49 protein-coding genes (1 of these 49 running past the window's edge) are annotated in these 57,671 nt (G+C 58.1%); 24 read left to right on the plus strand and 25 right to left on the minus strand.

Translation table 11 applies throughout. The features are described 5' to 3' along the window. Positions 1-95: 95 nt before the first annotated feature. Positions 96-971 (minus strand): flagellar protein MotY, encoded by an 876-nt coding sequence (locus tag G5179_RS16790; RefSeq protein ID WP_005337611.1) that lies wholly within the window; start codon positions 969-971, stop codon positions 96-98. 68 nt (positions 972-1,039) lie between these two features. Continuing rightward, positions 1,040-3,013, minus strand: a complete 1,974-nt coding sequence (locus G5179_RS16795) for a methyl-accepting chemotaxis protein (RefSeq protein ID WP_421223674.1) — start codon at positions 3,011-3,013, stop codon at positions 1,040-1,042. 292 nt (positions 3,014-3,305) lie between these two features. Between G5179_RS16795 and G5179_RS16800 the strand changes: the two genes are divergently transcribed. Continuing rightward, entirely contained in the window at positions 3,306-4,223 is a 918-nt protein-coding gene (locus G5179_RS16800) for an autotransporter domain-containing protein (RefSeq protein WP_227343024.1), read from the plus strand. A 106-nt stretch (positions 4,224-4,329) separates the two neighbouring features. On the opposite strand, the gene katG is transcribed toward G5179_RS16800, so the two are convergent. Then, a complete protein-coding gene (katG, locus tag G5179_RS16805) occupies positions 4,330-6,516 on the minus strand; it encodes a catalase/peroxidase HPI (protein ID WP_421258761.1) in 2,187 nt (728 codons plus the stop codon). Positions 6,517-6,773: 257 nt separating this feature from the next. Here katG and G5179_RS16810 point away from each other — a divergent pair, with 257 nt between their 5' ends. After that, the gene (locus G5179_RS16810) at positions 6,774-7,646 is read left to right on the plus strand and encodes an NERD domain-containing protein (RefSeq protein ID WP_421258762.1); all 873 of its coding nucleotides are present in this window, start codon (positions 6,774-6,776) and stop codon (positions 7,644-7,646) included. Positions 7,647-7,711: 65 nt separating this feature from the next. On the opposite strand, the gene G5179_RS16815 is transcribed toward G5179_RS16810, so the two are convergent. The 4 genes from G5179_RS16815 to dapB all read right to left on the minus strand — a co-directional run bounded on the left by G5179_RS16815 (position 7,712) and on the right by dapB (position 15,023). Next, complete coding sequence (locus G5179_RS16815; RefSeq protein WP_421258763.1) at positions 7,712-8,863, minus strand: DUF1615 domain-containing protein; 1,152 nt, start codon at positions 8,861-8,863, stop codon at positions 7,712-7,714. A 296-nt stretch (positions 8,864-9,159) separates the two neighbouring features. Further along, a complete protein-coding gene (carB, locus tag G5179_RS16820) occupies positions 9,160-12,384 on the minus strand; it encodes a carbamoyl-phosphate synthase large subunit (protein ID WP_005337626.1) in 3,225 nt (1,074 codons plus the stop codon). Between the two features lie 20 nt (positions 12,385-12,404). Further along, positions 12,405-13,541 (minus strand): glutamine-hydrolyzing carbamoyl-phosphate synthase small subunit, encoded by a 1,137-nt coding sequence (gene carA / locus G5179_RS16825; RefSeq protein WP_201939045.1) that lies wholly within the window; start codon positions 13,539-13,541, stop codon positions 12,405-12,407. Positions 13,542-14,210: 669 nt separating this feature from the next. Next, positions 14,211-15,023, minus strand: a complete 813-nt coding sequence (gene dapB / locus G5179_RS16830) for a 4-hydroxy-tetrahydrodipicolinate reductase (protein ID WP_005347132.1) — start codon at positions 15,021-15,023, stop codon at positions 14,211-14,213. A gap of 333 nt (positions 15,024-15,356) precedes the next feature. Between dapB and G5179_RS16835 the strand changes: the two genes are divergently transcribed. From G5179_RS16835 to serA, 4 genes are all read left to right on the plus strand, one after another. Then, complete coding sequence (locus G5179_RS16835; RefSeq protein ID WP_421258764.1) at positions 15,357-16,691, plus strand: Na+/H+ antiporter NhaC family protein; 1,335 nt, start codon at positions 15,357-15,359, stop codon at positions 16,689-16,691. A gap of 315 nt (positions 16,692-17,006) precedes the next feature. After that, positions 17,007-17,603: a 5-formyltetrahydrofolate cyclo-ligase gene (locus G5179_RS16840; protein ID WP_005337635.1), complete on the plus strand. Its 597-nt coding sequence runs from the start codon at positions 17,007-17,009 to the stop codon at positions 17,601-17,603. Positions 17,604-17,764: 161 nt separating this feature from the next. Further along, positions 17,765-18,418, plus strand: a complete 654-nt coding sequence (gene rpiA, locus G5179_RS16845; RefSeq protein WP_005353106.1) for a ribose-5-phosphate isomerase RpiA — start codon at positions 17,765-17,767, stop codon at positions 18,416-18,418. 324 nt (positions 18,419-18,742) lie between these two features. Further along, the gene (gene serA / locus G5179_RS16850) at positions 18,743-19,975 is read left to right on the plus strand and encodes a phosphoglycerate dehydrogenase (protein ID WP_005337639.1); all 1,233 of its coding nucleotides are present in this window, start codon (positions 18,743-18,745) and stop codon (positions 19,973-19,975) included. A gap of 81 nt (positions 19,976-20,056) precedes the next feature. On the opposite strand, the gene G5179_RS16855 is transcribed toward serA, so the two are convergent. Further along, a complete protein-coding gene (locus G5179_RS16855; RefSeq protein ID WP_005337641.1) occupies positions 20,057-20,437 on the minus strand; it encodes a diacylglycerol kinase in 381 nt (126 codons plus the stop codon). 144 nt (positions 20,438-20,581) lie between these two features. On the opposite strand from G5179_RS16855, the gene G5179_RS16860 reads away from it, so the two are divergent. Then, positions 20,582-21,646 carry a 3-deoxy-7-phosphoheptulonate synthase gene (locus G5179_RS16860; protein WP_216953269.1) on the plus strand — a complete coding sequence of 355 codons (1,065 nt, stop codon included), beginning with the start codon at positions 20,582-20,584 and terminating at the stop codon, positions 21,644-21,646. Positions 21,647-21,652: 6 nt separating this feature from the next. Then, complete coding sequence (gene aac(6'), locus G5179_RS16865) at positions 21,653-22,111, plus strand: aminoglycoside 6'-N-acetyltransferase (RefSeq protein ID WP_421258765.1); 459 nt, start codon at positions 21,653-21,655, stop codon at positions 22,109-22,111. Between the two features lie 22 nt (positions 22,112-22,133). On the opposite strand, the gene G5179_RS16870 is transcribed toward aac(6'), so the two are convergent. The 3 genes from G5179_RS16870 to G5179_RS16880 form a co-directional block, all read right to left on the minus strand. Further along, positions 22,134-22,931 (minus strand): ATP-binding cassette domain-containing protein, encoded by a 798-nt coding sequence (locus tag G5179_RS16870; protein ID WP_421258781.1) that lies wholly within the window; start codon positions 22,929-22,931, stop codon positions 22,134-22,136. A gap of 53 nt (positions 22,932-22,984) precedes the next feature. Next, positions 22,985-23,992, minus strand: coding sequence for a vitamin B12 ABC transporter permease BtuC (gene btuC, locus G5179_RS16875; protein WP_421258766.1), 1,008 nt, complete (start codon positions 23,990-23,992; stop codon positions 22,985-22,987). 96 nt (positions 23,993-24,088) lie between these two features. Then, positions 24,089-24,820 carry a substrate-binding periplasmic protein gene (locus G5179_RS16880; protein ID WP_421258767.1) on the minus strand — a complete coding sequence of 244 codons (732 nt, stop codon included), beginning with the start codon at positions 24,818-24,820 and terminating at the stop codon, positions 24,089-24,091. Between the two features lie 112 nt (positions 24,821-24,932). Between G5179_RS16880 and G5179_RS16885 the strand changes: the two genes are divergently transcribed. Together G5179_RS16885 and tapW are read left to right on the plus strand one after the other, a co-directional pair. Further along, positions 24,933-25,289, plus strand: coding sequence for a DMT family protein (locus G5179_RS16885; RefSeq protein ID WP_005337656.1), 357 nt, complete (start codon positions 24,933-24,935; stop codon positions 25,287-25,289). Positions 25,290-25,347: 58 nt separating this feature from the next. After that, a complete protein-coding gene (gene tapW / locus G5179_RS16890) occupies positions 25,348-26,487 on the plus strand; it encodes a type IVa pilus ATPase TapW (RefSeq protein ID WP_421258768.1) in 1,140 nt (379 codons plus the stop codon). Positions 26,488-26,564: 77 nt separating this feature from the next. Here tapW and G5179_RS16895 read toward each other — a convergent pair whose 3' ends face one another. After that, positions 26,565-27,014 (minus strand): methyltransferase family protein, encoded by a 450-nt coding sequence (locus G5179_RS16895; protein ID WP_421231252.1) that lies wholly within the window; start codon positions 27,012-27,014, stop codon positions 26,565-26,567. 173 nt (positions 27,015-27,187) lie between these two features. Between G5179_RS16895 and alr the strand changes: the two genes are divergently transcribed. Then, positions 27,188-28,414, plus strand: a complete 1,227-nt coding sequence (gene alr, locus G5179_RS16900) for an alanine racemase (protein ID WP_103422279.1) — start codon at positions 27,188-27,190, stop codon at positions 28,412-28,414. 65 nt (positions 28,415-28,479) lie between these two features. Here alr and G5179_RS16905 read toward each other — a convergent pair whose 3' ends face one another. The 7 genes from G5179_RS16905 to G5179_RS16935 all read right to left on the minus strand — a co-directional run bounded on the left by G5179_RS16905 (position 28,480) and on the right by G5179_RS16935 (position 36,236). Further along, positions 28,480-29,424 (minus strand): TerC family protein, encoded by a 945-nt coding sequence (locus G5179_RS16905; RefSeq protein ID WP_005337664.1) that lies wholly within the window; start codon positions 29,422-29,424, stop codon positions 28,480-28,482. A gap of 302 nt (positions 29,425-29,726) precedes the next feature. Continuing rightward, positions 29,727-30,722 (minus strand): murein tripeptide/oligopeptide ABC transporter ATP binding protein OppF, encoded by a 996-nt coding sequence (gene oppF, locus G5179_RS16910; protein WP_005337666.1) that lies wholly within the window; start codon positions 30,720-30,722, stop codon positions 29,727-29,729. Beyond that, positions 30,723-31,703 carry an ABC transporter ATP-binding protein gene (locus tag G5179_RS16915; RefSeq protein WP_005337668.1) on the minus strand — a complete coding sequence of 327 codons (981 nt, stop codon included), beginning with the start codon at positions 31,701-31,703 and terminating at the stop codon, positions 30,723-30,725. A 54-nt stretch (positions 31,704-31,757) separates the two neighbouring features. After that, entirely contained in the window at positions 31,758-32,669 is a 912-nt protein-coding gene (oppC, locus tag G5179_RS16920) for an oligopeptide ABC transporter permease OppC (RefSeq protein WP_139407229.1), read from the minus strand. A gap of 14 nt (positions 32,670-32,683) precedes the next feature. Further along, entirely contained in the window at positions 32,684-33,604 is a 921-nt protein-coding gene (gene oppB, locus G5179_RS16925; protein WP_069555437.1) for an oligopeptide ABC transporter permease OppB, read from the minus strand. 98 nt (positions 33,605-33,702) lie between these two features. Next, positions 33,703-35,322 (minus strand): ABC transporter substrate-binding protein, encoded by a 1,620-nt coding sequence (locus tag G5179_RS16930; RefSeq protein ID WP_266135098.1) that lies wholly within the window; start codon positions 35,320-35,322, stop codon positions 33,703-33,705. Between the two features lie 278 nt (positions 35,323-35,600). Next, entirely contained in the window at positions 35,601-36,236 is a 636-nt protein-coding gene (locus G5179_RS16935) for a YchE family NAAT transporter (protein ID WP_005337678.1), read from the minus strand. Between the two features lie 840 nt (positions 36,237-37,076). Here G5179_RS16935 and adhE point away from each other — a divergent pair. Next, positions 37,077-39,743, plus strand: a complete 2,667-nt coding sequence (gene adhE / locus G5179_RS16940; RefSeq protein WP_019446648.1) for a bifunctional acetaldehyde-CoA/alcohol dehydrogenase — start codon at positions 37,077-37,079, stop codon at positions 39,741-39,743. A 541-nt stretch (positions 39,744-40,284) separates the two neighbouring features. Here the strand turns inward: adhE and G5179_RS16945 are convergent. From G5179_RS16945 to G5179_RS16955, 3 genes are all read right to left on the minus strand, one after another. After that, positions 40,285-41,025, minus strand: a complete 741-nt coding sequence (locus tag G5179_RS16945; RefSeq protein ID WP_005337681.1) for a YebC/PmpR family DNA-binding transcriptional regulator — start codon at positions 41,023-41,025, stop codon at positions 40,285-40,287. A gap of 102 nt (positions 41,026-41,127) precedes the next feature. Further along, entirely contained in the window at positions 41,128-42,894 is a 1,767-nt protein-coding gene (gene aspS / locus G5179_RS16950) for an aspartate--tRNA ligase (RefSeq protein ID WP_421258769.1), read from the minus strand. A gap of 32 nt (positions 42,895-42,926) precedes the next feature. Then, complete coding sequence (locus tag G5179_RS16955; protein WP_005337686.1) at positions 42,927-43,178, minus strand: FmdB family zinc ribbon protein; 252 nt, start codon at positions 43,176-43,178, stop codon at positions 42,927-42,929. A 162-nt stretch (positions 43,179-43,340) separates the two neighbouring features. On the opposite strand from G5179_RS16955, the gene G5179_RS16960 reads away from it, so the two are divergent. The 6 genes from G5179_RS16960 (at position 43,341) to G5179_RS16985 (ending at position 49,537) form a co-directional block, all read left to right on the plus strand. Next, the gene (locus tag G5179_RS16960; RefSeq protein WP_421258770.1) at positions 43,341-44,189 is read left to right on the plus strand and encodes a DUF72 domain-containing protein; all 849 of its coding nucleotides are present in this window, start codon (positions 43,341-43,343) and stop codon (positions 44,187-44,189) included. A 275-nt stretch (positions 44,190-44,464) separates the two neighbouring features. Further along, positions 44,465-45,211 (plus strand): carboxy-S-adenosyl-L-methionine synthase CmoA, encoded by a 747-nt coding sequence (gene cmoA, locus G5179_RS16965; protein WP_421258771.1) that lies wholly within the window; start codon positions 44,465-44,467, stop codon positions 45,209-45,211. Continuing rightward, positions 45,208-46,185, plus strand: coding sequence for a tRNA 5-methoxyuridine(34)/uridine 5-oxyacetic acid(34) synthase CmoB (cmoB, locus tag G5179_RS16970; protein ID WP_421258772.1), 978 nt, complete (start codon positions 45,208-45,210; stop codon positions 46,183-46,185). The genes cmoA and cmoB overlap by 4 nt, the downstream gene beginning before the upstream one ends. Before the next feature lie 52 nt (positions 46,186-46,237). Then, complete coding sequence (locus tag G5179_RS16975; RefSeq protein WP_227342371.1) at positions 46,238-47,026, plus strand: ATP-dependent zinc protease; 789 nt, start codon at positions 46,238-46,240, stop codon at positions 47,024-47,026. Between the two features lie 3 nt (positions 47,027-47,029). Beyond that, positions 47,030-48,568 (plus strand): inactive transglutaminase family protein, encoded by a 1,539-nt coding sequence (locus G5179_RS16980; RefSeq protein ID WP_216953263.1) that lies wholly within the window; start codon positions 47,030-47,032, stop codon positions 48,566-48,568. 3 nt (positions 48,569-48,571) lie between these two features. Beyond that, entirely contained in the window at positions 48,572-49,537 is a 966-nt protein-coding gene (locus G5179_RS16985; RefSeq protein WP_216953262.1) for an alpha-L-glutamate ligase-like protein, read from the plus strand. A gap of 181 nt (positions 49,538-49,718) precedes the next feature. Here G5179_RS16985 and G5179_RS16990 read toward each other — a convergent pair whose 3' ends face one another. Next, positions 49,719-50,321, minus strand: a complete 603-nt coding sequence (locus G5179_RS16990; protein WP_216953261.1) for a peroxiredoxin C — start codon at positions 50,319-50,321, stop codon at positions 49,719-49,721. 146 nt (positions 50,322-50,467) lie between these two features. On the opposite strand from G5179_RS16990, the gene G5179_RS16995 reads away from it, so the two are divergent. The 4 genes from G5179_RS16995 (at position 50,468) to G5179_RS17010 (ending at position 53,149) form a co-directional block, all read left to right on the plus strand. After that, entirely contained in the window at positions 50,468-51,376 is a 909-nt protein-coding gene (locus G5179_RS16995; RefSeq protein ID WP_216953260.1) for a hydrogen peroxide-inducible genes activator, read from the plus strand. A 193-nt stretch (positions 51,377-51,569) separates the two neighbouring features. Then, complete coding sequence (locus G5179_RS17000; RefSeq protein ID WP_421258773.1) at positions 51,570-52,019, plus strand: C40 family peptidase; 450 nt, start codon at positions 51,570-51,572, stop codon at positions 52,017-52,019. A gap of 280 nt (positions 52,020-52,299) precedes the next feature. Beyond that, a complete protein-coding gene (locus tag G5179_RS17005; protein ID WP_005347176.1) occupies positions 52,300-52,476 on the plus strand; it encodes a hypothetical protein in 177 nt (58 codons plus the stop codon). A gap of 496 nt (positions 52,477-52,972) precedes the next feature. Beyond that, entirely contained in the window at positions 52,973-53,149 is a 177-nt protein-coding gene (locus G5179_RS17010; protein WP_005337712.1) for a hypothetical protein, read from the plus strand. Between the two features lie 72 nt (positions 53,150-53,221). Here G5179_RS17010 and icd read toward each other — a convergent pair whose 3' ends face one another. Together icd and G5179_RS17020 are read right to left on the minus strand one after the other, a co-directional pair. Continuing rightward, a complete protein-coding gene (icd, locus tag G5179_RS17015) occupies positions 53,222-54,475 on the minus strand; it encodes an NADP-dependent isocitrate dehydrogenase (RefSeq protein ID WP_005347179.1) in 1,254 nt (417 codons plus the stop codon). 156 nt (positions 54,476-54,631) lie between these two features. After that, positions 54,632-55,507: a helix-turn-helix transcriptional regulator gene (locus G5179_RS17020; RefSeq protein ID WP_421258774.1), complete on the minus strand. Its 876-nt coding sequence runs from the start codon at positions 55,505-55,507 to the stop codon at positions 54,632-54,634. Between the two features lie 116 nt (positions 55,508-55,623). On the opposite strand from G5179_RS17020, the gene manA reads away from it, so the two are divergent. Further along, complete coding sequence (gene manA, locus G5179_RS17025) at positions 55,624-56,814, plus strand: mannose-6-phosphate isomerase, class I (protein ID WP_421258775.1); 1,191 nt, start codon at positions 55,624-55,626, stop codon at positions 56,812-56,814. Positions 56,815-57,453: 639 nt separating this feature from the next. Continuing rightward, positions 57,454-57,671 carry the beginning of a GH92 family glycosyl hydrolase gene (locus G5179_RS17030; RefSeq protein ID WP_335843681.1) on the plus strand. It continues 2,479 nt past the right edge of the window, so 218 of the gene's 2,697 nt are visible here — the first part of the coding sequence; the start codon lies at positions 57,454-57,456; its stop codon lies beyond the right edge, outside the window.

Below are 57,671 nucleotides of genomic sequence, written 5' to 3' on the forward strand. Positions count from 1 at the left end.
CCCGATGCGGTACATAGAGGGTTCTGAGTAGAAAAATGCTAGTTGAAAATGTGTAAACCTATTTCAGGACTAGACACTCTTTGCCGGGGACAGCACTAGATCTCGCCATTGCGCCCCATGCTGATCACCACCCGCCGGTTCTTGGCACGCCCCTGTTCGGTTTCGTTGGAGGCGACGTGCTGCTTCTCGCCATGCCCCTCCACCGAGATCTTGCCGGGATCGATCCCCAGATCGACAAACACCTTCTTGATGGCATCGGCCCGTTTCTCGGATAGCTTCAGGTTCGGCCAGCGGCCGCCATAGCTGTCGCTGTAGGCATCGATCACCACCACGTCGATGCTCTTGTCCGCCTTGATAAACTCGCTGATCATCGCCAGCCGCCGCTTGGAGGGGATGGAGAGCTGATCGCTGTTCTTGTCGTAGGTAAGCACGCTAAAGGCGATGTCGTTGAAGCTGTAGGGCAAGAGCCCGCTCAGGCAGTCGATAAAGGCCTGATATTTGACCCGAAAGTTAACCGACGAAAGCGATACTCGCACCGCACGGTTTTGGCGATACCAGTCCCGATACTGGAAAGTGGGCATTCGTCCCCCCTCCAGCTCATCGAGCATGGTCCAGGCGGTTTGCCCCTCCACCAGCCCATCGAACTGCTGATAGAAGCGCAGTTGACTCACTTCTCGCCCGGCAATCCCTGGGCGCCATACCGGCGGCATGATGCCAAGGCTCACCGTCTGGGTCTGGGCCTGTGGCCGCTTGCCCTTGAGCTCAAAGTCGAGGTTGATCTTGCGCCCGGCGCGGCTGACAAAGGCCCCCGTTCCCCAGTTGGGGATCGGGTGTTCGAGGCGACACTCAATCTGGGTATCGGAGGTCAAACGCCAGACGGATTGATCCAGACCGGCACCGAATTCGGTGACCCCAGCCTGTAACTGCATACTCACGGATATGCTGACCAACCCCAACACCCAAGCGTTCAATTGCTTGCCCTCCACACGATCTCACAAGGGGTATCGGCCAGGGAGGGACAAGCTTTAGCGCAAATGGATCAGTGGGGAGAGGCTCTCTCCAGCAACTTGAAGCTGGCAATTCGTCCAGCCAGCTCCCGTGCCAACTGATCCAGTTCGACACTATTCTGCTGCAGGGTGACCGAGTGCTGGCGATGGGCCTCGTACACTTCGCGGATGGTCATTACGTTGTGCTGGATATCGTCCGTTACGTAGCGCTGCTGCTCGGTTGCGGTAGCCACCTGTGCCGTCATGTCACTCACCTTGCGCACCTCATTGACGATGTCGGTCAGCTCGTGACCCGCCCGCTGCGCTTCACTGACACTGAGGCCCGCCTGCTCGCTGCCCGACTGCATGGCCACCACCGCCTGAAGGGCTCCAGCCCGCAAACGGGAGAGCATCTGTTCGATATCATCTGCCGCCTGCTGGGTACGGGCAGCCAGTGAACGAACCTCATCGGCGACCACGGCAAAGCCGCGCCCCGACTCACCGGCACGGGCTGCCTCAATGGCGGCATTGAGGGCCAACAGATTGGTGCGATCGGAGATCTGCTTGATGAGGTTGAGTGCCTCGACGGCGGACTCGGTATCCTGATGCAGGTTGTTGACCAACAGCCGGGTCTCGTCGAGGGTGCCAGCCACCTGCTCGATGGCGGCGATAGTCTGATCCACCTCCTTGTCCCCCTGCCGGGCACGGCCAATGGCCTGCTGGGTCGCCAGTGAGGTCTGAGTCGCATTGCGAGCAATTTCGGCCACCGTCGAAGCCATTTCCGTTGCGGCGGTGGCAACCAGTTCAACCTGACCGACGCCACGCACCACACCTTCATTCACTTCGGCAATCACCTCGCTGGAGTTGCTGGCACTACGGGTCAATATCTCACAGGAGCGGCGCACCTCCAGCAACAAGCCTTCCAGATGCTGCAGAAAGTGGTTGAGATCCCGCGCCAATGCCCCAAGCTCGTCACCCGATTGCCAGTTGACCCTCACCGTCAGATCATTGTCATTGACGAGCCGTGAAAAGGTGCGATGCAGAGCGACGAAGCCCAGATGCACATCCCGCAGCACCTTCCAACTGATGAGGGTAGTCAACAGCAGGCAGCACAGAACCGCCATAGCCCCCCACCAGAAGTTGCGCTGACTATCTCCCTGCATCTGCTCAACCCGTTCGAACAACTGCTGGAAGAGCTGATCTTCGCCCTGTTTGAGCTGGTCGATCTTCTCGGTGCTCACGGCAAACCAGCGCTCCGGATCGACGCCAAAGCTCCCCTCGGTCATCTTGCCCAGGGCGAGCTGCTCATATTTCGCGACCTCTGCCATCACCGGACTCTTCTCAATTTGCTCAAGCAGGCGTCGCTGCGGCTCGCTTGCCACGGCGCGAAAACGCTCCAGATAGCTCTGCTGGGCAGCGAGCAGGGACATAAATTGCTGCAAGGTAGCCGGGGTGAAACTCCCTTTGGCAAAGACATTGCTGAGGGTCGCCCGCTCCATCCCCATACGCTCCTTGTTTTGCAAAAATGCGGCGTAGGCATTGGTCTGCAAGGCAATAGCGGCATCCTGGCTACGCAGACTAATCTCATCCACGACCTTGAGCAGAGAAGCAATCAACTGGCTATAAAAGGCGACCTGACGCGGGGCCTCTATGGCCAGTTTGTCCACCTGATTGCGGATCCCCATCAACTCGCGCAAAGCCAGATCCACCTGCTCGTGGGCAACCCCCCTCTCCAACCCCTGAAAGCGATGAATGGCTTCATCAACCTGTTGCCGCTGACGTGGCAGGGCATCTGCAAATTTGCGCCCTTCAGAGCCGATAAACCCCGCCGACATGCCACGCTCCTTTTGCAGCTCGTGCACCAACTGGGCGCTGCGTTCGACCACAGCCAGCTGCTGCAGGGCTTGCGTCATCTCATGGGTCACCCGATATCTGTCGTATGCGTAGTGGCTGGCGAAAAACAGCAGCGCCAATAACGGCAGGCAAATTGCCAGCAACATCTTGCCGGCCAATCCGAGTCTGTTCATCCCGCACTCCTGTCATTTTTATCAACGCGTTGATTATATCCGGCCTGCTCGCTTATGCCGCTGACGACATCTGCCATTGGCCAGAACCATGAGCTGCATCAACCATTTTCTGTAGATGGCCACGCAGCCCCCCCATAGCCCAGCCCAATGGTCAGGTCGAGACAGCCAGAGAGAAACTCGCTACAGTAGATCAGGGCGACAGGAGGTCGCTTGTTTGGGGAATCCAGCCATGAAACACCCGCTCTGCCCGCTTTACCGTCTGGGTTGCGCCCTCTTCGCGGCGACCCTGCCCATGGCATCACTCGCGGCCAGTAACAACCTTGACGATCAGGAGGAGGACTGGGCGCAAAAACGGGCCAATGCGGTGATCTCGCTGATGACTTTCAGCGTGGTGCCGGACATCACCGCCAGCAACCTGGACATCGGCAGCAGCACTGGCCAATCTTCTGCGCTCAACATGGGGCAACTGGGAGGCGGCGCAACCCTGAGCGAAGCCGTGCCCATCTATCTGGAGGGGGCGCTGGGCTACAGCCGCTACGACCCCCAGTTTGTGATAAGCAATGGTACCGAGAGTCGCACCATACCGACCAAGTGGAATAGCCTGACCGCTTCGGGCGGGATCGGCTGGGATGTCACCCTTCACAAAGATCCGCGTGGCGGCCACTGGGTGCTGCGCCCCATAGCCAACGTCTCGCTCGGTACCATGGCCAGCGACCTGCGGATCGGCAACTGGCTGCTGGATCGTACCAAGGGCTACTCGCTGGACTTTCTCGATGGGGGTCAGCTCAATATGTACGGGCTGGGTGGCTCGCTGATGCTCGATTACGAACTCTTTTCACCGGCCCAGGACATAGATGCCGAACTGCGCTACTCCTATCAGCACCTGCAGAGCTTTGGCGGCACCTCGACCAGCGTCCGTGGTCACGCCGAGGCGGAGAACCTCGGCCTCTATCTGCGCCGCCGCGCCCCGCTGTTCCACTGGACCCTGCTCGACAGACCGGTGCGCTATGTACTGGAGGGGGCTCATACCGCATATCTGGGGGAGCAACGGGGGTTGCTTGGCTTTGACTCCCTCAACTCCATCGGCGCCGGTCTGGAGCTGGACAGCAGCAAGTACGACATCATTGTCACCCGTACCCGGCTGGTTGCCCGCTACATGTTCAGCCACAACACCAGCGGTTATTCCATCGGGCTGGCCATGAGCTTCTAACCCGGGCTGCCAGAGGGCCACCCTCCGAGTCGCATCATGCAGCTATCACCGCCACCATAAAAAACGCCAGCCTTGCGGCTGGCGTTCTCATTGGGGTTGAAGTGACTTATTTCAGATCGAAACGGTCATTGTTCATCACCTTGACCCAGGCCTTGACGAAGTCTCGGACGAACTTCTCCTTGCCATCTTGCTGGGCATAGACCTCGGCGTAGGCACGCAGCACCGAGTTGGAGCCAAACACCAGATCAACCCGGGTAGCAGTCCACTTCACCGCACCGCTCTGGCGATCCACGATCTGGTAACTGTTGCGGCCAGTCGGCTGCCAGCTATAGGCCATGTCGGTCAGGTTGACGAAGAAGTCGTTGCTGAGCACACCGACCCGGTCGGTAAAGACGCCGTGGGCCGACCCGCCATGGTTGGTGCCAAGCACCCGCATACCGCCGACCAGCACAGTCATCTCGCGGGCGGTAAGCCCCAGCAACTGGGCTCGGTCGAGCAGCATCTCCTCCGGCTGCACCTTGTAATGTCCCTTTTGCCAGTTGCGGAAACCGTCGTGCACCGGCTCGAGGAAGGCGAACGACTCGGCATCGGTCTGCTCGGCGCTGGCATCGCCGCGGCCCGGCGCAAAGGGAACGACGATATCAACGCCGGCCAGTTTGGCCGCCTGCTCTACCGCTGCACTGCCCCCCAGCACAATCAGGTCGGCGATGCTGACCGGCTTGCTCAGGGAGGCCTGCAGGGCGATCAGGGCGTTGAGCACCTTCTCGAGGCGAGCGGGCTCGTTGCCTTCCCACTCTTTCATCGGCGCGAGACGGATGCGAGCACCGTTGGCACCACCGCGATAATCGGAGCAGCGGAAGGTGCGGGCACTGTCCCATGCGGTGGCGATCAAATCGGCTGGCGCCACGCCGCAGGCCAGCAGTTTGGCCTTGATCTCACTCACCTCTTTGTCAGAGAGCTGGTAATCCACCGCCGGAACCGGATCCTGCCACACCATGACTTCGCTCGGCACTTCTGGCCCCAGATAGCGGCTGCGCGGCCCCATGTCGCGGTGGGTAAGCTTGAACCAGGCGCGGGCAAAGGCGTCGGAGAAGAGCGCTTGATCCGCGGCAAAGCGCTCGGAGATCTCCCGATAGACGGGGTCAAAACGCAGCGCCATGTCCGCATCGGTCATGATGGGGTTGCAGCGGATAGAGGGGTCTTCCACGTCCACCGGACGATCTTCCTCCTTGATGGCGACGGGCTCCCACTGCCAAGCACCGGCCTGGCTCTTCTTGAGCCACCAGTCGTGGCCCAGCAGCATCTTGAAGTAGCCGTTGTCCCAGCGGGTCGGGTTGCTGGTCCAGGCACCTTCGATCCCGCTGGTCACCGTATCACGGCCGATACCGCGGCTCTCGTGGTTGATCCAGCCAAGCCCCTGTTCGTGCACATCCGCCCCTTCGGGGGCTGGTCCCAGTTTGGCTGCGCTGCCGTTGCCGTGGGCCTTGCCGACGGTGTGGCCACCGGCGGTGAGGGCGACGGTCTCTTCGTCATTCATCCCCATACGGGCAAAGGTGACGCGCATGTCGTGGGCGGTTTTCAGGGGATCGGGATTGCCATCCACCCCTTCCGGGTTGACGTAAATCAGCCCCATCATCACCGCGGCCAGCGGGTTCTCCAGATCCCGTTCGCCGCTGTAACGGCTCCCTTCGCTACCGCTCGGTGCCAGCCACTCCTTCTCGGAACCCCAGTAGACATCTTTTTCCGGATGCCAGATATCCTCGCGGCCACCGGCAAAGCCGAAGGTCTTGAGCCCCATGGACTCATAGGCGACGTTGCCCGCCAGGATCATCAGGTCAGCCCAGGAAATCTTGTTGCCGTACTTCTGCTTGATCGGCCACAGCAGACGGCGTGCCTTGTCGAGGTTGCCGTTGTCAGGCCAACTGTTGAGGGGGGCGAAGCGCTGGTTGCCGGTGTTGGCACCGCCGCGTCCGTCGGTAGCGCGATAGCTGCCGGCGGAGTGCCAGGCCATGCGGATCATCAGGCCGCCATAGTGACCCCAGTCTGCCGGCCACCAGGGCTGGCTGTCGGTCATCAGGGCATGCAGATCGGCTTTGAGGGCATCGTAATCGAGGCTGTTGAAGGCATCGGCATAATCGAAAGTCTCATCCATCGGATTGGTCTTGCTGTCATGCTGGTGCAGGATGTCGAGGTTAAGGGCATTGGGCCACCAGACTTGATGCTCCTGGCTGGCAGAGGTATTGGCACCGTGGGCAAAGGGGCACTGACCGGCCCCGCTAGCGTGTTTGTCCATCTATCAGATCCTCATTGTGGTCATAATGACGGCGAAACCCTTCGCTTCGCAGTAGAGACTAGCCTACCCCCCACCAGTCACTTAAAAAACCGAATAAAAAAGTTCAATTCAATCTGGTTTTGCGATTGAACTATCTCGTCACCGGGTAACAAACAGAACAATGCAGGCGCTGGCAGAGTAGTAGTGGCATAGATCACACACGCTTGTTGAACCCACTGTTAACATGTTGCCATTGCACATCAGACGACAGCGTTGAAATGGACTTCACACCCGTTATTGCGATTCTACTGGGCCAGTTCTGGTATCTGCTGCCCCTGTTGTTGATTGCCACCCTGATCAAAACGCCCAGGTTCAAGGGGATGGTTGGGGAGGCATTTATCAACTTGGGCATCCGGCTTTTTCTCGACCAGCGGGAGTACCACCTGCTCAAGGATGTGACGCTGCCAACCCCGCAGGGCACTACCCAGATCGACCATGTGATCATCTCGCGCTTCGGGCTATTTGTGATCGAAACCAAGAACATCAAGGGGTGGATATTTGGCAATCCAGCCCACAAGAGCTGGACCCAGCAGCTCTATCGCCGCAGACATACCTTTCAAAATCCCCTGCGCCAAAACTATCTGCACCTGATGACGCTCAAATCCTTGCTGGGTCTTGCTGATCATCAGCTCCATTCGATTATCTACTTTATTGGCGACTGCACCTTTAAAACCCCCATGCCGGATAACGTGATGAACCGCGGGCTTATTCGCTATATCAAGAGTAAAACCACGCAGGTGTTGACCTCTGCCGAAGTCACCAGAGTGATCGACACCATCCAGCGGGGACGACTGGCCGCCAATTGGCAGACCCATAAACAGCATGTGGCGCAGTTGAAAGCCCGTCACAGCGAGGTTCCCCGCACGCATTTATCCGTAGCTACAATGCCTGTCGTCAATCAGGTGGTGAACGCCGCGCCAACCATCACCGAATCGCTCACCCAAGCAAATCCACTATGCCCCAGATGCGGCAACCCGATGGTATTGCGTACCGCCAAACGGGGGGATAACCGAGGCAATCGGTTTTGGGGATGCAGTGGATACCCCAAATGCAGATTCATTGTAAATCTCACAGGGAACAGCAAGGCATGAACTGCCACACAAGGGGAAACTCACTCTGACATCAAGGGCGGCCAATTGGCCGCCCTTGATGTTTCTTAGCGAATCGTCGCCATCTGCCGCACGCAGCGCTGTTCTCGGTCATCCACCCGCTTGGCAAACCAGGCGGTGGTGAGGTTGCGGGTAATTTTTGGGCTCTTTAGCTGTATGCCGGGCAGGATGGCGCGGGGCAGTCGCTTGCCCGCTTGCTTGTCGGCCAAGGTAAAGATGCGATGGTATAGATCGGTCTCGGCAAATTCGGCGGAATCCCCTTTGCGCAGGCTCTGGTGGATCGCTTGCTTGCTCATATTGACCCGGTTGGCGAGGGTGTAGACGGCAAGCTCGGTGTTGCCCGGCAGATCCGAGTCATAGCGGATCAGATCCCCGTCCAGCGCCAGAGTTTTGCCACTCAAACGGCTGACGGCGGCCTGAAAGGCGGCATTGCGACTGGCGTACCAGCCGGCGTTGAAGTCGGCAAAGCGGTAGAGGGTATCCGGGTAGTCGGCGGGATAACCGAAGATATGTTTGGTGCCAAACCAGATGCCGCCGCGACGGGTAAAGACTTCGTGGCGGATGGAATCCTTGATTGGATAGGGGTAGCCACGGGCGTTGGCCTCGGCAAAGGCGATGCTCACCTGCATCGGGCCACCGGTATGCACCGGGTTGAGGTTGCCAAACAGCGTCTTGCCCATCGGCAGCATGCTGATCATGTCTTCGAAGATTTCACTCATCTCCCGCTCGGTACGCAACTTGTCGATCCGCTCGGCGTAGCTCTTGCCGGTGGGCGAGTTGATGGAGAGCGCGGCCCGCACCATAAATTCGGGGATCAGCAGCTTGGCTGCCCGTGAGTTGATCTCTTTCCAGGCGATCTTGCCAAGGCCCGGCACTACAGGGTCTGCCTGATAAGTGGCTTCCTGCTCCGCCACCGCCAGCACGCTACAGACGTTGTGATCATTGACCGTCACCCCCTGGGTGGTGAGCGCCGTCACCACGTCGTTAGCCCACCCCTGTTTGTCAGGCACCTGACGGGGCAAGAAGCGCACGATGCGGCTCTTCATATCCGCCGGTTTGCGCGGCTGCATGGCAGGCGGCGTTTTGGGGTTGCTCACGCTCGCCTCTTTGGCGGGCGCGGAGGCGGGATCACTGGCACAACCGGCCAGCAACAAGGCAGAGCAGAAGGCAAGAAGACGACAGGAAGGCAAAGCGGTCATAAGCATGTCCATTTTTTGTAGGCCCTACAGGCAGCGCCGCTGGCACTGCACTGACAAGCAAAGTGGGGCCATTGTAGAGGATTGCCTGCTGCAGTTGAAACCCGCGCTCGCAGCATCCCCTCCCCTTGCCAGCTTTTACCACCCCACGCGCCATCCGTTGTCTGCGATGCGGAACTCATGACCTTCCTCAATGGCTCACCCGAGCCGAACGGTGAGCGTCAGATAAAAAGAAACCCCCGCCATCGCTGGCGGGGGTTGGTCGTCTGGCAAGTCGGGCTGATGCCCGCTGCAAACTCTTAGCGGTTTTTCACCTTCTGGTGCAGCTCCTGCACCGAGTTGACGTTGGCGGTGGCATCCACGCTGATGGCCATGCAGGTGGCAAACGCCTCATTCATGGTGGTGGTATACGCCACCTTGTTCTGCAAGGCGGCGCGACGCAGTTGCTTGGAGTCCTGGATCGCCACCCGCCCTTCGGCGGTGTTGACGATGTAGGTGTACTCACCATTTTTGATACGGTCGAGAATGTGCGGGCGACCTTCGTGCACCTTGTTGACCAGGCGCGGGTTGATGCTCGCTTCACCCAGCGCGACCGCGGTGCCGTGAGTGGCATCAAGCTCGTAGCCCAGCTCCAGCAGCTTGGCGGCCAAGTCGACCACCTGTGCCTTGTCGCTGTGACGCACTGACAAGAGGGCACGACCCTCTTTCGGTACGGCGTGGTTGGCACCCAACTGCGCCTTGGCATAGGCCTCGGCAAAGCTGCTGCCCACACCCATTACCTCACCGGTAGAGCGCATCTCTGGCCCCAGCAGCGGGTCAACCCCCGGGAACTTGGCGAACGGCAGTACCACCTCTTTCACCGAGTAGTAGGGTGGGATGATCTCTTTGGTGAAGCCCTGTTCTTGCAGCGACTGACCGGCCATCACACGAGCGGCAATCTTGGCCAGCGGAGCACCGGTCGCCTTGGAGACAAACGGCACGGTACGGGCGGCACGCGGGTTCACCTCGATGAGGTAGATGTCATCGCCCTTGACCGCGAACTGCACGTTCATCAGGCCGATAACGCCGAGCTCCAGCGCCAGCTTGCGCACCTGCTCGCGGATCTCGTCCTGAATCTTCTTGGACAAGGTATAGGGAGGCAGGGAGCAACCGGAGTCACCGGAGTGAATACCGGCCTGCTCGATGTGCTCCATGATGCCGCCGATGACTACATCGGTGCCGTCGCAGATGGCATCCACGTCCAGCTCGGTGGCATCGTCCAGGAAGCGGTCCAGCAGTACCGGCGATTCGTTGGAGACGCTTACCGCCTCGGCGAAGTAGCGACGCAGATCCTGCTCGTCATAGACGATTTCCATGGCGCGGCCACCCAATACGTAGGAGGGGCGAACCACCAGCGGGTAGGTGATACGCTCGGCCAGCAGCACCGCCTGCTCCAGCGCGGTGACGGTGCCGTTTTCCGGCTGCTTGAGGCCAAGGCGCTCGACAGCAGACTGGAAGCGCTCGCGGTCTTCGGCGCGGTCGATGGCATCCGGGCTGGTACCGATAATCGGCACGCCGTTGGCTTCCAGTGCACGGGCCAGTTTCAGCGGGGTCTGGCCACCGTACTGAACGATGACGCCCTTGGGTTTTTCGATGCGCACGATTTCCAGCACATCTTCCAGAGTCACCGGCTCGAAGTAGAGACGATCCGAGGTGTCGTAATCGGTGGAGACGGTCTCCGGGTTGCAGTTGACCATGATGGTCTCGTAACCATCTTCGCGCAGGGCCAGCGCCGCATGCACGCAGCAGTAGTCGAACTCGATACCCTGACCGATACGGTTCGGGCCGCCGCCGATGATCATGATCTTGTCGCGGTTGCTCGGGGCCGCTTCGCACTCCTCGTCATAGCTGGAGTACATGTAGGCGGTATTGGTGGCGAACTCGGCGGCGCAGGTATCGACCCGCTTGTAGACCGGGAAGATGTTGTGGCGGGCGCGCAGTTTGCGCACTTCCCCTTCGGCCACGCCGAGGATCTTGGCCAGACGGGCATCGGCAAAGCCTTTGCGCTTGAGGGCGCGCAGGAAATCGGCATCCAGACCCGCCATGCCGCGCTCTTTCACCTCTTCTTCCAGCTTCACCAAGTCTTCAATCTGTACCAGGAACCAGGGGTCAATCTTGGTCAGCTTGAAGATGCCATCCATGGAGAGACCGGCGCGGAACGCATCGGCGATATAGAAGATACGGTCGCTACCGGCATCCTGCAGCTCGTGACGGATGCGGGTCAGGGAGTCCGGGGCATTGAGGTCAACCATGGGGTCGAAGCCGGTTTTGCCAGTTTCGAGGCTGCGCAGCGCCTTGTGCAGGGACTCCTGGAAGTTGCGGCCGATGGCCATCACTTCACCGACCGACTTCATCTGGGTCGTCAGACGATCGTTGGCACCGGCGAATTTTTCGAAGTTGAAGCGCGGCACCTTGGTGACCACGTAGTCGATGGCCGGCTCGAAGGAGGCCGGAGTGCGACCGCCGGTGATGTCGTTCATCAGCTCGTCGAGGGTGTAACCGATGGCGAGCTTGGCAGCGATCTTGGCGATGGGGAAACCGGTCGCCTTGGAGGCCAGCGCGGAGGAGCGCGACACCCGCGGGTTCATCTCGATGATGACCATGCGACCATCTTTCGGGTTGATACCGAACTGGACGTTGGAGCCGCCGGTCTCGACGCCGATCTCGCGCAGCACCGCCATGGAAGCGTTGCGCATCAGCTGGTACTCCTTGTCGGTCAGCGTCTGGGCTGGCGCGACCGTGATGGAGTCACCGGTGTGGATACCCATGGGGTCGAAGTTTTCGATGGCGCAGACGATGATGCAGTTGTCGTTGCGATCCCGCACCACTTCCATCTCGTACTCTTTCCAGCCGATCAGCGACTCGTCGATGAGCAGCTCTTTGGTCGGCGACAAGTCCAGACCGCGCTCGCAGATCTCGACGAACTCTTCGGTGTTGTAGGCGATGCCGCCACCGGAGCCGCCCATGGTAAAAGAGGGACGGATGATGCAGGGGAAGCCGACCATCTGCTGCACGCCCCACGCCTCTTCCATGTTGTGGGCGATACCGGCACGCGGGCACTCCAGGCCAATGCTGCGCATCGCCTTGTCAAAACGGGAGCGGTCTTCGGCCTTGTCGATGGCGTCGGCGGTGGCACCGATCATCTCGACACCGAACTCGGCCAGCACGCCATGCTTCTCCAGTGCCAGTGCGCAGTTAAGCGCAGTCTGGCCGCCCATGGTGGGCAGGATGGCGTCCGGGCGCTCTTTCTTGATGATTTCGCGCACCACTTCCCAGGTGATGGGCTCGATGTAGGTGGCGTCTGCCATCTCCGGGTCGGTCATGATGGTGGCCGGGTTGGAGTTGACCAGAATGACGCGGTAGCCCTCCTCGCGCAGGGCTTTGCACGCCTGGGCGCCGGAGTAGTCAAATTCGCAGGCTTGGCCAATGACGATGGGGCCGGCGCCGAGGATCAGGATGCTCTGAAGGTCATTACGTTTTGGCATGAAACTCTTTCCTCTATTTCTTAGGCGCGATACTGCTTAATCAATTCAATAAAGTGGTCAAAAAGACCGGCACAGTCGTGCGGGCCCGGGCTCGCTTCGGGGTGCCCCTGGAAGCTGAAGGCCGGACGGTCGGTGCGATGGATACCTTGCAGGGAACCATCGAACAGGGAGACGTGGGTGGCGCGCAGGCAATCCGGCAGGCTGTTCTCGTCTACCGCAAAGCCGTGGTTCTGGGCGGTGATCATGACAGTGTTGTCATCGAGGCTCTTCACCGGATGGTTGGCGCCGTGGTGGCCAAACTTCATCTTGACGGTCTTGGCACCGGAGGCCAGACCCAGCAGCTGGTGACCCAGACAGATGCCGAATACCGGCGTGTTGGTATTAAGGAAAGCATTGATGGCCTCGATGGCGTAGTCGCACGGCTCGGGGTCGCCGGGGCCGTTGGAGAGGAAGATGCCATCCGGGTTCATCGCCAGTACCTCGGCGGCCGGGGTCTTGGCAGGCACCACGGTCAGGCGGCAGCCACGGTCAACCAGCATCCGCAGGATGTTGCGCTTGACGCCAAAGTCATAGGCTACCACGTGGTATTTCAGCTGGTCGGCATCCGGGGTGACATGCCCCTTGCCAAGCTGCCAGCTCCCTTCGGTCCAGTTGTACGCTTCACCAACCGTCACCTCTTTGGCCAGATCCATCCCCTTCAGACCGGGGAAGGCGCGGGCCTGTTCGAGGGCATAGGCTTCATCGACCTGTTTCCCGGCCAGAATGCAGCCAGCCTGAGCGCCTTTCTCGCGCAGGATGCGGGTCAGTTTACGGGTGTCGATGTCGGCGATGCCAACGATGTTGTGAGACTTGAGGTATTCGGAGAGGGATTGCTGATTGCGGAAATTGGAGGCAAGTATCGGAAGGTCCCGGATGATCAATCCCTGAGCATGGATCTGACTGGACTCTTCATCTTCGCTGTTGGTGCCGGTGTTGCCTATATGGGGGTAAGTGAGGGTGACGATCTGACGGGAATAAGAGGGATCGGTGAGGATTTCCTGATAGCCCGTCATCGACGTATTGAAAACCACTTCACCAACGGAACATCCCTCGGCGCCTATCGACACGCCTTTGAACACAGTTCCATCTTCCAGCACTAGCAATGCAGTGTGATTCAAGACAACCTCCAGTTATTTAGCTTTAAATTCAGCAATTTACCTGGGTGTTGCGGGCTCGGTTCCGGTCTTGGACAGGACTCGAACCCGGCAGATTTCTGGCAAATTGGGCGCATTCTACTTAAAAAAAGTGGCATTTCAACGTCTTTTCTCAGACGAAATGCATCTAAATTCAATAAAAAAGCAACATTACCCATTATCTATGCACTTAATCGCTTTGCAACCCCCTCCCGTGAAAGAAAAGGAAAAACCACCACCAAAAGATGACACCAAGCCAGCAATAGCGACAAAAACAAACAAAAAAACCAATTAAAACAATGGCATTTATTTTTACACAAAAAACATTAATGACAAATTTAACGCTTTTAAGATGACAAGAGTGAACATGAAAAACGGAAAACGTTTTTCTGCATTTGAATTTTTAGTCTTTTCCAGTCCGTGTAAAAAAATGGCTTTATCAGCCATAAAGATGCTCAAATCTGTTACCTGGTGATGACATTCAGGAAGGGAAAATCTGGCGGATAACGCAATAGTGTGATTTATAAGGAGTTCAGTTAAAAATTGCAGGCAGCGTGTCTTTTTACACAAAATCTGGCTGACTGACAGCAAAAACCCCGGCAAGCCGGGGTTTTTCACTGGGTAGCTGTAGTACGAGAGTGCCGCTCAGAGGCATCACTTGAGATTGAGCACATCCTGCATGTCATAAAGACCGGCCCCCTGCTGACCAAGCCACTTGCCCGCCCGCACAGCACCGTTGGCGAAGGTCAGGCGGCTGGAGGCCTTGTGGCTGATCTCCACCCGCTCGCCGATATCGGCAAACATGACGGTATGCTCCCCCACCAGATCGCCGGCGCGAATGGTGGCAAAGCCGATAGTGTTGCGATCCCGCTCGCCAGTGATCCCCTCGCGACCATAGACTGCGCACTCCTTGAGATCCCGGCCCAGCGTTTTGGCGACCACTTCCCCCATGGAGAGGGCAGTACCGGATGGCGCATCCACCTTGTGGCGATGGTGGCCTTCGATGATCTCGATGTCGGTATAATCCCCCATCACCTTGGCGGCCTGCTCCAGCAGCTTGAACACCAGGTTGACCCCGACCGAGTAGTTGGAGGCGAACACGATACCAATCTGCTTGCCCGCCTCTTTCAGGGCGGCCTTGCCTGCATCGTCAAAACCGGTGGTGCCGATCACCATCTGCTTGTGGTGGGCCAGCGCAAAGGCCAGATTGGCCAGGGTCACCTCGGGGCGGGTGAAGTCGATGATGAGATCAAACTCGTCACGCACCTTGTCCAAACTGTCGCTGATGGCCACACCCAGATGGCCCAGCCCATTGAGCTCACCGGCATCGAGACCGATCACCGCCGAGCCCGGCCGTTCCAGCGCAGCACCAACCACCACGCCATCGGTGTTGGTGATGGCCTCCAGCAGCACCTTGCCCATACGACCATTACAGCCCATCACGGCCACACGGATCGGATTGTCCATCTCCACCCTCTCATCTCTTTTAATTATGGAAAGAGACCGTTTTACCAGCCTGTGCCAGCTTTGAAAAGCCCACAGTGAGCCAGCAGAGACAACCGACAAATAAACGAAATATTTAATTTAATCCGAACATTTAACGGATTTAGTCAGAGTGACAAAATCGAAAGATAAAAACACCTATCCATCTGGACGTCTATCTTGACCTTGTGGGGTTGACTCACTACTGTGGGCACCCCAATGCGGCAGGATGCCCGCCCTGTTTTCCCCCTATCCCTATCCGATACAGGTACAAAGCAGTTCATGACAGGAGGTCATTGTTCAATTTCAGAGGAACACATGATCCAGACTCAACCCAGTGCCAGGGCCTTGCTGCCACTTCTGGTTTTTCTCGCACTCTTTATCGGTACCGGTACCTGGCTGACCCTGCAGGGGGTCGAGTTCGCTTTCTATCAGCTGCCCGCTCCGGTTGCTGCCTTGCCTGCGGTGATGCTGGCCCTGCTGCTTGGCAAAGAGAGCTTCAACAGCAATCTGGAGACCTTCTTCAAGGGGGTTGGCCACAGCAATATCATGGCGATGTGCCTTATCTATCTGCTGGCGGGCGCCTTTGCCAGCGTGGCCAAGGCCACCGGCGGGGTTGATGCTACTGTGGCGCTGGGCCTGTCGCTCATCCCTGGCTGGGCGCTGTTGCCCGGACTGTTCCTCATCTCTGCCTTTATTGCTACCGCCATGGGCACCTCCATGGGCACCATAGGTGCCGTGGCCCCCGTGGCGCTGGGCGTGGCGCAGGCGGCCGGTATCGATCCGGTGCTGATGGCAGGTACCATTCTCTCCGGCGCCATGTTTGGCGATAACCTCTCCATCATCTCCGACACCACCATAGCGGCCACCCGCAGTCAGGGGTGTGAGATGAAGGACAAGTTCCGCGAGAACTTCAAGATTGCAGCCCCTGCTGCCATCGCGGTGATCCTGCTCTATCTGACCCTGGGGTCAGTGGGTGAATCCCCTGCCAACGGCAGCGCCATCGAGTTGTTCAAGGTGATGCCTTATCTGCTGATCCTGGGGCTGGCGCTCGCCGGGGTGAATGTGTTTGTGGTGTTGGGGATCGGTATTCTGGCCGCCGGAGTGGTGGGCATGATCAACGGCTACGCCATCGGTCAGTTCAGCAAGGATATCTATCAGGGCTTTACCGGCATGCAGGAGATCTTCCTGCTCTCCATGCTCATCGGAGGCCTCGGCGCCCTGATGGATCGTCAGGGTGGACTGGCCTGGATCAGCGAGCGCATCAGCGCCCTGATTGCCCGTTTCACTCGCGAGCACAATGGTGAACAGAACGAGAAAGCCGCCGAGCTCGGCATCGCCGGGGTGGTGAGCCTCACCAACCTCTGCACCGCCAACAACACGGTGGCTATTATCGTCGCCAGCAAGGTAGCCCGGGATCTGGCCGAACACCACGGTGTCACCCCGCGCCGAGCCGCCTCCATGCTGGATATCTTCTCCTGCGTGGTACAGGGTCTGATCCCCTGGGGCGCACAGGCGCTGCTGCTGGGATCCATCTTCGCCCTGTCGCCGTTGGCGGTGGTGAGCATGAGTTTCTACCCGATGGCACTCGCGGTAGCGGCACTCATTGCAGTGTTTGTGAAGCACCAGATGCGCGGCAAGGCTGACAAGTAACAGGATAACGTCCATGCGTTTCTACACAGGATTAGCGCTCGCGGTAGCGGCACTGATTGCCGTGTTCGTGAAGCACCAGATGCGCGGCAAAGCTGACAAGTAACAGACCAGAGGCTGGCGCGCCGACATGCCATCAACAGGGGCCACACCCTGGCCCTTGTTGACTCACTAACGGATCAGCCAGCATTTACCCCACCGTTCCGGGCATCAGCCGTCCGGGGCGGGAGTTCCCCTGTCCCCCTTAACGTCAAGAGTGAATGTGCTAAGGTAGAGCACGTTCAAGCCATCGATGCGCAGCTATACCAGAGGTTCCCCATGCATGAGTCCCAACCCGAACGTCAATCCCTGCGCCAACTGGTTCGTCAACGCCGCAAAAATCTGAGTCCGGCCGAGCAGCAGGCGGCGGCCCAACAGCTGCTGGCCCAGTTCAAGCAACACCCCGAGATCCTCGCAGCCAAACGCATTGCCCTCTATCTGGCCAATGATGGGGAGATCAACCCCTTGCCCACCATCCATTGGCTGTGGGCCCAGCACAAAGAGGTCTACCTGCCGGTGCTCCACCCCTTTACCCCGGGTCACCTGCTCTTTTTGCGCTATACCGCCACCAGCCCCATGGTGCGCAACCGCTACGGCATCGAAGAGCCCGAGCTGGATATCCTGCAGGTGGTGCCCCACAGCACGCTCGATCTTATCTGCACCCCGCTGGTCGCCTTCGATGCCCAGGGCAATCGCCTTGGCATGGGGGGCGGCTACTACGATCGCACTCTCGCCATCTGGCATGAGCACAAGCTGGGCCCCAAGCCACTCGGCATTGCCCACGACTGCCAGCAGGTAGATGCCGTCCCGCAAGAGGAGTGGGATGTGCCGCTGCCCCAGATCATCACCCCGAGCCACTGCTGGCGCTTTGAATAGGCTGTTTTTGGCCGGCAGCCCCGGCTTTGTGCGCGCAAACGCAGAATAAACAGGCAAACGATTTACAAAGTCCCTCTTTTTGCCCAGGAACGTGAGCAACAAGGTCGCGACGGGGTACCGGGTTGGATATAATGCGCCCGCTTTTTTCTTAAGGAACGATCATGACTCAAGATGAAATGAAGAAGGCGGCCGGTTGGGCTGCGCTCAAGTATGTGGTTCCCGGCACCATCGTCGGGGTGGGCACCGGCTCTACCGTCAACCACTTTATCGACGCGCTGGCGACCATGAAGGACGAGATCAAGGGGGCGGTATCCAGCTCCGTGGCCTCTACCGAGCGCCTCAAGGGCTTCGGCATCACCGTATATGATCTCAACGAGATCGACGCCCTCTCCGTCTATGTGGATGGCGCCGACGAGATCAACGCAACCCGCGACATGATCAAGGGCGGTGGCGCAGCCCTGACCCGCGAGAAGATCGTTGCCGCCGTCGCTGACAAGTTCATCTGCATCATCGACAACACCAAGACCGTCGACGTGCTGGGCCAGTTCCCGCTGCCGGTGGAAGTGATCCCGATGGCCCGCGAATACGTGGCCCGCGAAATTCGCAAACTGGGTGGCAACCCGGTGTGGCGTGAAGGCGTGGTCACCGACAACGGCAACCACATTCTGGATGTGAAAGGCATGGCCATTACCGACGCCAAGGCGCTGGAAGTACGACTGAACGCCATTGTTGGTGTGGTCACCAACGGCCTGTTCGCCGCCCGCGGCGCAGACGTGGTCCTGATCGGTACGCCGGACGGCGTGATTACCCAGTAATCCCGACACCGGCAGCACAGTGCAGCGGCATCCTCCCTCGCCCGCCAACGCCATTGTGCCAGCCCTGACACAGCAGCGGTGTTGATTGAGCCCCGGGATGGGATATGACCCAAACATTGCACTGTGAATAAATGGCGGCGCCTGATGGCGCCGTTTTTATTTATCCCTCAACAAGTTGCATACGGATGTTTACAACATTCGTTGATAACTTCAAAGAATTTGACTTTCGTCACAAATATTCCCTCTCCCAAACGTTTTTGCTACTTTACGGTTTTCTTCGCACACCAAATCTGCACTTACGTTTGCACATACAGAGGGATCGTCATGACTGCCAAGTTTTCGTTGGACAAGGATAAAATCAAGGTTCTGCTGCTGGAGGGGGTTCACCCCAACACCGTAGAGACCTTTCGTGCCGCAGGTTACACCAGTGTAGAGTATCTCAAGACCTCGCTCTCCGAAGAGGAGCTGATCGAGCAGATCCGCGACGTCCATTTCATCGGGCTGCGCTCCCGCACCCAGATCACCGAGAAAGTGCTCGACGCCGCCAACAAACTGGTCGCCATCGGCTGCTTCTGCATCGGTACCAACCAGGTCGAGCTGGAAGCGGCCCAGATCCGCGGTATTCCGGTCTTCAACGCCCCCTTCTCCAACACCCGTTCGGTCGCCGAGCTGGTACTGGGCGAGATCCTGCTGCTACTGCGCGGCATCCCCGAGAAGAACGCCAAGTGCCATCGCGGCGTGTGGGAAAAACTGGCCAACCGCTCGGTGGAAGCGCGCGGCAAGAAGCTCGGCATCATCGGCTACGGCCACATCGGTACCCAGCTTGGCATCATCGCCGAGAGCATCGGCATGAAGGTTTATTACTACGATATCGAGAACAAGCTCTCGCTGGGCAACGCCATCCAGGTACCAAGCATGGTCGAGCTGCTGAATATGTCTGACGTCATCAGCCTGCACGTACCGGAGACCGCCTCCACCAAAAACATGATCGGTGCCGAGCAGCTGCGGATGATGAAACCGGGCGCCATCTTCATCAACGCCGCCCGCGGTACCGTGGTGGATATCGATGCGCTGGCTGACGTCATCAAGAGCGGCCATATCGCCGGCGCCGCCATCGACGTCTTCCCGGTCGAGCCCAAGTCCAATGACGAAGAGTTCCAAAGCCCGCTGCGTGGGCTGGAGAACGTGATCCTGACCCCGCACATCGGTGGCACCACCCATGAAGCGCAGGAGAACATCGGGCTGGAAGTGGCCAACAAGCTGGTCAAATACTCCGACAACGGCTCCACCCTCTCCGCCGTCAACTTCCCGGAAGTGTCGCTGCCGGGCCACAAGGGCTCCAGCCGCCTGCTGCACATTCACCGCAACCAGCCGGGCGTGATGAACCAGATCAACCAGATCTTCGCCGAAGAGGGGATCAACATCGCCGGTCAATACCTGCAGACCAGCAGCCATATCGGTTACGTGGTGATCGACGTGGAGACCGAGCACAGCGAGAAGGCGCTCGCCAAGCTCAAGGAGATCAACGGCACCATCCGTGCCCGCATCCTCCACTGATAGACCCTTATCTGCGCAGCAAAAAGCCCGTCGTGATGACGGGCTTTTGTATAAAGCAGAACCTCAAAGCAGCGTGATGGCTTACCACCACCCCAACAGGTTGCGGCCCACCAGCGCGCCCCACACCAGGGCATTGAGGGCCAACGCGATAAAGACGGCGGCGGAGCCCAAATCCTTGGCGCGACCAGAGAGCTCATGATGCTCGGAGCCAACCCTGTCTACCACAGCTTCAATGGCGGAGTTGAGGATCTCGACGATCACCACCAGCCAGCTGATGACGATAAGCAGCAGGATCTGGTTGAGAGAATCCCCCAGCCAGAAGGCAAGTGGCATCAGCAACAGGATCAGCATCAGCTCCTGCCGAAAAGCCGCCTCGTTAATCCAGGCTGACTTGAGCCCCTTCATGCTGTAACCGGTTGCGTTGATGATGCGGGTGACCCCGGTTGCCCCTGGCTTTGCCACGCTAACTACCTCATTTGGAATCGATTTTGGCCTCACATCCTATCAGAGCCCCCCAAGGTTTCAATCAGGGGACTTTTGCTTTATTTTATCTCTTTGCTTTTTCGCCCCTTGCGGCTGACACCACCCACTCGAGACTTGAGTTGTATGTCCATTCACACAGATGAATTGCGCACCCGTCGCCTGGAGTCACTGATCACTCCGAGCGAGCTTGCACACGCGTTTCCGATCACCGATACCATTGCCCAGAATCTGCTGGATGCCCGTCGCGAAGTGGAAGCCATTCTGGCCGGAGACGATCAGCGCCTGCTGGTCATTGTCGGCCCCTGCTCTATCCATGATCCCGCTGCTGCTCGCGAGTATGCCCAGCGCCTCAACGCCCTGCGCGAGCAGTATAAAGAGAGCCTCTGCATCGTGATGCGCACCTATTTCGAGAAACCACGCACCATCGTCGGCTGGAAGGGACTGATCAACGATCCGCGCCTCGATGGCAGCTTCGATGTCAACGAAGGGCTGAAACTGGCGCGCAAACTGCTGGTCGACATCAACGAGATCGGCATGCCCACCGCCACCGAATTCCTCGATATGGTGACCGGCCAGTATATTGCCGACCTCATCACCTGGGGCGCCATCGGCGCACGCACCACCGAATCCCAGGTACACCGCGAGATGGCTTCGGCCCTCTCCTGCCCGGTTGGCTTCAAGAACGGCACCGACGGCAATACCCGCATCGCCATCGATGCGGTGCGCGCCGCCCGTCACAGCCACATCTTCTATTCGCCGGACAAGGACGGCAAGATGACCATCTACCGCACCGCCGGTAACCCCTTTGGTCATGTGATCCTGCGTGGCGGCCACCGACCCAACTACGACACCGCCAGTGTCGATGAAGCGTGCGAGGCGCTGGCCGATGTGGGCCTGCCGGAGCGGCTGGTGGTCGATTTCAGCCACGGCAACAGCATGAAGGATCACCGTCGCCAGCTGCTGGTCGCGCAAGATATCTGCGATCAGCTGCGCCGCGGCCGCACCGGCATCGCCGGTATCATGGCCGAGAGCTTCCTGGTGGAAGGGCGTCAGGATGTGGAGAACGGCTGCGCCGCCACCTTTGGCCAGAGCATCACCGATGCCTGCCTGTCATGGAGCGACACCGAAACCCTGCTGGCGATGCTGGCAGAGGCTGCGCAGGTGCGCCTTGCCAAGCGGCAAGCCTGAGCCCCGATGACAAATATCGGCTGGCAGATAGTCCCCCTCGATGAGACGCTGCTGGCGCAGTGGGCAACCCTGCGCCAGCAGCTGTGGCCGCATCACGCACTTTCGGCCCACCTGCAGGAAGGGGTTGAGATGTTGGCCAATGCACATCTCAACGCCTTTCTGGCGCTGGATGAGCAGAGTCAGGCGGTAGGCTTTGCCGATGCAGCCCTGCGCCACGATTACGTGAATGGCTGCAACAGCAGCCCTGTGATGTATCTGGAAGGGGTCTATGTGCAACCGGCCTCGCGCCAGCGTGGGGTGGCCCAAGCCTTGATCGCTCAGGTGGGGCAGTGGGGCCGCGAGCTGGGTTGCCGGGAACTGGCCTCCGATGCCGCCATCGACAATCTTGCCTCGCAGCAGATGCACCAGCGACTCGGCTTTGCCGAAACGGAGCGAGTCGTATTCTTCAAAAAGGCCCTCGGCTGACGCCAAGGGCCTTTCTTGTTTCTCACAAACTGGGCATAAACCAGACCCGACCCGCCGCTTCGATGCGGTCGGTGCGGATCTGGAATACCTGCGCCAGCAGCGCCTCATCCACCAGCTCTACACCCCCTTCGCGCACCACCGCGCCCCCTTGCAGGCAGAGAATGCGGTCGGCCCAGTCGATGGCCAGATTGATATCGTGGATGGCGAGCACCACCAGCAAGCCCTGCCCGGCCAGGGTTTTCAGCAACCGCAATAGCGCCAGCTGGTGATGCAGGTCGAGCCCCGCCAGCGGCTCGTCCAGCAGCAGCACCTTGCCGGTCGGATTGAGGCTCGGCCACACCTGCAGCAAGGTGCGGGCAATCAGCACTCGCTGCTGCTCGCCCCCCGACAACCGGCTGAAGTCACGAGCCAGCAAGGCTTCCAGCTCCAATGCCTCGCACAGTGCGTTTATCGCCTCATTCTGTCTGGCGGGCGCAACCGCCTCATCGAACCCCAGGCTCAACACCTGAAACACCGGAATATGAAACAGCTGGGGCTGACGCTGGGGTAGCATGGCACGCTGCTTGGCAAGCTCGGGCCAACTCAGGTCAGTAAGCACTTCCCCCCCCAGCAGCACTGTGCCATCGGCGGGTAAAATCCCCGCCAGCGCCCCGAGCAGGGTCGACTTGCCACTGCCATTGGGGCCAAGCAGCGCCACCAACTGGCCGCCATGCCAACGGATATTGAGGGGAGAGAGCCGTCCGGCAATGGCGAGCTCGCGCGCCTCCAGCAGCGGCGCAGTAGCACCAGAAGAAACCGGCATGTGATCAGCGGGCGACATCGGCATCTTGCCTCAACAACGGGTAAATAAGGTGACTGCGCGCCCCGACCAAATCATGCAGAACCATCAGCAGTTTGCCTCAATAGCAGATAGATAAAGAGCGGCGCCCCCACCGAGGCGGTGATGACCCCTATAGGCAACTCCCCCGCGCTCAGGGTGGATCGAGCAACCAGATCGGCTGCCATCAGCAGGGCCCCGCCACCGAGCGCCGACGCAGGCAGCAGGAAACGCTGATCGCTACCGCCACAGAGCCGCAGCAGATGGGGCACCACCAGCCCGACAAAACCGATCACCCCGCACAGGGATACCGCCACCCCGGTCAGCAGACAGACCGCCAGCACCAGCCGTACTCGCATCCTGTCGACATCCATCCCCATCAGGCGGGCCTGGGTCTCCCCCAGCAGCAACTGTTGCAGCGCCTTGCCCTGCCAGCAGAGCCAGCCCAGGGTGAGCGGCAGCACCAGCCACCACCAGGCAAACTGCTGGCTGCCGTAAGAGAGGCTGCCCATCATCCAGAACATGAATTCACGCAAGGAGCCGTCGTCGGCAAAGTACATCAGCCAGGTCATGGCGGCATTGGTGAGAATACCGATAGCCACCCCAAACAGTAGCAAGCGGGCATGGCCGAGACGCGCCCGGCGAGCCAGCCGAATGAGCAGCATGGTCACCAGCAGGGCGCCACCGAAGGCCGCCAGTGACAGCACCCAGCCTGGCAGATAGACACCGAGGGATTTGGCTACCGCCATCGCTACCATGGCAGCCAGTCCTGCCCCGCTTGAGACACCAAGCAGCCCGGGCTCCGCCACCGGGTTGTGCAGCATCACCTGTAGCACGGCACCGCCACAGGCAAGCGCTGCACCAGCCAAGAGGGCCAGCAAGGCGCGCGGCAGACGCAGCTCCAGCAGGATGCGCTGTTCGAGATCGCCAAGGGGCTGCCAGGGCAGCAGCACAAACTCGCCCCAGACGAGGGATAAGAGAAACAGCAGCAGGGTCAGCAGGGTCAGGCCACCGAGCCAGCGCCGCTGCCAGCGCTGCTGGCGGGCGATAAGGGAGAGGTACAAGGATGATCCCCGAATAACAAGGCAGCCCCCCGGCCCTGTCGCAGCGCCGGGGAGAAGCAGGAAAAGGGCATGATAACAGTGGCTTGCCACCCAAGGTCAAGGCTGGTAACGCTTTGCCATCACGCTTATCTCGCCGCTGGCCACCAGATTTTGCAGCGCCACCAATAAGGGCTGGCGCAGCGACTGGTGAGGTGAGTGCTTGCTCATCCCCAGATAGAGGGTCACCGGCGTGGCAGGGCGGTAGTCCGCCTTGCCTATCCGGCTGGCATTTCCCTGACTCAGGGCATAGTCCACCTGACAGTCGGTGCCAATCATCAGCGGCAGGTGACCGCGCTGCACCATGCGCAGCAGCTGATCTTCGGTGGCTACTCCGTGCTTGTCGAGGCGACTGCCAGAGTTGAAGGGCTCAAAGTAGGCGGAGTTGAGCACATAGCCCACCTTCACCCCCTGCAGATCGCGGTATTGGTGGATCCGGGCCACATTGACCGGCTGACCATAAAACGCGGGCCAGCACTGGTAGTAGGCAGGCTGCAGATAGTCGATAAACTGCGCCCGCTCGGCGGTATAGGCGAGGCCAATCATCAGATCGACCTGACCGGTCTGCATCTGCTTGAGCGCCCTGCCCCACGGCATCCGCCGTACCTGCAACTCAATGCCGCTCGCCTGTTGCAACCGGCGCAGGATGTCCATGTCGAGCCCCTGCAACCGGCCATCCGCTTGCAGGATGCGAAATGGCGGCCACAGATCGGTGGCCACCGTCAGCGTCGGGGTCGCACACACCGGCATGGCAAATAACAGTAACAACACAATCCCGCATAACTTGCCCATCCCGTCGCATACCTCGCACGGCTTATCCTGTTGGTTAAAAATACCCTCCCGCACCACGTATGAAAACCCGTGGTTCAGGGATAAAATGCGCCGGATTTTCAAGGAGAACCCTATGAACCCGATTTTCACCAGTATCGGTCTGCTGCTCTGCAGCAACGTCTTTATGACCTTCGCCTGGTACGCTCACCTCAAGAGCATGAACCATAAACCCTGGATCATTGCCGCCCTGGTGAGCTGGGGTATCGCTCTGTTCGAATACCTGCTACAAGTGCCCGCCAACCGCATCGGCCATACGGTGATGAGCGTGGGCCAACTGAAAATCCTGCAAGAAGTGATCACACTCACCGTATTCGTCCCCTTCTCTATCTTCTATCTCAAAGAAGATCTGAAATGGGACTATCTCTGGGCAGGGCTCTGCATTCTCGGTGCGGTCTTTTTTGTCTTTCGCGAGAAACTGACCGGCGCCTGAGGCTGTACACTCAATATCATCCCGCTCATGGCATCTCATTGATCGACGAGGCAAAAAAATGGAATTGCGAGACATGTTACAGATCCTGGCCAAGCAGGATGGCTCAGACCTCTATCTGTCGACCGGCGCGCCCCCCTGCGCCAAATTTAACGGCGGCCTGCGCCCCCTCAACGAAACGCCGCTGGAGCCGGGGGAAGTGGCGCGGATCGCCGCCGAGATCATGGATGGCGAGCAGAAGCAGCAGTTCGAGAAGGATCTGGAGATGAACCTCGCCATCTCCCTGCCCCAGATCGGCCGCTTTCGGGTCAACATCTTCAAGCAGCGCAACGAAGTCTCTTTGGTGGCCCGCAACATCAAGACCGACATCCCCCGCTTTGAAGATCTCAAACTCCCGCCTGTGCTGCTCGACACCATCATGGAGAAACGCGGTCTGGTACTGTTTGTCGGCGGTACCGGCTCGGGTAAATCTACCTCGCTGGCGGCGCTTATCGACCACCGCAACCGCAACAGCGGCGGGCACATCATTACCATCGAGGATCCGGTGGAGTTCGTTCATCGCCACCGCAAGAGCATCATCAACCAGCGGGAGGTTGGCGTGGATACCCGCAGCTTCCACGCCGCCCTGAAAAACACCCTGCGTCAGGCGCCGGACGTCATTCTTATCGGCGAAATTCGCGATCGCGAGACCATGGAGCATGCGCTGGCCTTCTCCGAAACCGGCCACCTTGCCATCTCCACCCTGCACGCCAACAATGCCAACCAGGCGCTGGATCGCATCATCAACTTCTTCCCGGAAGAGCGCCGCCCACAGCTGCTCAACGATCTGGGCAACAACCTCAAGGCCTTTGTCTCTCAGCGGCTGGTGAAAACCACCGATGGCGGCCGCCGGGCCGCAGTGGAGATCATGCTCGGCACCCACACCATCCGCGACATGATCAAGCGCGGCGAATTTGGCGGCCTCAAAGAGGTGATGGAGAAATCCAAGGCCCTCGGCATGGTCACCTTCGACAGTGCCCTGTTTGATCTGGTGGTGGAAGGGGTAATTGAGGAAGAAGAGGCGGTGAAGAACGCCGATTCGGCCAACAACCTGCGCCTCAAGATCAAGCTGTGGAAGGAGAAGGGACAGATAGCCATCAGCAGTGATGCCACCGGCTGGAGTCTGGAGCCAACAAAGGATGAAAAGGACGATCTCTTCTGATCGCTCCCTCCCGTGCCTCAACAGGCACGGGGGCATTATCTCCCTCTCACACTTTCGCAAAGTGTCTTCCAGACCACTTAACACCAACGGCGAACGCGCTGGCAATACGCCACATACTCGTCACCAAAGCGGGCGCTTAGCAGCCGCTCCTCCGGCATGATCTGAAAGCGAGTTAACCAGGCCACCAGCACGATTGGCCCAACCCAGACCCACATCCCGCCGAGATAACAGCCCCAGGCGGCCAGCCAGCAGAGCAAGCCCAGATACATGGGATTGCGGCTGACACGATAGACGCCACAGGTCACCAGACGGCTGGTGTGCTGCGGTTTGGTGGGGCTGACCGTGGTCTGGTGGTGACGAAACCGTTGCAGGGCCCCAAAGCCCATGATGGCCCCCGCCACGACCAGCACAGCCATCAGCGTCATTGCCCAGATACCGGGCTGGCTCTCCCCTCTTAGCCACCACATGGCCCCTGCACAGAGCAGGAAGATCAGCGGTGGTGGAAAACGTAACTCAAGATTGACCATTTTCTTCCCCTGACGAGTGTCGGCCGAACCCGTGTTGCGGTAGACTCCCAACCAGTCAGCACCTGTTGAGAGTGACAAAGATCATAATAATAACAACAAGTTGTGGTTAAACCACCACCAATGTGGCCGACCCCGTCCAAACTATCCAACGCGAACAACAAAAAGGAATCACCATGCACAAGAAAACTCTGCTGGCTACCCTGATCTTCGGCCTGCTCGCGGGCCAAGCCGTTGCGGCTCCCTATCTGCCCCTTGCGACGGATCATCGAAACGGCCAGGAGCAAACCGCCAGCAACGCCTGGTTGGAAGTGGATCTGGGCGCCTTTGAACACAATATCCAGACCCTCAAGGATCGTCTCGGTGACAAAGGCCCGCAGATCTGCGCCATCATGAAGGCCGACGCTTATGGTCATGGCATCGACCTGCTGGTCCCCTCCGTGGTCAAGGCCAATATCCCCTGCATCGGCATCGCCAGCAACGAAGAGGCGCGCGTCGCCCGCGAGAAGGGCTTTACCGGCCGTCTGATGCGGGTGCGTGCTGCCACCCCGGATGAAGTAGAGCAGGCCCTGCCCTACAAGATGGAGGAGCTGATCGGCAGTCTGGTCAGTGCCCAGGGTATCGCCGATATCGCCCAGCGCCACCACACCACCATTCCGGTGCATATCGCGCTCAACTCCGCCGGCATGAGCCGCAACGGCATCGACCTGCGTCTGGCCGATGCCAAGCAGGATGCGCTGGCCATGCTCAAGCTAAAGGGGATCACCCCGGTCGGCATCATGACCCACTTCCCGGTTGAGGAGAAAGAGGACGTCAAGATGGGGCTGGCCCAGTTCAAACTGGACTCCCAGTGGCTACTGGAAGCGGGCAAGCTGGATCGCAGCAAGATCACCATCCACGCCGCCAACTCCTTCGCCACCCTGGCCGTGCCGGACGCCTACTTCGACATGGTGCGCCCGGGCGGCCTGCTCTACGGTGACTCCATCCCCTCCCACACCGAGTACAAGCGGGTGATGGCATTCAAGACCCAGGTAGCCTCTGTCAACCACTATGCGGCAGGTAACACCGTCGGTTATGACCGCACCTTTACCCTCAAGCGTGACTCCTGGCTCGCCAACCTGCCGCTGGGCTACTCCGACGGTTATCGCCGCGCCCTCAGCAACAAGGCCTATGTGCTGATCCAGGGTCAGAAGGTGCCGGTGGTCGGCAAGACTTCCATGAACACCATCATGGTGGATGTGACTGATCTGAAAGGGGTGAAACCCGGCGACGAGGTGGTGCTGTTTGGCCGTCAGGGTGACGCCGAAGTGAAACAGGCGGATCTGGAGGAGTACAACGGCGCCCTGCTGGCGGACATGTACACCATCTGGGGCTACACCAACCCCAAGAAGATCAAACGCTGATAACACGATATGAAAAAGGGCTCCCACGGGAGCCCTTGTTGTTATTGCTTCATTGTCTGCCGCACTCAAGCGGCCTTTTTACGGGTCACAAACAGACTCAGCCCCATGGATGCCAGCAGGATCAACGCAACTACACCAAGCGCAATGCCGGTCGGGATTTTGAAGATATCCAGCAGCAGCATCTTGACCCCGATAAACATCAGGATCAGCGCCAGACCGTATTTTAGCAGGGCGAAGCGATCAGCCACACCGGCCAGCAGGAAGTACATGGCACGCAGACCCATGATGGCGAAGATGTTGGAGGTCAGCACGATGAAGGGATCCGTGGTCACCGCGAAGATGGCCGGGATACTGTCCACCGCGAAGATGAGGTCGCTCACCTCCACCAGCACCAGGATCAACAGCAGCGGGGTGGCATAGCGCACACCGTCACGCCAGACGAAGAACTTCTCCCCTTCCAGGGTCTCGGTCACCTTGAAACGACGGCGCATCCAGCCCAGCAGCGGGTTGTTGGCGAGATCAGGCTCCTTGTCGGCCGCCCACAGCATTTTGGCGCCGGTCAGCAGCAGGAAAGCGCCGAACAGATAGAGGATCCAGTGGAACTGCTCGATGAGCCAGCTGCCCGCGAACACCATACCGGCACGCATCACGATGGCACCCAGCACCCCGTACAGCAGCACCCGGCGCTGCAACTCGGCCGGAATGGCAAAGTAGCCGAACAGCATCAGCCAGACGAATACGTTGTCCACTGCCAGCGCTTTCTCGATGAGGTAGCCGGTGAGGAACTCCAGTCCTTTCTGGTTGGCGATTTCACGGCCCGCGCTGTGATCCAGCCAGAGCCAGATGGCCAGGTTGAAGAGCAGCGCCACGCTGACCCAGATGAGGGACCAGACGCCCGCCTCTTTGAGGGACACCTTGTGTGACTTGCCGCCACCGACAAAGCGTATGTCTATCCATAACAGGACCAGCACTATGCTGAAGAAACCGGTCCACATCCACCATTCACCCATGTTCACTTCTCCCAAAAACGACAAAACCCACGACCGAGAGGCATGGGTTTGCGTTTGGAGCAGATACACCTTGCCTCTCGGCAAGGTCTCACTTACAGCTGATTTGCATCGACTGCCCGGCTGCCGGGTGCACTGCAGGAAATGGGTGCACCGTAATGACGACAAACCGGCGAGAAGTTACTCCCCTTGTTGCGCGGATAGTAGCAGCGGTAAAAGATAACGCCAAGAGGCATCTTCACTACCGCCAGAAATAAATCGGGGCCCCATCAAGGAGCCCCGCAAACAGGTTCAACACATCCCCATCAGAGCGGGTCGACCTTGAGGCAGGAGACCGCGTGATCGAAGTTCCCCTCCAGCACGGGGCGGGTCTTGGCGCACTCGGGGCCAGCCACCGGGCAGCGGGTGCGGAACACGCAACCGGACGGCGGGTTCATCGGTGAGGGCAAGTCCCCCTCCAGGATCTGGATCACCTTGTTGCGCTCCAGCTCAGGGTCCGGGATCGGCACCGCTGACATCAGCGCCTTGGTGTAGGGGTGCAACGGGTTGGCGAAGATCTCCTTGCGAGTCCCCAGCTCGACGGCGTTGCCCAGATACATCACCAGTACCCGGTCGGAGATGTGCTTGACCACCGACAGATCGTGGGCGATGAAGATAAGCGACAGCCCCATCTCCTTTTGCAGGGATTTGAGTAAGTTGACCACCTGCGCCTGAATGGATACGTCAAGCGCCGACACCGGCTCGTCGCAGATGATCATCTTGGGCTCGAGGATCAGCGCCCGGGCGATACCGATCCGCTGGCACTGGCCGCCAGAAAACTCGTGCGGGTAGCGGTTGACCAGGTTGGGCAAGAGCCCCACCTTGCTCATCATGGCGCGCACCTTCTCCTTCACCTCTTCCCGCGGCAGGTTGGGATAGAAGGTGATGAGCGGCTCGGCAATGATGTCGCCGATGGTCATGCGCGGGTTCAGAGAAGCCAGCGGGTCCTGGAAGATCATCTGGATCTCTTTGCGCTTCTCGCGCAGGGCATTCTGATCGAGCTTGGTAAGATCGTCACCCAGCCACACCACCTTGCCATCGGTGGCCGGTACCAGACCGATGATGGCGCGGGCAAAGGTCGATTTGCCGCAGCCGGACTCCCCCACCACACCGAGGGTTTCACCCTCATAGAGACGCAAGGTCACCCCATCGACCGCCTTGAGGTCGGACGGTTTGGCCCAGGGCCACGCCTTGCCACTCTTGATACTGAAGTGGACCTTGAGGTCAGACACTTCCAACAGCAATTTTTTGTCGGCACCCATTTAGTTGGCCCCCTTGTTCATGGCATCCGAAACCCAGTGGCAAGCACGCTCCCGACCGTCGTTGAACGGGGTCAGGATCGGTGACTGCTGGCCGCAAATCTCGCTGACCCGGTGGCAACGCTCCTGGAAGGGGCAGCCGGTCGGCAGACGCAGCAGGTTGGGCGGATTGCCCGGGATGGTGGGCAGCACTTCCCCTTCGGTATCGAGACGAGGAATGGCGCGCAGCAGGCCTTCGGTGTAGGGGTGGCTCGGGCGATAGAAGATATCGTCTACCTTGCCGTACTCCATGGTACGACCGGCATACATCACCAGCACCTTGTTGCAGATACCGGCGACCACGCCAAGGTCATGGGTGATCATGATGATGGCAGTGTTGAACTCGCGCTTGAGCTCGTTCATCAGAGTCATGATCTGGGCCTGTACGGTCACGTCGAGTGCGGTAGTCGGTTCGTCGGCGATCAGCAGTTGCGGCCGGCAGAGCAGCGCCATGGCGATCATCACCCGCTGACGCATACCGCCGGAGAACTCGTGGGGATACATCCCCATCCGCTTGCGTGCTTCGGGAATTTTCACCGCATCGAGCATCCGTACCGACTCTTCGAACGCTTCCGCCTTGCTGACGCCCTTATGCAACATCAGCACTTCCATCAGCTGATCCTGCACCTTCATGTAGGGGTTGAGCGAGGTCATGGGGTCCTGGAAGATCATGGCGATCTTCTCGGAGCGGATCTTGTTGAGCTTGGACTCCGGCAGGTTGAGGATCTCCTCCCCCTGAAACTTGGCGGAGCCCGTAATAATGCCGTTTTTGGCCAGCAGCCCCATGATGGCAAAGGCCGTCTGGGATTTGCCAGAGCCGGACTCGCCGACGATCCCCAGGGTTTCACCCGCAGAGAGAGAAAAGTTGAGGTCGTTGACCGCCACCACATTGCCGTCCGGGGTCTTGAACTCGACCCGCAGATCTTTCACATCCAGTAACTTCATATAAAAACTCCTTATCGATCTTTCGTGATGCTTTCCTGTCGACCCGATGCTCGATTAACGATCTTTCGGATCGAGGGCGTCACGCAGACCATCCCCGAGGAAGTTGAAGCAAAACAGGGTCACCACCATAAAACCGGCGGGGAACAGCAGTTGCCAGATGGCCACTTCCATCGACTTGGAGCCTTCATCCAGCAGGGCACCCCAGCTGGTCATCGGTTCCTGAACCCCAAGGCCCAGGAAACTCAGGAAGGATTCAAACATGATCATCCCCGGCACCAGCAAGGTGGCGTAAACGGCCACGATACCGAGTACGTTCGGTACGATGTGACGGGTGATGATCTTCCACTTGGAGACGCCACAGACGTGGGCCGCCTCGATAAACTCCTTGCTCTTGAGGCTGAGAGTCTGGCCGCGCACGATACGCGCCATGTCGAGCCAGCTCACCGCCCCGATAGCGATAAAGATGAGTGCCAGATTGCGGCCAAAGAAGGTGACCAGCATGATGACAAAGAACATGAAGGGGAAGGCGTTGAGGATCTCCAGTACCCGCATCATCAGGCTGTCGACCCGCCCGCCGATAAAGCCGGAGGCCGCGCCATACAGGGTGCCGATGATGACCGCCACCATGGCGCCCATGATGCCGACCATCAGGGAGATGCGACCGCCCAGCAGGGTGCGCACGAACAGATCGCGCCCCAGACTGTCGGTTCCGAAGTAGTGACCTGCTTCCATATCCGGCGGCGACTGCATGGCGCCCCAGTCCGGATCGTCAAAGGTGTATTGGGACAAATGGGGGCCAAAGATGACCGCCAGACCGATGATGGTCAGAATGATCAGGCTGGTCAGGGCCGCCTTGTTGCGCAGGAAACGGCGACGGGCATCCTTCCACAGGGAGCGCCCCTCCACCACTTCCACTTTTTGCGCGAACGCCTCGACGGCATCGCGTTTTTCAGTTGAAACAACCATGATGAACTCCCGAATTAGTAACGGATCTTGGGATCGATAAAGGCGTAGAGAATATCGACCACTGCGTTAAAGGTGATGGTGAGGGCGCCGACCAGAATGGTCAGACCGAGCACCATGGAGTAATCACGGTTAAGGGCACCGTTGACGAACAGCTGACCGATCCCCGGCAGGCCGAAGATGGTCTCGATCACCACGGAACCTGTGATGATGCCGACAAAGGCCGGGCCCAGATAGGAGACCACCGGCAGCATGGCCGGACGCAGCGCGTGTTTCAGGATGATGTGGCGCAGCGGCAAGCCCTTGGCACGGGCGGTACGGATGAAGTTGGAGTTCATGGTCTCGATCATGCTGCCCCGCATGATCCGCGAGATGGCGGAGATGTAGTACATCATCATGCCGAACACCGGCAGCACCATAAACTGGATGCCACCGCCCTGCCAGCCACCGGCAGGGAACCAGCCCAGATGAATACTGAAAAACAGCACCAGCAAGGGCGCCAGCACAAAGCCCGGGATCACCACCCCGGCCATAGCCGACGACATCAGCAGATAATCGATGATGGTGTTCTGTTTCAGTGCCGCTATGGTGCCGAAGGTGACCCCCAGCAACACGGCGAAGAAGAAGGCCGTGGTCCCGATCTTGGCGGATACAGGCAACGCCTGGCTCACCAGATCATTGACGGTGAAATCCTTGTATTTGAAAGAGGGACCCAAATCACCCTGCACCAGGTTGCCCAGGTAGGTGAGATATTGCATGCCAATGGGTTTGTCGAGCCCATATTTGGCCTCGATATTGGCCATCACTTCAGGGGGAAGTGAACGTTCGCTGGTAAAGGGGTTACCCGGGGCGAAACGCATCATGAAGAAAGAGACAGTGATCAAGACCAACAGAGTCGGGATCGCTTCCAATAGCCGTTTAAAAATGAATTTCAACATAGACATTTCCTGTCCTGTACTGCTTCCAAAGGGTCGCGATTGTAATAAAGGCCCGCCGTCCGGCGGGCCCTGCTTGTTATGCGACTTGTTGCTTTAAATCAGTGAGCAATGATGTACATATCTTTGCTGTAGAGGTTATCCAGCGGGTTGCTTGGGTAACCCCCAACATAAGCTTTGACCATCCGAGGTTGAACATATTGGTATATCGGGATGATCGGCATGTCCTTGGCCAGGATCTCTTCCGCCTGGACATAGAGCTTGTTGCGAGCGTCCGCATCAACCTGATCACGAGAGTCGGTCATCAACTTGTCAAACGCTGGATTGGAGTACTTGCCATCGTTGTTGCCGTGAGTGGTCTGCATCAGATCCAGCATGGATGAGGCTTCGTTGTAGTCGGCGCTCCAGCCGGCACGACCCACGTCAAACTGGCCCTGCTTCTTGGTTTCCAGGTAAGTTTTCCACTCCTGGTTCACTAAACTGACCTCTGCACCCAGTTTTTTCCACATGGAAGCAACGGCCACAGCCACTTTCTTGTGGTTGTCATCGGTGTTGTAGAGCAGCTCGAACTTCAACGGCTTGCTGGCATCGAAACCTGCCTCTTCAAGCAGCGCCTTGGCCTTGGCATCACGCTCGGCCTGGGTCATTTTTGACCACTCTGGGGCAACCGGTTTAAAACCATCGACATAGTCAGGCGTCAACCCATATGCGGGTTTTTGCCCTTGCCCCATGACTTTATCTGCAATCACGTCACGATTGACCGCATAAGAAAGAGCAGTTCGCACTCGCACGTCATCAAACGGCTTTTTCTTGATGTTGAACTGGTAGTAATAAGTAGAAACCAGACCTTCAACCTTCAAATCAGCCGGGTAATCTTTCTTGAGTTGCTTGAAACGTTCGATAGGCACGTTCCATGTCATATCAATTTCACCAGCCAAGAAGCGATTTAGCTCCGCGTTGGTGGACTGGATCGGAAGATAGGTAACCTTGTTGATCACCGTTTTCGCATCATTCCAGTAGTTTTTATTACGCTCCAAGCCAATTCGCTCATTAACAACCCACTCCTTCAATACGTAGGCACCATTACCTACCATATTGCCCGGCTGGGTCCATTTTTCACCATACTTCTCGATGACCTTCTTCGGTACCGGGTAGGTGGTGGTGTGAGAGAGCATGGTTACGAAATAAGGGATAGCCTTCTCGAGCTGCACTTCGAAGGTGTAGTCGTCGGTCGCCTTCACGCCCAGCGTATCAGCCGGCTTCTTGCCAGCAATGATCTCTGTAGCATTGGCAATAGTTGGCATCTCCAGATACCAGGAGTAAGGAGAGGCTGTCTTGGGGTCAACTGCACGCTGGAAGGCATATACAAAATCATGTGCGGTGACAGGTTCACCGTTGGACCACTTGGCATCTTTGCGCAGGTGGAAGACGTAGTGCTTGTTATCCTTGGTTTCCCAAGACTCTGCGACACCAGGAACAACTTCCCCTTTCGAACCGGATGTCACGAGACCTTCAAAGAGGTCGCGCAAAATTGCAGACTCAGGCGTTCCTTCAACTTTCTGTGGGTCCAAGGTCGCAGGCTCGGAACCGTTGCCTTTTACCAGTTGCTGGACTTCAGCCAGCTTGGTTCCCGCCGGGACATCGGCAGCCTGAGCCACATTGACGCCACCAAACAGTGCAGCCATCAGCAATGTGTTAATCATTGTTTTTTTATGAGTCATTTCCCTACTCCAACAAGAACATTCCATGCGTTTTTAAAGTGACGGGGTTAAAACCCGCTCCCAGCATAATTCCCTGCCAATTCCGATAATGCAACAGATATTGTCAGGGTAACCGTCATTTTCTGGTTAAAAAATCAGCTGACACGCGCTTTTTCAGTATTAAAACACCGACAAAACGCTCATTTTTCACACAAACGCCCGATTCTAGAAAAGACCGGGCAAAAAGCAACCAATAAAAAGCCGGTCACGAGGACCGGCTTTCATAAAGCGGAGCTGGCTCACATCAGGCTGGGGAAAACCCCCTTGATGCCGGCCACCATGATCTCGATACCCAGCGACATCATGATAAGACCCATGATACGGGTCACCACGTTGATACCGGTGTTGCCCATGATCTTGAACAGCAGCGGCGCGGCGCGGAAGATGAGCCAGGAGCAGAAGGAGAAGACAACGACAACCACTGACATGCCGAGCAGCTGCTGCCAGTGGCTCTGGCTGGCATAGACAATCACCGAGGAGATAGCACCAGGGCCCGCCATCAGCGGCAGCGCCAGCGGTACCACGGCGATAGACTCGCGCACCGCCAGTTCGCCCTTTTCTTGTTTGTTGTGCTTCACCTCGCCCAGCTTGCCCTGCAGCATCGACCAGGCAATCAGGGTAATCAGCGACCCACCGGCGATCCGGAACGACGCCAGCGAGATGCCAAACCCATCGAGGATCAGCTGCCCCATATACATGGAGACCAGCAGGATCACCATCACCGCGATATTGGCGGTGGTATTGGTTTTCATCCGCTCGGCCTGGGTATGGTGGCTGGTCAGGCTGACAAACACCGGCAACAAACCAAGCGGGTTGATAATTGCGAACAAACCGACAAAAAACTTCAGATACAACGAGACGTCAATTGCTGCCATAGGCGCCTTCCAATAGAGTTTCGGGCCCAGCGGGCCAGTCCATTAATTTCGTGCGTAAATTTACATCATAGCCAGAGCGGGCACCAATCAAATAATCTCACCATTTTGAGGGTTTTTTAGTTAGTTCATCTAATGCATCCGCGCTAACTGGCATAAACCGATGCCAAAAGCCCTTTCTACCGCCCGACACGCGTTAGAAAAGTGAGCGCAAACCTGCTTAATCATAACCGGAGAGTACGACGATGACTGACCGAATGACCAAGCGACTCGAGAGGATCCAGGCTTTGCCTTCCCACTATTTCAGGCCAGACATCACTTCATTGACTCGGCAAGAGAGCCACAATGCAAAAACCGGGAAAGCGGGCAGAAATAGCCTCCTTGGGGAATAAAGCGGATTAGTCATGGATTAAAACAACAATCATTTTTGCAACAAACGCTGGAATAAAGTGCGTTTGTCGGTGATTTTGAAACCAATTCACTCATATTTGCTAACCTATACCGCCAAAATAGCTCTGTAATACTATGGCCGAGTGCAATTAACCACTTGATAAATGTGGTTTATCACTCTGCATTAACAAGTCTCTCACCTTTCCCTTTGATGCACATTCCGATAACATCAATCAAACAAGGATTGTGAAATAAAATTTCTTTTGTTCTTTTGTTACACATGATCCAGATCAAGTTTTTCTGAGTCAGCCCCGCTCTATAATCGACTCAGAAAGCGATTTAGTAAGGCATGTGAAAAAGCTGTTGCAACGATACCGTCTTGACAGGGCGACTATAATTGCCGGGCATTGCCAACGTCTTACTAAACAGTTTTCAAATAATCAGGAGATAAACATGGCAGTAACCAATTTGGCTGAACTGGATGCACTGGTCGCCCGCGTTAAGGAAGCCCAGCGTGAATTCGCCAGCTTCTCTCAAGAGCAGGTAGACAAGATCTTCCGTGCCGCCGCCCTGGCCGCCAACAACGCCCGTATCCCCCTGGCCCAGATGGCCGTGGAAGAATCCGGTATGGGTATCATCGAAGACAAGGTTATCAAGAACCACTTCGCCTCCGAATACATCTACAACAAGTACAAAGACGAGAAGACCTGCGGCATTCTGAGCGAAGATGATCAGATGGGTACCATCACCATCGCCGAGCCGGTAGGTATCATCTGTGGTATCGTTCCGACCACCAACCCGACCTCTACTGCGATCTTCAAATCCATGATCGCGCTCAAGACCCGCAACGCCATCATCTTCTCCCCGCACCCCCGCGCCAAGAACTCCACCAATACCGCTGCCAAGCTGGTACTGGATGCCGCTGTTGCCGCCGGTGCGCCGAAAGACATCATCGGCTGGATCGACCAACCGTCTGTTGAGCTCTCCAACGCCCTGATGAAGCACGAAGACATCAACCTGATCCTGGCCACCGGTGGCCCGGGTATGGTCAAAGCAGCCTACTCCTCCGGTAAGCCTGCTATCGGTGTGGGTGCCGGTAACGTACCTATCGTTATCGACGAAACCGCCGACGTGAAGCGTGCCGTTGCCTCCATCCTGATGTCCAAGACTTTCGATAACGGCGTGGTCTGTGCTTCCGAGCAGGCAGTCATCGTTGTTGATGCCATCTACGACCAGGTTAAAGAGCGCTTTGCATCCCACAAGGGCCACGTGCTCTCCAAAGAAGATGCTGACAAGGTACGTAAAGTCATCCTGATCAACGGTGCCCTGAACGCCAACATCGTTGGCCAGCCAGCCACCAAGATTGCCGAGATGGCAGGCGTGACTGTACCGGCTGATACCAAGATCCTGATCGGTGAAGGCGTCAAGCTGTGTGCAGAAGATGAGTTTGCTCACGAGAAATTGTCCCCGCTGCTCGGTATGTTCCGTGCAAGCAGCTTCGAAAACGCCGTTGATATGGCCTGTGACATGGTCAACATCGGTGGTATCGGCCACACCTCAGGTCTGTACACCGACCAGGACCGCAACGCTGACCGCATCAAGTACTTCGGCGACAAGATGAAGACCGCGCGTATCCTGATCAACACTCCGTCTACCCAAGGCGGTATCGGTGACCTGTACAACTTCGCAATGGCTCCGTCCCTGACCCTGGGTTGCGGCTCCTGGAGCGGTAACTCCATCTCCGAAAACGTGGGTCCGAAGCACCTGATCAACAAGAAGACAGTCGCAAAACGGGCAGAAAACATGCTGTGGCACAAACTTCCGAAATCCATCTACTTCCGTCGTGGTTCCCTGCCGATCGCTCTGAGCGACCTGGAAGGTAAAAAGCGTGCCATGGTCGTAACTGACCGCTTCCTGTTCAACAACGGCTACGCCGATGAACTGGTCAGCCTGCTGAAAGCACAGAATATGGAAGTGGAAGTGTTCTACGAAGTAGAAGCTGACCCGACCCTGGCTGTGGTTCGCAAGGGTGCCGAGATGGCCAACTCCTTCAAACCGGACGTTATCCTGGCGCTGGGCGGTGGTTCACCGATGGATGCAGCCAAGATCATGTGGGTGATGTACGAGCACCCGAACACCGCGTTCGAAGATCTGGCCATGCGCTTTATGGATATCCGCAAGCGTATCTACAAGTTCCCGAAAATGGGCGTGAAGGCCGAACTGGTCTGTATCACCACCACTTCCGGTACCGGCTCTGAAGTCACTCCGTTTGCGGTAGTAACCGATGAAGTGTCTGGTCAGAAGTATCCGCTGGCTGACTACGAGCTGACCCCGAACATGGCCATCGTTGATGCCAACCTGGTCATGGGCATGCCGAAGTCCCTGTGTGCCTTCGGTGGTATCGATGCCGTGACTCACGCCATGGAAGCCTATGTTTCCGTACTGGCTAACGAGTACTCCGACGGCCAGGCGCTGCAAGCCCTGAAAATGCTGAAAGAGTACCTGCCGTCCAGCTACCAGAACGGTGCCAACGACCCGATCGCTCGTGAGAAGGTGCACAATGCTGCCACCATCGCCGGTATCGCGTTCGCCAACGCCTTCCTGGGTGTGTGCCACTCCATGGCTCACAAACTGGGTGCCGAGTTCCACATTCCGCACGGTCTGGCTAACGCCCTGCTGATCAGCAACGTCATCCGCTACAACGCGAACGACAACCCGACCAAGCAGACTGCGTTCTCCCAGTACGACCGCCCGCAGGCTCGTCGTCGTTACGCCGAAGTCGCTGACCACCTGGGTCTGACTGCTGCCGGTGACCGCACCGCAGCCAAGATCGAGAAGCTGCTGACCTGGCTGGACGAGCTGAAGGCTACCTTGGGTATCCCGGCCTCTATCCGCGAAGCTGGCGTGACTGAAGCTGACTTCCTGGCCAAGGTTGACCAGCTGGCTATCGAAGCCTTCGATGACCAGTGCACCGGCGCCAACCCGCGCTACCCGCTGATCAGCGAGCTGAAGCAGGTTCTGCTGGACTCCTACTACGGTCGTCCGTTCACCGAAGCCGCTCCGGTAACTGCTGCCCCGGTTGAAGCCAAGGTTGAAGGCAAGAAGAAATCCAAGGCCTGATAACCAGTCCTGAGATAACAAGCCCGCGCACTGCGCGGGCTTTTTTTATCTGCAACTAATCACAGCCATCATCTCCCTGACGACTGCGCAAGTGCAGCACCTATCTTCCAGACCAACCAACCAACCAACCACCCAACTCGCCCCAGCCAATCCGTTATCGACATCCCAACCTGTGACTCTGTATTGATGGGCCCCTGTGATAACAAGAGCACGCCCCATCACCTCCTCTCCCCTACCCGCAACGCAATTATCCTGACGGGTCGTTGCGAGCAGTGAACCCCATCTACAGAGCTAAAGGAGTGATAAACAGAATAAGCGGAGCATCGCTAACGCAATGCAGCAGAACTGCCGACTGGCGTACGTACAGGGCCAACCGACTGGCATGAATAGAGCAATGATAATGCGCAGAGAAAGCGGGAAAGACTGTCAGTGAAGAGAGTTGCAGCAACAGTTGCGCAACCGACACATCAGCAGTTGCCACGATGCAAAGATAAAAAAATGGCAGCCATCTGGCTGCCATCGGGAGAGCACAATTCAGCGATCAGAGGGTCGCAGCGACTTCATCGGAGATGGAACCGTTGTGGTAAACCTCCTGCACGTCGTCCAGATCTTCCAGCATGTCGATGAGGCGCATCAGCTTGGGCGCGGTCTCGGCATCCAGCTCCGCTTCGGTGGAGGGGATCATGGTCACTTCAGCGCTCTGGGCCTTGAAGCCGGCAGCTTCCAGACCATCCAGCACAGTACCGAAGTCGTTCGGGGTGGTGTACACCTCGATGGTGCCATCTTCTTCGGTCACCACGTCATCAGCACCCGCTTCCAGCGCGGCGTCCATCAGGGCATCTTCGTCCACGCCAACGAAAGTCAGCAGACCTTTCTTGCTGAACAGATAGGCGACGGAGCCGTCGGTACCCAGGTTGCCACCGCACTTGCTGAAGGCGTGACGCACTTCGGCTACGGTACGGTTGCGGTTGTCGGTCAGGCACTCTACCATCACGGCAGAGCCAGCCGGGCCGTAACCTTCGTACACGATGGTCTCGAGCTGTTCGCCATCGCCACCACCGGCGCCACGCTGAATGGCACGGTTGATGGTGTCGCGGGTCATGTTGTTGGTCAGGGCGGCAGTCACCGCAGCACGCAGACGCGGGTTGTTGGCCGGATCGGCATCACCCAGACGCGCGGAGGTAGTGATTTCGCGGATCAGCTTGGTGAAGATCTTGCCACGCTTGGCGTCCTGAGCGGCCTTGCGGTGTTTGATGTTGGCCCATTTACTGTGACCTGCCATAGAGACTCTCCGTTATTTTTTAAATGTCAGTAACACTGATCATGACTAACCCAAGGGAAACACAGAGGCCGCACGGCGGCGGCCTCCGGTGCCGGTATCGGCTTACTCGTCGCCCTTGATGGTGGTTGCAATCGCCAGCTCACCCAGTTGGGCGGCGTTGGCAAGGCTGGGGGCGTCTGTCATCAGACAGGCGGCCGCGGTCGTTTTCGGGAAGGCGATGACGTCCCGAATGTTTTCGGTGCCGGTCAGCAGCATGCTGAGACGGTCCAGACCGAAGGCCAGACCGGCGTGCGGCGGGGTGCCGTACTTCAGCGCATCCAGCAGGAAGCCAAACTTCAGGCGCTGCTCGGCCGGGGTGATACCCAGGATATCGAACACGGTGGATTGCATCTCGCTGTTGTGGATACGGACAGAACCGCCACCCACTTCGTAACCGTTGATCACCATGTCGTAGGCGTTGGCGTAAGCACCCACCGGGTTGGCTTTCAGCTCGGCCGGGCTCATGTTGCTCGGCGCGGTGAAGGGGTGGTGCATGGCAGCCAGACCGCCTTCGCCATCTTCCTCGAACATCGGGAAGTCGATGACCCACAGCGGCTTCCAGCTGTTCTCCAGCAGACCCAGATCACGGCCCACTTTCAGACGCAGGGCGCCCATGGCATCGCAAACCACTTTCTTGGAGTCGGCACCGAAGAAGATGATGTCGCCGTCGGCCGCGCCGGTACGGGCCAGGATCTCGCGCACGATGGAGTCAGAGAGGAACTTGGCAACCGGAGACTGCACGCCTTCGATGCCATTGGCCGCTTCGTTGACCTTCATCCAGGCCAGGCCCTTGGCACCGTAGATACCGACAAACTTGGTGTACTCGTCGATCTGCTTGCGAGAGAGCTCGGCACCACCCGGTACTTTCAGGGCTGCCACACGGCCTTTCGGATCGTTGGCGGGGCCCGCGAACACGGCGAACTCGACAGCAGTCAGCAGATCGGCCACATCGACCAGCTCCATCGGCAGACGCAGGTCCGGCTTGTCGGAGCCGTAGCGACGCATGGCTTCGTCAAAGGTCATGATCGGGAAGTCGCCCAGATCCACGTTCAGGATGTGCAGCCACAGTTTACGGATCATCTCTTCCATCACTTCACGTACCTGCGGCGCGGTCATGAAGGAGGTCTCCACGTCGATCTGGGTGAATTCCGGCTGGCGGTCGGCACGCAGGTCTTCGTCACGGAAGCACTTGACGATCTGGTAGTAACGGTCGAAGCCGGACATCATCAGCAGTTGCTTGAACAGCTGGGGAGATTGCGGCAGAGCGTAGAACTTGCCCTTGTGCACGCGGCTCGGCACCAGATAGTCACGGGCACCTTCCGGGGTGGCCTTGGTCAGCATCGGGGTCTCGATATCGAGGAAGCCGTGCTCGTCCATGAAGCGGCGTACGAAGGCGCTGGCCTTGGCACGGGTCTTCAGGTACTTGGCCATCTCGGGACGACGCAGATCCAGGTAGCGATACTTGAGGCTGATCTCTTCGCTGTTGACCTGATTGAAGTCCAGCGGCAGCGGCTCGGCACGGTTGATGATGTTGAGTTCGTGGGCGAACACTTCGATGGCGCCAGTGGCCATGTCGCTGTTGCGCTGGGACTCGGGACGGGTGCGCACCACGCCGGTCACCTGGATGCAGAACTCGCCGCGCAGCTCGGAGGCCAGGGCGAACGCGTCCGGCTTGTCCGGATCGAAGAACACCTGAACGATCCCTTCCCGGTCGCGCATATCGATAAAGATCAGACCGCCGAGATCACGACGACGATGAACCCAACCGCACAATGTAATGGTCTGCCCTGCATGGGCCTCATTGACCTGTCCGCAATAGATAGAGCGCATGGACTTCTTCCTTCGAAATTGTAGAGAGACGGTTAACCTTGGGCCGCCGGGCACGACTGGCAAGCACCGTCTGTCTCACAGCTGGCCAGATTCTTTTTCTTACCCGGTTTGAAATCAGTCTCGTACCATCCGGTTCCCTTGAGCCGGAAGCCTGCCGCCGATATCAGCTTGACCAGATTCGGCTTGCTACAGGCCGGACAGTCGGTCAGGGGGGCATCGGAAAGCTTTTGCAGTTTTGCCAATTCATGGCCACAGACGTCGCAACGATATTCGTAGATAGGCATGGGTCACAAGAAATTGAAAAACAAAAGGGCTGGCATTATAGAGGAAAACCCCCTTTTGGGTAAAATGGCCAGCAGCCTCCTTTCGCCAGTTTTTTGCACTCGATGGCAAAAAGCGGGCAAAAAATCGGCACGAATGCACCAAGAGCGAAGAGAATAGCCACCATGAGCCTCTATTTGGGCCTGCCACAGTGGTCCCACCCCGGCTGGCCCGGCCAGCTACTGGGCCTTGGCGCCAAGCCTGCCGAACACCTCGCCCACTACGCCACCGTGTTCAATTCGGTGGAGGGCAATACCACCTTCTACGCCCTGCCGACACCGGACACGGTACAGCGCTGGGCCGATGCGGTGCCTAATCACTTTCGTTTCAACTTCAAGTTTCCGCAAACCATCAGCCACCAAAGCGATCTAGTCAGCGCAGACAAGCAATTCGCCGACTTTATTCGCCTGCTCGCCCCGCTGCACGACAAGCTGGGGCTGCTCACCCTGCAGTTGCCCGCCCGTTTCGGGCCACAGGGGCTGGCCAGACTGGCGGCCTTTATCGAGCGGCTGCCACGGGCGTTTCGCTACGCCCTCGAGGTGCGTCACCCCGACTTTTTCGCCAAGGGGGAGGCCGAGCGGGCCTTGAACCGGCTGCTGATGGAACAGGGTGTGAACCGGGTGATGCTCGACAGCCGGCCACTCTTCTCGGTGCCAGCAACCACGCCAGCCCTTGTCGATGCCCAGGGCAAGAAACCGCGCCTGCCGGTGCATCTGCTGGCTACCGCCAACGCCCCCATGGTGCGCTTTATCGGCCTGCCGGACCCGGCGGCCAATCACCCCTTCCTGCCCAGCTGGCTCCCCCACTGGCGCCAGTGGCTCGCGGAGGGGAAAGATCTCTACCTCTATATACATACTGCCGACAACGCCCAGGCCCCCGAGCTGGCCCGCCAGATCACCCGCTTGCTGGAGCAGGAGATGGCCCCCTGGCCGGGGGAAAACGATCGCGCACGGCAGGGAGTGCTGCGCTTTTAGCCAACCCATTCTGCGGCCATCGTTTCGCTGCAAAAAAAGTGCTTTTTTGTGGCGTGGCAAGCCCTGGCGTCAAGACAAACGGCCATCAATCCTCTACACTACCGCCCCAAGTAAGGGTCCGGAACATGGCCCGTACGAACAGGACAGGTCCAAAGGATTTCACGACCAGCCACCCCGTTCGTAAACAGATGATTGACCTACTCTGATGGGTATCATCCAACGACTCAATTGAACAATACAGCCGGGTGATGTCCCGACTGTCAGGTTGCGCCAGCATGCAGACCAAAGACCAAATTTTTGCCGCCCCGATCGCCCGATTGGGCGACTTCTGTTTTGACGAACAGGTCGTCGACGTATTCCCCGATATGATCCAGCGCTCGGTGCCGGGTTACAGCAACATCATCTCTGCCATCGGCATGATGGCCGCCCGCTACGCCCAACCCGAGAGCCGACTCTATGATCTCGGCTGCTCACTGGGCGCCGCGACCCAAGCGATGCGTCGCCATGTCAGCCAGCCCGGCTGCCGCATTACCGCGGTGGATCTCTCCCACCCGATGATCGAACGCGCCCGCGCCCACCTCTCCGGTTTCAAATCCGAGGTGCCGGTGGAGCTGGTAGAGGCGGATATCTGCGACATCGAGATCGAGAACGCCTCCGTGGTGGTGCTCAACTTCACCCTGCAATTTGTCGAGCCAGAGAAACGGGCCGCCCTGATCCAGCGTATTCACGATGGGCTGCGCCCGGGCGGGATCCTGATCCTGAGCGAAAAGTTCCGCTTCGAAGATGAACCGGTCAACGAGATGCTTATCGATCTGCATCTCGACTTCAAGCGGGCCAATGGCTACAGCGAGCTGGAGATCAGCCAGAAACGCACTGCCCTTGAGAACGTGATGCGCACCGACAGCCTGCCGGTGCATCAGGCACGCCTGCGGGATGCCGGTTTCGTCCATCAGGATCTCTGGTTCCAGTGCTTCAACTTCGGCTCCATGATTGCCATCAAATCCAGCGACGCCCAGCCATGATCGACTTTGCCAATTTCTATCAACTGATTGCCAAAAACCGGCTGAGCCACTGGCTGCATACCCTGCCCGCCCAGCTGCACACCTGGCAACATGACAACCAGCATGGCGATCTGCCGCACTGGAACCGCGCCCTCAACAAGCTGCCGGTGGTCTCCCCCGGCAACATCGAGCTGAAAAGCCGGGTCGAGATTGGCTCGGCCGAGAGCCTTGGCGAAGGGGAGCGCAAGAAGGTCGAGAGCCTGCTGCGCCACTTCATGCCCTGGCGCAAGGGGCCGTTCACCGTGCACGGCATCCACATCGATACCGAGTGGCGTTCTGACTGGAAGTGGGATCGGGTGCTGCCCCATATCAGCCCGCTCGAAGGACGTTACGTGCTGGATGTGGGTTGCGGCAGCGGCTACCACCTCTGGCGCATGGTGGGTGAAGGGGCCAAGCTCGCGGTCGGTATCGATCCGAGCCCGCTGTTCCTCTGCCAGTTCGAGGCCATTCGCCACTTCGCGGGCAATGATCAGCGCGCCCACCTGTTGCCGCTCGGCATTCAGGAACTGCCAGAACTGCGTGCCTTTGACACCGTCTTCTCCATGGGGGTGCTCTATCACCGCAAATCCCCCATCGAGCACATCGAGCAGTTGCGCAATCAATTGAAAGATGATGGCGAGCTGGTGCTGGAGACGCTAGTGATTGACGGCGGGGTCAACGACGTGCTGATGCCCACCGATCGTTACGGCAAGATGCGCAACGTCTGGTTTATTCCCTCAAGCCGCGCCCTCAAGCTGTGGGTCGAGCGCTGCGGCTTCACCGACGTACGGATAGTAGACGAGAATATGACCAGCACCGACGAACAGCATCGTACCGACTGGATGATTAATGAATCCCTGAGTGACTATCTGGATCCAGACAATCCGGCACTCACGGTAGAAGGACACCCGGCGCCGAAACGTGCCGTACTGATTGCCCGCAAGGCCAAAGACTAGCCGGTGGCGCTTGTGGAAGTTACACTGACCCAATTCCAGGAAGCACAGTTAAATGAATGACATGAAAAGCAAATTAAAAGGAATGACCCTGCTCTCCCTGCTCAGTCTCGGCGGGTGTGTCAATATGGAAAAAACGCCTCAGGTTCCCGCTCTGACGCTGGCCGAGCTTCGTAGCGAGCTGAGCCAGAGCGAGCTGCGCCTGCAAACATCCATGGAACAGCAACAGAAGCAGTATGTGCAGCAACAGCACCTGCTGGTTCAGCTCAACACAGATGTCACCAATATGAAAGAGTCCGTCAAGCAAGTAGATCACAAGCTCGCAGCTCTCCCCTCCGAGCCACCCAAACCGATGGCCATCCCCACCGAGAAGTGCCCGGCCCCCAATCAGGGCCACACCATCGATGGCAAGCTGATGGTCGGTGAAGCGGAGTGGATCTGGGTTGATGCCGCCAACGACGCCTTCCAGGCGCGGGTCGATACCGGTGCGACCACCTCCTCCATCAGTGCCCAGGAGATCACCATTTTCGAACGCAATGGCAAAAACTGGGTGCGCTTCTTCCTGAGTCATCAGGATGTGGATGACAAGATCCAGATCGAAGCGCCGCTGGTACGCCATGTGCGGGTGCGTCAGGCCTCTGCCGACGATCTCGACCGCCGTCCGGTGGTCCGTCTGGCGGTACGGATTGGCGACATGACCGAGAAAGCCGAATTTACCCTGAAGGACCGCAGCGACATGACCTTCCCGGTGCTGCTGGGTCGCGAATTTTTGAAAGACATCGCCGTGGTTGATGTAGCCCGCGAATATATCCAACCCAAACCCAAGCTCAAGGATGTGAAATAATCCATGGTTTCCCGTAAGCCGTTCTATTTGCTGGTAGCCCTGCTGTACATTGTCGGCCTGGGGATGACGATCTATCACCATATCGCGTTGGATGTGCCGCTGACGCCCGGTGAAAAGCGCCAGATCTGGTCCATCGAAGCCAAGCTGGAGTTTGAGGCAACCGGTGAGCCGGTGATCGCCTCCCTGGCCATTCCGGGCACCCAGCCCGGTTTCACCCTGATGAACGAGAACGCCGCCAGCCCCGGCTACGGCCTCTCCTTTGTCGAGAAAGATGGCGATGCCCGCGCCGAGTGGTCCATCCGCACCGCCTCCGGCCGTCAGGAGCTCTACTACCGCGTCGACATGATGGCAGATGCCCATGCCAAACCGGCCGCCAATCCGCAGCCGCCTGCCATCGAGAAGCAGATCGAGAGTGAGCCTTATGCCACCGCGATGAAGCAGATCCTCGAGCGGGCCCAGGAGCGCTCTGCCGACGGCTACACCCTGACTCGCGAGATCATCAAGGAGATCGAGAAGCAGGAGCAGAACGCCGAGCTGCTGAAAAAGCACAAGAGCCGTGCCAACCTGATCGCCGAGCTGCTCAACAATGCTGACGTCCCCACCCGCGTGGTGCATGCTCTGAATCTGGAAGATGGCCGCCGTCGTCAGGAGCTGGTGGATTACCTGCAGGTATTCAACAGCCCGACCGACTACAAGCTGTTCAACCCGCAAACCGGTGAACAGGGCCGTCCGGCCAACCTGCTGCTGTGGGAGTACAACTCCGGCGCCCTGCTGGATGTGACCGGTGGTCACAACTCCCGTGTCAGCTTCTCGATGATCGAGCAGGAGCAGCCGGTCAGCGTAGCGCTGGCCCAGAAGTTTGAAAAATCAGAGATGATGAACTTCTCTATCCACAGCCTGCCGCTGGAAGAGCAGACCCTGTTCAAGGGCTTGCTGCTGATCCCGATCGGCGTGCTGATGGTGGTGTTCTTGCGCGTGATTGTCGGCATCAAGACCTCCGGTACCTTTATGCCGGTGCTGATCGCCGTCGCCTTTATCCAGACCCAGCTGATCACCGGTCTGGTGGGCTTCCTGCTGATCGTCGGCACAGGTCTGGTGATCCGCTCCTATCTGTCACGGCTCAACCTGCTGCTGGTCGCCCGAATATCGGCCATCATCATCATGGTGATCTCGATGATCGGTATCTTCTCTGCCTTTGCCTTCAAGCTGGGGCTGACCGACGGTATGAAGATCACCTTCTTCCCGATGATCATCCTCTCCTGGACCATCGAGCGGATGTCCATCCTGTGGGAAGAAGAGGGCCCGAAAGAGGTGTTCCGTCAGGGCGGTGGCTCCCTGCTGGTGGCCATCATCGCCTATCTGGCCATGGACAACGAACTGATCCGTCACCTCACGTTCAACTTCCTCGGCCTGCAGCTGGTACTGATGGCGACCGTGTTGTTGATGGGTAACTACACCGGCTACAAGCTGAGCGAGCTGAAGCGCTTCAAGCCGCTGGTGGACGAGATCAAGTCTGGCGCCACCCCGGGTAAGGACAAGTAACAGATGTGGTTCTGGGAAAAGTACACTACTCCGTGGAGCCTGTCGCAGGCAGGCATCCTCGGAATGAACAAGCGCAACCACTCCTACATCAGCCGCTACAATCCGCGCAGCCTCTATCCGCTGGTGGATGACAAGCTGCAGACCAAGCAAATTGCGCTGGATGCAGGCGTGACGGTGCCTGAGCTGATCGGCACCATCCGTGCCCAGCACGATGTAGGTCGCATCACCGAGCTGGTAAAAGATTGGCCGGGCTTCTGCATCAAGCCGGCCCGTGGCTCTGGCGGCAAGGGGATCCTGGTGATCCTCCGTCAGGAAGATGGTCTCTTCTACAAACCCAACGGCAGCGCCTGCAACGGCCAGGATCTGGAGCGCCATGTCTCCAACATTCTGGCGGGGCTCTATTCGCTTGGTGGCAAGCCAGACGTAGCGCTGGTCGAAGGCCTTATCAACTTCGATGACGTATTCGACGGCTACTCGTTCGAAGGGGTGCCCGATGCCCGGGTGATCATCTTCAAAGGCTTCCCGGTGATGGCGATGATGCGCCTCTCCACCTCGGCCTCCGATGGCAAGGCGAACCTGCACCAGGGCGCCGTTGGGGTGGGTCTGTGCCTGCGTACCGGCCGCGCGCTGCGGGCGGTGCAGTTTGGCAATCCGCTGCGACACCACCCGGATACCGGCCTCGACCTCTATGAGCTCAAGGTACCCCACTGGGATACCCTGCTCACCCTGGCCGCCTCCTGTTACGAGATGTCTGGTCTGGGCTACATCGGTACCGACATGGTGCTGGACAAGTTCCGCGGCCCCATGCTGCTGGAGCTCAACGCCCGCCCGGGTCTGGCCATTCAAATCGCCAACGGTCGTGGCCTGGTGCCCAACCTCAAGACCATCGAGAAGCTGGGACAGGTCAAGATGAGCGTGGCGCAGCGGGTCAACTTTGCCAAAGAACACTTCGGTATCTTTGACGAGTAGTCCCGCCCCCCATGTCAAAAGCGCGCCAAAGGACGCGCTTTTTTATGACTGCCGTTTATCGGCGCGCTGCCGGCAACGACAATCCTGCCGAGCAATGGGACAGAACCAGACAGCCAAACAACGGCCATAAAAAAACCGATGCCTGGGCATCGGTTTTTCACTATCCGGCACGCAGACCCGATTACAGGGAAGCGGCGTTCTCGGACAGATACTTGGCAACGCCATCCGGGGAGGCGGTCATGCCTTTCTTGCCTTTCTCCCACTGAGCCGGGCACACTTCGCCGTGCTCTTCGTGGAACTGCAGGGCATCCACCATACGCAGCATCTCGTCGATGTTGCGACCCAGCGGCAGATCGTTGACTACCTGGTGACGAACAACACCGTTTTTGTCGATCAGGAAGGAGCCACGGAACGCCACACCGGCTTCCGGGTGCTCGACATCATAGGCTTTGCAGATCTCGTGCTTGATGTCGGCAACCAAGGGGTACTTGACTGGGCCGATGCCGCCGTCTTCGATCTTGGTGTTGCGCCAGGCGTTGTGAGAGAACTCGGAATCGATGGAAACACCGATCACTTCCACGCCACGCTTGTTGAACTCTTCCAGACGGTGATCGAAGGCAATCAGCTCGGACGGGCAGACGAAGGTGAAGTCGAGCGGATAGAAGAACAGGACGGCTGCCTTGCCTTTGATGTGGGATGAGAGGGTGAACGAATCAACGATCTCGCCATTACCCAGAACGGCTGCGGCGGTAAAATCGGGTGCGGGACGGCCTACCAATACCATATTCAATTCCTCTTTAAGTGAAGTGAACAATCCAGTCAGGATTGGGCTACCAAGAGCCTAGTCCGTCTAATTCAAGCGACAAACTATAGACCCGGTGGTAGATTAGTTAAATCAAATTAAATAGATAGCATTAATCGGATTTTCCTATGCAACGTTGGCCCAGCCTCAAACAGCTGCAATATCTGGTCGCTCTCGACGAGCACAAGAACTTCAACCGCGCAGCCAAGGCCTGTCATGTCAGCCAGTCGACCCTGAGTACCGGGATCCAGACGCTGGAAGAGATGATGAACCTGCAACTGGTGGAGCGGGACCACAAGAGCTTCATTATGACCCCGGTCGGCATGGAAATCGTCGAGCGCGCTCGCAATTTGCTCTCCGATGCGCGAGATCTGATGGAACTAGGTCAACACCAGGGTGGTGTGATGCAGGGGACCGTGCGTCTGGGCTGTATTCCCACCATCGCCCCCTTCCTGCTCAGCAAACTGCTGAAAGTATGCAGCAAAACCTATCCTGACCTCGAATTGTTACTGCGGGAAGACACCACCAGCAATCTGCTCAAGCAGCTGGAACAAGGTCAGCTCGACTTGCTGATCCTCGCTCTCCCCATCGAGATCGGTGGTTTTCACTGCAAGACCGTCGGCCAGGATCCGTTCCACATGGTGATGCCCGCCAGCATGGCGGCCGGTCTGCACACCCCGTTCGACTACAAGGAGCTGCCAAACCAGAGCATCTTCCTGCTGGAGCGGGAGCACTGCCTCACCGAGCACGCAGTGAGCGCTTGCCGTCTGCGGGACAAGAGCAAGATCAATCCCTTTGCCGCCACCAGCCTGCACACTCTGGTGCAGATGGTCGAGGCGGGACTTGGCACTACCTTCCTGCCTCAGATGGCCATCGACGCCGGCATTCTTGCCAATTCGGATCTGGTCGCCATTCCCCTGCCGGGGGAAAAATCCTATCGCGAGATCGGCATGGTTTGGCGTCCCAGTACCACCCGGGTGCAAACCTTCTATAAGCTGGCCGAATTGCTTACCCCACTGATCAATCCCGCCCACTGACCCCGAATGCCAGCCGCAGGCTGGCGTTTTTCGCTCACTTGCCGCATTTTCTCCTTTCGGGACTAGGTATCAAGCCAGATCCCTGTTTATGATGGAAAAGTTGTCACGCCACTGGCGGCCGTCACCATATTCTGTCCGGGGTGGCGGTTAACAGACGTCTCTATTGGTAGACCCCGTTGTGGAGAGCTCTCCGATGTACCGCAAGCTGATGCTATCCCTGCTGACCCTGCTGCTGGCCGCCTGCTCCAGCACGCCAGAGCCACCGCCGCCCCGCCAGCAGAGCAGTGCCTTTGACGGTTTCTACCAGCAGTGGCGTGGCGTCCCCTACCGGATGGGCGGCACCAACCGCGCCGGACTCGACTGCTCCGCCTTCACCCAGCTCGCCTACAATCAGGTGCTGGGAGTCAACTTGCCAAGAACCACCGAATCCCAGGCCAGTATCGGCAAACCGGTGGATCGCTACCGGCTGCAACACGGGGATCTGGTCTTCTTCAAAACCGGCTGGCAGCAGTACCATGTGGGGGTCTATACCGGTGCCGGCGTGTTTATCCACGCCTCCACGAGCAAGGGTGTAATCCGTTCGAGACTCGACAATGTCTACTGGAACAGCCGCTATTGGCAAGCACGTCGGGTAACCCAGTAAAGGGGTTCAAACACCTGTCCGTTATACTGCTGGACTCCGTCAATCCCTGTCGCCAGGTCGAGATAATCCCCTGCACTGAAAACTCAATTGGCCCCAAACCTGCCTTTCATACCATTTTGTGATAAGGTGGTGGCCAATTTTTAGCACTTTCGCGCTTTTCTCATACGCTATCTGTCCTGATTGACAATAAGCGAAGCAGCGAAAGTGGCTGTGACAGCACTGCCGGACGGGTGGCTCACAGCAGCAGTATCAAGGGTTAAATAGATAAGGAGATCATCCAATGAAACAGTATCAAAACTGGCTGGGGCAATACCTGATGAGTCGCCGTGACGGCGACCACGCCATGGCATGCGAGATGGCGAGTTCCATCTGCGAGTTCTGGCAACAACAGGGAGATGAAACCGAACTGGACAAGTGGCAGCAGATTTACCAGAACCATCTGGAAAAGACCACCTGATCCCGACCGTCACCTTGCTGCCAGCCATCTGTTGGCAGCAAGGCTGCCCCCTATTGCTTCGCGCATAGCAAGTTCCCGCATAACGCCCTTTTGCATGCCCCCTCTACCATTTCTTGAGTCCATGACACTGCTCATCCAGAACCAAGTGTCGAGCTCGTCGATGCAACCGGACACAACAGGGTTCCCCACCCTGTTTCCCTGGGTTTCATCCAAACCAACCGCGTCCTCACGGCGGGTTTTCTGTTTTGAGAACAAGGGGATGGGCAGTTCTGTCGCAATCCATGGCGACAATTTCCCCAAGTTGGTCAGTTTGTGCTAAAATGGCGCTCATTTTTTGACATCTCGCGTCACGTTCGCCGCCAGATTGCCCATCGGGCTCTCTGCCCGGGTCGTGACTTTGCACCATCATGCCTGATGATGTTCCCCCCAAGATGAGCCGACAGGCTCCCGTCAAGGTGGGCACCTTCAAGGGCACATGAGATAAGGAGATCGGGTAATGAAACAATATCAAAGCTGGCTGGGAGATTATCTGATGAGCCGACGTGACGGAGATCACGCGATGGCTTCGGAACTTGCCAACACCATCTGCGCCTTCTGGAAGGCCCAGGGTGATGAAGCAGAAACCAGCAAATGGCAGCAACGCTATCAGCAACACGTAGAGCAGGCGCAATAAGCCCCTGCACTCTTTCGCGATAAAAAAACCGGCGCACATGGCGCCGGTTTTGCGTTTCTGGCAAGCAGCAGATTACATCTGGTCGATCATGTCCTGAGCAAACTGGGAACAGGAGCGCAGGGTGGCCCCTTCCATCAGACGCTCGAAGTCATAGGTGACGGTCTTGTTGCGGATCGCCGCTTCCATCCCCTTGATGATGAGATCGGCCGCTTCGACCCAGCCCATGTGGCGCAGCATCATCTCGGCGGAGAGGATCAGCGAGCCCGGGTTGACCTTGTCCTGACCGGCATATTTCGGTGCAGTACCGTGAGTTGCCTCGAACAGAGCCACGCCATCACCGATGTTGGCACCCGGCGCGATACCGATACCGCCCACCTGAGCAGCCAGCGCATCGGAGATGTAGTCACCGTTGAGGTTCATACAGGCGATGACGTCATACTCGGCCGGACGCAGCAGGATCTGCTGCAGGAAGGCGTCGGCGATGACATCCTTGATGACGATGGTCTTGCCGGTTTTCGGGTTCTTGAAGGAGCACCAGGGGCCGCCGTCAATCAGCTGGGCACCGTACTCGTTCTGGGCCAGGGCATAACCCCAATCCTTGAAGGCACCTTCGGTGAACTTCATGATGTTGCCCTTGTGCACCAGGGTCACTGAGTCGCGATCGTTGTCGATGGCATACTCGATGGCGGCACGGACCAGGCGCTCGGTACCGGCCTTGGACATGGGCTTGATGCCGATCCCGCAGGATTCGGGGAAGCGAATTTTCTTCACGCCCATCTCGTTTTGCAGGAAGGCGATTACCTTGTTTGCTTCGGCGCTGTCGGCCTTCCACTCGATACCGGCGTAGATGTCTTCGGCGTTCTCGCGGAAGATCACCATGTCGGTCAGATCAGGACGCTTCACCGGGCTCGGGGTGCCGTCGTAGTAACGCACCGGGCGCAGGCAGATGTAGAGATCCAGCTCCTGACGCAGGGCCACGTTGAGGGAGCGGATACCGCCACCGACCGGGGTGGTCAGCGGGCCCTTGATGGCCACGCAGTATTCGCGAATGAAATCCAGGGTTTCGGCCGGCAGCCAGGCACCTTCGCCATAGACATGAGTCGATTTCTCGCCGGTGTAGATCTCCATCCAGGCGATCTTGCGCTCGCCCTTGTAGGCTTTCTCGACCGCAGCATTCACCACATTCAACATGGCAGGGGTTACGTCAACACCGATGCCATCCCCTTCAATAAACGGAATGATCGGATGGTTGGGAACCTGCAGCTTGCCGTTGGCATCGACTGTGATTTTCTGACCCTGGGTCGGGATTACTACTTTGCTTTCCATCGGCATCTCCTAACTTCCGTTTGTTATCAACTTGTTTGTTGCGCGCGGCCATCTTAGCCCATTCATTTTCATAATAAAACGACAAGAAAGCATGTCAGACCAAAGAGGTAGCCACCCGCCAGTGCGCCGTCACAACGCCTTGCCGACCCCGCCCCGTTATTCTTCCAGCTCGCTGGCCGCCGCCTGCGGCTGACTCAGGGAACGGTACTGGGAAGGGGTCAAGCCGGTCTTCTGTTTGAACACCCGGCAGAAGTAGTTCACGTCGGTAAACCCACAGCGATTGGCGACCTCTTCGAGACGGAAGCGATACTTTTTCAGCATAAACTTGGCCCGCTCCAGCCGCACCCAGCTGATGTAGTCCGCTAGCCGCATGTGCCCCTGCTGGCGGAACAGGCGTGAGAGATGGCTGGGGGAGAGATTGAAGCGGGCGGCGATGCATTCGCGACTGATGGGGCGGTGGAAATTTTCCTGAATGTAGATGCAGATGCCGTGAAAAAGATCGGAGCCACGAGGACGACCGCTCTCCGACTCCACCAGCAACTGCCGTGAGTAACTGAGCAGCGCCTGCAGCAGGTGATTGTCCATCGGTGCCCTTATCGGCTCCTGCGCAAGGGTGTTGAGGGAGAGCAGGATATGATCGAGCGCCCGTCCGGCACCGGCCTGAATACTGTGCTTCTGCACATCGAAGAAGCCGGTGTCTCCCTTGTGCTTGCTCACCAGACTGAACCCTATCTGACGCTTGCCGAACAACAGGCTGAGCACGGAACAGTCATTGTCCCAATCCGGCTTGTTCCAGCCGTTGGGGGGAATGTACATCGCCTCCCGCGGCCCCATCTGTACCGACTGCACATCCCCTTCCGGGGACCAGATCTGGTTGAGATAATGACCACTGAATACCAGCTCGAGACGCGGAAAATTGACCTGATAACTGAAGCAGGGAGGCACCCCTTTGTCAGAGGCAAACAACACCTTCTCAAAGCCTCCCCCCTCACTTAGAAAGCCGTCCAACAGCTGGGTAAAGATGATACTCATGAATGATCCTGATCAAGATGCAGAGAGCAACCGATTGCGGTGCGCTGCCCCTGCCATGCTATAGTCCGCGCCAGACTGAAATTCCCAAAAAATCGTTCTGATACAAGGAGCCATCCATGAGCTACCCGCCGTTTTTTCTAATGTGCAACCCGATCCAGGATTATGTCTGGGGCAGTCGTGACTCCCTGACCACGCTGTTTGGCATCAAAAATCCCGAAGGCAAACCACAAGCTGAACTGTGGATGGGCGCTCACCCCAATGGCTGCTCCGAAGTGACCCTGGCAGGCGAGACCGTGAAGCTTTCCAGCCTGATTGACGCCAACCCCGTCGCCATGCTGGGCGAAGCTACCCAGGCTCGTTTCGGCTCACTCCCCTTCCTGTTCAAGGTGCTCTGCGCCGAGCAAGCCCTCTCCATTCAGGTACACCCGAGCAAGGCACAGGCCGAAGCCGGTTTTGCCAAAGAAGAAGCCGCAGGCATCGATATCAAGGCGAGCAACCGCAACTACAAGGATCCGAACCACAAGCCGGAGCTGGTCTTTGCCCTCACCCGCTATCAGGCGATGAACGGCTTTCGCGCCATCCCGGCCATCCTGGCCCTGTTCGATCGCATGGCGCTGCCCGCACTGGTCGACCTGACCGCGGCGCTTCGCCAGTCACAGGATGAAGCTGGCCTGCGGCACTTCTTCCACCAGTTGCTGATCCTCAGCGGTGATCGCAAGGACGAGGCGCTGGCTGGCCTGCTGGCCTATGCAGCCGCCCATCAGGATGAAGAGACTTTCGCCACCATCAGCAAGCTGGCCAACCAGTACCCGGGGGATGTGGGGCTCTTCTCGCCGTTGCTGCTCAACGTGGTAACACTTGAGCCGGGTCAGGCGATGTTCCTCGACGCCCAGACCCCCCACGCCTACATCCACGGCACTGGCCTCGAGATCATGGCCAACTCCGACAACGTGCTGCGTGCCGGTTTGACCCCCAAATACATGGATGTGCCGGAGCTGCTGGCATGCACCCGCTGTGTCGCCAAACCGGACGACCAGATCCTGCTCACCCCTCGCATGGAAGGCACAGTACAGCACTTCGACGTGCCGGTACCGGATTTCACCTTCAGCGTATATGGCGCAGGCGAACATGCCCTCACCACCGGCAATGCCGAGATCCTGTTCGCCATCGATGGGCCCATCACCCTCATTGGCCAGGATGGTGAGCGTCTGACACTGACCATAGGGCAATCTGCATTTGTACCCGCCAGCACCGGCGATTATCGCGTGACGGCTGAAGGGCGTTTTGCCCGCGCCAGCAACCGCTGATCCTGGTGGGCCATCGGCTCATCACTCTCTGTTCAAAGGGCCCAGCAGGGCCCTTTTTTTCAGCTCATCTGACCATGTAGAGCCCGGTACGACTCACAAAATCGGTCATTTAACTCAACATCGAAGAATAACACGCTGAATTATAATGATTAATATCATTTAGCCTCCCTGGTCACGCCACCCTGCAGTTATGCGAGCCAGCTCACACCCTTCCCCACACGTCATAAAAATCCAGTTAATGCCATTTTTTTCCTCTGTCCCAGGATATTAATCAACGAAATAATAGAAACAGTTAATTTACAGGCAGCAGGAAAAACATTTAAGAGCATTTATATATTCCAGATGTAACACAGCTCAGCCACTTATTTCATAAGTGTAAGGGGCGATTTTTTAAATCAGGCTATAGGTGCCTGTTATTGTCCTGCGCATTTATTTTTCCGCCTGTATGGCCAGAACGTTTTCACTATCCATTTTATCTGGCTGATATTCCCCCCGTCACCCTCTATATCCAGTGACAGTCGGGGTAATACATGCAGATGGCTCTCTCATCCGGCAGATATTCATTGGCTGGCCCGGCGTTCTGCATTATCTGTTTTTATACGTTCGATACCCTACTTTCATTAACCTGTGGCGACAAATATGAAACTGAAACGTTCCCTGCTCGCGTGTGCCGTACTGGCTGGCCTGGTTGGTATATCCGGTTGTCAAAATGACTCGGATACCGCTGTCGATAACAATAAAGAGACGAACGTCTCCCGTTACGTCAATCCGTTCATCGGCACAGGTAATTTGGGCAACACCTATCCTGGTGCCACTACCCCGCATGGCATGGTGCAACTGTCGCCCAATAATGGGGC

The organism is Aeromonas sp. 600886, from assembly GCF_049174935.1.
GTDB classification, from domain to species: Bacteria; Pseudomonadota; Gammaproteobacteria; order Enterobacterales; family Aeromonadaceae; genus Aeromonas; species Aeromonas veronii_A.

Bases quoted from the DNA above. Each gene is read 5' to 3' on its own strand.
- G5179_RS16795 (WP_421223674.1), bottom strand. From the start codon at position 3,013: ATGAACAGACTCGGATTGGCCGGCAAGATGTTGCTGGCAATTTGCCTG.
- G5179_RS16800 (WP_227343024.1), top strand. From the start codon at position 3,306: ATGGCATCACTCGCGGCCAGTAACAACCTTGACGATCAGGAGGAGGAC.
- katG (WP_421258761.1), bottom strand. From the start codon at position 6,516: ATGGACAAACACGCTAGCGGGGCCGGTCAGTGCCCCTTTGCCCACGGT.
- G5179_RS16810 (WP_421258762.1), top strand. From the start codon at position 6,774: ATGGACTTCACACCCGTTATTGCGATTCTACTGGGCCAGTTCTGGTAT.
- G5179_RS16815 (WP_421258763.1), bottom strand. From the start codon at position 8,863: ATGACCGCTTTGCCTTCCTGTCGTCTTCTTGCCTTCTGCTCTGCCTTG.
- carB (WP_005337626.1), bottom strand. From the start codon at position 12,384: ATGCCAAAACGTAATGACCTTCAGAGCATCCTGATCCTCGGCGCCGGC.
- dapB (WP_005347132.1), bottom strand. From the start codon at position 15,023: ATGGACAATCCGATCCGTGTGGCCGTGATGGGCTGTAATGGTCGTATG.
- G5179_RS16835 (WP_421258764.1), top strand. From the start codon at position 15,357: ATGATCCAGACTCAACCCAGTGCCAGGGCCTTGCTGCCACTTCTGGTT.
- G5179_RS16840 (WP_005337635.1), top strand. From the start codon at position 17,007: ATGCATGAGTCCCAACCCGAACGTCAATCCCTGCGCCAACTGGTTCGT.
- rpiA (WP_005353106.1), top strand. From the start codon at position 17,765: ATGACTCAAGATGAAATGAAGAAGGCGGCCGGTTGGGCTGCGCTCAAG.
- serA (WP_005337639.1), top strand. From the start codon at position 18,743: ATGACTGCCAAGTTTTCGTTGGACAAGGATAAAATCAAGGTTCTGCTG.
- G5179_RS16860 (WP_216953269.1), top strand. From the start codon at position 20,582: ATGTCCATTCACACAGATGAATTGCGCACCCGTCGCCTGGAGTCACTG.
- G5179_RS16870 (WP_421258781.1), bottom strand. From the start codon at position 22,931: ATGTCGCCCGCTGATCACATGCCGGTTTCTTCTGGTGCTACTGCGCCG.
- G5179_RS16880 (WP_421258767.1), bottom strand. From the start codon at position 24,820: ATGGGCAAGTTATGCGGGATTGTGTTGTTACTGTTATTTGCCATGCCG.
- G5179_RS16885 (WP_005337656.1), top strand. From the start codon at position 24,933: ATGAACCCGATTTTCACCAGTATCGGTCTGCTGCTCTGCAGCAACGTC.
- tapW (WP_421258768.1), top strand. From the start codon at position 25,348: ATGGAATTGCGAGACATGTTACAGATCCTGGCCAAGCAGGATGGCTCA.
- G5179_RS16895 (WP_421231252.1), bottom strand. From the start codon at position 27,014: ATGGTCAATCTTGAGTTACGTTTTCCACCACCGCTGATCTTCCTGCTC.
- alr (WP_103422279.1), top strand. From the start codon at position 27,188: ATGCACAAGAAAACTCTGCTGGCTACCCTGATCTTCGGCCTGCTCGCG.
- G5179_RS16905 (WP_005337664.1), bottom strand. From the start codon at position 29,424: ATGGGTGAATGGTGGATGTGGACCGGTTTCTTCAGCATAGTGCTGGTC.
- oppF (WP_005337666.1), bottom strand. From the start codon at position 30,722: ATGGGTGCCGACAAAAAATTGCTGTTGGAAGTGTCTGACCTCAAGGTC.
- G5179_RS16915 (WP_005337668.1), bottom strand. From the start codon at position 31,703: ATGAAGTTACTGGATGTGAAAGATCTGCGGGTCGAGTTCAAGACCCCG.
- oppC (WP_139407229.1), bottom strand. From the start codon at position 32,669: ATGGTTGTTTCAACTGAAAAACGCGATGCCGTCGAGGCGTTCGCGCAA.
- oppB (WP_069555437.1), bottom strand. From the start codon at position 33,604: ATGTTGAAATTCATTTTTAAACGGCTATTGGAAGCGATCCCGACTCTG.
- G5179_RS16930 (WP_266135098.1), bottom strand. From the start codon at position 35,322: ATGACTCATAAAAAAACAATGATTAACACATTGCTGATGGCTGCACTG.
- G5179_RS16935 (WP_005337678.1), bottom strand. From the start codon at position 36,236: ATGGCAGCAATTGACGTCTCGTTGTATCTGAAGTTTTTTGTCGGTTTG.
- adhE (WP_019446648.1), top strand. From the start codon at position 37,077: ATGGCAGTAACCAATTTGGCTGAACTGGATGCACTGGTCGCCCGCGTT.
- G5179_RS16945 (WP_005337681.1), bottom strand. From the start codon at position 41,025: ATGGCAGGTCACAGTAAATGGGCCAACATCAAACACCGCAAGGCCGCT.
- aspS (WP_421258769.1), bottom strand. From the start codon at position 42,894: ATGCGCTCTATCTATTGCGGACAGGTCAATGAGGCCCATGCAGGGCAG.
- G5179_RS16955 (WP_005337686.1), bottom strand. From the start codon at position 43,178: ATGCCTATCTACGAATATCGTTGCGACGTCTGTGGCCATGAATTGGCA.
- G5179_RS16960 (WP_421258770.1), top strand. From the start codon at position 43,341: ATGAGCCTCTATTTGGGCCTGCCACAGTGGTCCCACCCCGGCTGGCCC.
- cmoA (WP_421258771.1), top strand. From the start codon at position 44,465: ATGCAGACCAAAGACCAAATTTTTGCCGCCCCGATCGCCCGATTGGGC.
- cmoB (WP_421258772.1), top strand. From the start codon at position 45,208: ATGATCGACTTTGCCAATTTCTATCAACTGATTGCCAAAAACCGGCTG.
- G5179_RS16975 (WP_227342371.1), top strand. From the start codon at position 46,238: ATGAATGACATGAAAAGCAAATTAAAAGGAATGACCCTGCTCTCCCTG.
- G5179_RS16980 (WP_216953263.1), top strand. From the start codon at position 47,030: ATGGTTTCCCGTAAGCCGTTCTATTTGCTGGTAGCCCTGCTGTACATT.
- G5179_RS16985 (WP_216953262.1), top strand. From the start codon at position 48,572: ATGTGGTTCTGGGAAAAGTACACTACTCCGTGGAGCCTGTCGCAGGCA.
- G5179_RS16990 (WP_216953261.1), bottom strand. From the start codon at position 50,321: ATGGTATTGGTAGGCCGTCCCGCACCCGATTTTACCGCCGCAGCCGTT.
- G5179_RS16995 (WP_216953260.1), top strand. From the start codon at position 50,468: ATGCAACGTTGGCCCAGCCTCAAACAGCTGCAATATCTGGTCGCTCTC.
- G5179_RS17000 (WP_421258773.1), top strand. From the start codon at position 51,570: ATGTACCGCAAGCTGATGCTATCCCTGCTGACCCTGCTGCTGGCCGCC.
- G5179_RS17005 (WP_005347176.1), top strand. From the start codon at position 52,300: ATGAAACAGTATCAAAACTGGCTGGGGCAATACCTGATGAGTCGCCGT.
- G5179_RS17010 (WP_005337712.1), top strand. From the start codon at position 52,973: ATGAAACAATATCAAAGCTGGCTGGGAGATTATCTGATGAGCCGACGT.
- icd (WP_005347179.1), bottom strand. From the start codon at position 54,475: ATGGAAAGCAAAGTAGTAATCCCGACCCAGGGTCAGAAAATCACAGTC.
- G5179_RS17020 (WP_421258774.1), bottom strand. From the start codon at position 55,507: ATGAGTATCATCTTTACCCAGCTGTTGGACGGCTTTCTAAGTGAGGGG.
- manA (WP_421258775.1), top strand. From the start codon at position 55,624: ATGAGCTACCCGCCGTTTTTTCTAATGTGCAACCCGATCCAGGATTAT.